Source organism: Hoeflea marina, from assembly GCF_003182275.1.
Taxonomy (GTDB): Bacteria; Pseudomonadota; Alphaproteobacteria; order Rhizobiales; family Rhizobiaceae; genus Hoeflea; species Hoeflea marina.
The window spans coordinates 892,552-947,346 of the sequence record NZ_QGTR01000002.1; the positions used below are offsets into that span (position 1 = coordinate 892,552).

At 66.7% G+C, this 54,795-nt stretch carries 60 protein-coding genes (2 of these 60 cut by a window edge); 44 read left to right on the forward strand and 16 right to left on the reverse strand.

Annotated features, from left to right (window positions below):
• The 4 genes from DFR52_RS10610 to DFR52_RS10625 all read right to left on the reverse strand — a co-directional run.
• Window positions 1-4, reverse strand: partial view of a vWA domain-containing protein gene (locus tag DFR52_RS10610; protein WP_110031878.1) — the start only. The gene continues 1,124 nt to the left of window position 1, outside the view; 4 of the gene's 1,128 nt are visible here — the first part of the coding sequence; it begins with the start codon at window positions 2-4; its stop codon lies off the left edge, out of view.
• Between the two features lie 135 nt (window positions 5-139).
• A complete protein-coding gene (locus tag DFR52_RS10615; protein WP_110031879.1) occupies window positions 140-1,231 on the reverse strand; it encodes a vWA domain-containing protein in 1,092 nt (363 codons plus the stop codon).
• Window positions 1,232-1,503: 272 nt separating this feature from the next.
• Entirely contained in the window at window positions 1,504-3,597 is a 2,094-nt protein-coding gene (locus tag DFR52_RS10620; protein WP_110031880.1) for a S9 family peptidase, read from the reverse strand.
• Between the two features lie 321 nt (window positions 3,598-3,918).
• Complete coding sequence (locus DFR52_RS10625) at window positions 3,919-4,767, reverse strand: LysR family transcriptional regulator (protein ID WP_110031881.1); 849 nt, start codon at window positions 4,765-4,767, stop codon at window positions 3,919-3,921.
• A gap of 97 nt (window positions 4,768-4,864) precedes the next feature.
• On the opposite strand from DFR52_RS10625, the gene DFR52_RS10630 reads away from it, so the two are divergent.
• Window positions 4,865-6,175, forward strand: coding sequence for an aspartate aminotransferase family protein (locus tag DFR52_RS10630; protein ID WP_110031882.1), 1,311 nt, complete (start codon window positions 4,865-4,867; stop codon window positions 6,173-6,175).
• Between the two features lie 777 nt (window positions 6,176-6,952).
• Here the strand turns inward: DFR52_RS10630 and msrB are convergent.
• Window positions 6,953-7,366, reverse strand: a complete 414-nt coding sequence (gene msrB / locus DFR52_RS10635) for a peptide-methionine (R)-S-oxide reductase MsrB (RefSeq protein WP_110031883.1) — start codon at window positions 7,364-7,366, stop codon at window positions 6,953-6,955.
• A 299-nt stretch (window positions 7,367-7,665) separates the two neighbouring features.
• On the opposite strand from msrB, the gene DFR52_RS10640 reads away from it, so the two are divergent.
• The 11 genes from DFR52_RS10640 (at window position 7,666) to DFR52_RS10690 (ending at window position 16,262) form a co-directional block, all read left to right on the forward strand.
• Window positions 7,666-10,077 (forward strand): putative monovalent cation/H+ antiporter subunit A, encoded by a 2,412-nt coding sequence (locus tag DFR52_RS10640; protein WP_110031884.1) that lies wholly within the window; start codon window positions 7,666-7,668, stop codon window positions 10,075-10,077.
• 3 nt (window positions 10,078-10,080) lie between these two features.
• Window positions 10,081-10,500: a Na(+)/H(+) antiporter subunit B gene (locus DFR52_RS10645; RefSeq protein ID WP_110031885.1), complete on the forward strand. Its 420-nt coding sequence runs from the start codon at window positions 10,081-10,083 to the stop codon at window positions 10,498-10,500.
• Window positions 10,500-10,877: a Na+/H+ antiporter subunit C gene (locus tag DFR52_RS10650; protein ID WP_110031886.1), complete on the forward strand. Its 378-nt coding sequence runs from the start codon at window positions 10,500-10,502 to the stop codon at window positions 10,875-10,877. The genes DFR52_RS10645 and DFR52_RS10650 overlap by 1 nt, the downstream gene beginning before the upstream one ends.
• Window positions 10,878-10,891: 14 nt before the next feature.
• Window positions 10,892-12,487: a Na+/H+ antiporter subunit D gene (locus DFR52_RS10655; RefSeq protein WP_110031887.1), complete on the forward strand. Its 1,596-nt coding sequence runs from the start codon at window positions 10,892-10,894 to the stop codon at window positions 12,485-12,487.
• A complete protein-coding gene (locus DFR52_RS10660) occupies window positions 12,484-12,957 on the forward strand; it encodes a Na+/H+ antiporter subunit E (protein ID WP_110031888.1) in 474 nt (157 codons plus the stop codon). The genes DFR52_RS10655 and DFR52_RS10660 overlap by 4 nt, the downstream gene beginning before the upstream one ends.
• Window positions 12,957-13,331, forward strand: a complete 375-nt coding sequence (locus tag DFR52_RS10665; RefSeq protein WP_110031889.1) for a cation:proton antiporter — start codon at window positions 12,957-12,959, stop codon at window positions 13,329-13,331. The genes DFR52_RS10660 and DFR52_RS10665 overlap by 1 nt, the downstream gene beginning before the upstream one ends.
• Window positions 13,328-13,672, forward strand: a complete 345-nt coding sequence (gene mnhG, locus DFR52_RS10670) for a monovalent cation/H(+) antiporter subunit G (RefSeq protein ID WP_425351162.1) — start codon at window positions 13,328-13,330, stop codon at window positions 13,670-13,672. Before DFR52_RS10665 ends, mnhG begins: the two co-directional genes overlap by 4 nt.
• Window positions 13,673-13,933: 261 nt before the next feature.
• Window positions 13,934-14,359 (forward strand): Ros/MucR family transcriptional regulator, encoded by a 426-nt coding sequence (locus tag DFR52_RS10675; protein WP_110031891.1) that lies wholly within the window; start codon window positions 13,934-13,936, stop codon window positions 14,357-14,359.
• Between the two features lie 562 nt (window positions 14,360-14,921).
• Entirely contained in the window at window positions 14,922-15,440 is a 519-nt protein-coding gene (locus DFR52_RS10680; protein WP_245415284.1) for a helix-turn-helix domain-containing protein, read from the forward strand.
• A complete protein-coding gene (locus DFR52_RS25090; RefSeq protein WP_110031892.1) occupies window positions 15,427-15,843 on the forward strand; it encodes a hypothetical protein in 417 nt (138 codons plus the stop codon). The genes DFR52_RS10680 and DFR52_RS25090 overlap by 14 nt, the downstream gene beginning before the upstream one ends.
• A gap of 29 nt (window positions 15,844-15,872) precedes the next feature.
• Window positions 15,873-16,262, forward strand: a complete 390-nt coding sequence (locus DFR52_RS10690; protein WP_146215590.1) for a DUF6456 domain-containing protein — start codon at window positions 15,873-15,875, stop codon at window positions 16,260-16,262.
• 26 nt (window positions 16,263-16,288) lie between these two features.
• Here DFR52_RS10690 and DFR52_RS10695 read toward each other — a convergent pair whose 3' ends face one another.
• Window positions 16,289-16,714: a SufE family protein gene (locus DFR52_RS10695; RefSeq protein WP_110031894.1), complete on the reverse strand. Its 426-nt coding sequence runs from the start codon at window positions 16,712-16,714 to the stop codon at window positions 16,289-16,291.
• Between the two features lie 240 nt (window positions 16,715-16,954).
• Between DFR52_RS10695 and DFR52_RS10700 the strand changes: the two genes are divergently transcribed.
• Window positions 16,955-17,767, forward strand: coding sequence for a metallophosphoesterase (locus DFR52_RS10700; protein WP_158284931.1), 813 nt, complete (start codon window positions 16,955-16,957; stop codon window positions 17,765-17,767).
• A gap of 76 nt (window positions 17,768-17,843) precedes the next feature.
• Here DFR52_RS10700 and DFR52_RS10705 read toward each other — a convergent pair whose 3' ends face one another.
• Together DFR52_RS10705 and DFR52_RS10710 are read right to left on the reverse strand one after the other, a co-directional pair.
• On the reverse strand, window positions 17,844-20,405 hold the full coding sequence (locus DFR52_RS10705; protein WP_110031896.1) for an EAL domain-containing protein: 2,562 nt from the start codon (window positions 20,403-20,405) through the stop codon (window positions 17,844-17,846).
• Window positions 20,406-20,661: 256 nt separating this feature from the next.
• Window positions 20,662-21,000, reverse strand: a complete 339-nt coding sequence (locus DFR52_RS10710; protein WP_110031897.1) for a DUF5330 domain-containing protein — start codon at window positions 20,998-21,000, stop codon at window positions 20,662-20,664.
• A gap of 418 nt (window positions 21,001-21,418) precedes the next feature.
• Here DFR52_RS10710 and DFR52_RS10715 point away from each other — a divergent pair, with 418 nt between their 5' ends.
• The 3 genes from DFR52_RS10715 to DFR52_RS10725 all read left to right on the forward strand — a co-directional run bounded on the left by DFR52_RS10715 (window position 21,419) and on the right by DFR52_RS10725 (window position 24,551).
• The gene (locus DFR52_RS10715; RefSeq protein WP_170132247.1) at window positions 21,419-23,272 is read left to right on the forward strand and encodes a sensor histidine kinase; all 1,854 of its coding nucleotides are present in this window, start codon (window positions 21,419-21,421) and stop codon (window positions 23,270-23,272) included.
• Window positions 23,247-24,140 carry a peptidoglycan-binding domain-containing protein gene (locus DFR52_RS10720; protein ID WP_110031898.1) on the forward strand — a complete coding sequence of 298 codons (894 nt, stop codon included), beginning with the start codon at window positions 23,247-23,249 and terminating at the stop codon, window positions 24,138-24,140. Before DFR52_RS10715 ends, DFR52_RS10720 begins: the two co-directional genes overlap by 26 nt.
• 69 nt (window positions 24,141-24,209) lie before the next feature.
• Window positions 24,210-24,551 (forward strand): DUF1491 family protein, encoded by a 342-nt coding sequence (locus DFR52_RS10725; protein ID WP_110032078.1) that lies wholly within the window; start codon window positions 24,210-24,212, stop codon window positions 24,549-24,551.
• On the opposite strand, the gene DFR52_RS10730 is transcribed toward DFR52_RS10725, so the two are convergent.
• Window positions 24,527-25,696: a hypothetical protein gene (locus DFR52_RS10730; protein WP_146215591.1), complete on the reverse strand. Its 1,170-nt coding sequence runs from the start codon at window positions 25,694-25,696 to the stop codon at window positions 24,527-24,529. The two genes, DFR52_RS10725 and DFR52_RS10730, sit on opposite strands and share 25 nt — an antisense overlap.
• Before the next feature lie 148 nt (window positions 25,697-25,844).
• Here DFR52_RS10730 and DFR52_RS10735 point away from each other — a divergent pair, with 148 nt between their 5' ends.
• The gene (locus DFR52_RS10735) at window positions 25,845-26,105 is read left to right on the forward strand and encodes a hypothetical protein (RefSeq protein WP_110031900.1); all 261 of its coding nucleotides are present in this window, start codon (window positions 25,845-25,847) and stop codon (window positions 26,103-26,105) included.
• 129 nt (window positions 26,106-26,234) lie between these two features.
• On the opposite strand, the gene DFR52_RS10740 is transcribed toward DFR52_RS10735, so the two are convergent.
• From DFR52_RS10740 to DFR52_RS10765, 6 genes are all read right to left on the reverse strand, one after another.
• Window positions 26,235-27,509, reverse strand: a complete 1,275-nt coding sequence (locus tag DFR52_RS10740; protein WP_110031901.1) for an NAD(P)/FAD-dependent oxidoreductase — start codon at window positions 27,507-27,509, stop codon at window positions 26,235-26,237.
• Window positions 27,510-27,688: 179 nt separating this feature from the next.
• Window positions 27,689-27,883, reverse strand: a complete 195-nt coding sequence (locus DFR52_RS10745; RefSeq protein ID WP_110031902.1) for a hypothetical protein — start codon at window positions 27,881-27,883, stop codon at window positions 27,689-27,691.
• Between the two features lie 646 nt (window positions 27,884-28,529).
• Complete coding sequence (locus DFR52_RS10750; RefSeq protein ID WP_110031903.1) at window positions 28,530-29,174, reverse strand: helix-turn-helix transcriptional regulator; 645 nt, start codon at window positions 29,172-29,174, stop codon at window positions 28,530-28,532.
• A gap of 200 nt (window positions 29,175-29,374) precedes the next feature.
• The gene (locus DFR52_RS10755; protein ID WP_110031904.1) at window positions 29,375-29,923 is read right to left on the reverse strand and encodes a DUF1254 domain-containing protein; all 549 of its coding nucleotides are present in this window, start codon (window positions 29,921-29,923) and stop codon (window positions 29,375-29,377) included.
• A complete protein-coding gene (locus tag DFR52_RS10760) occupies window positions 29,916-30,503 on the reverse strand; it encodes a DUF1214 domain-containing protein (RefSeq protein ID WP_110032079.1) in 588 nt (195 codons plus the stop codon). The genes DFR52_RS10755 and DFR52_RS10760 overlap by 8 nt, the downstream gene beginning before the upstream one ends.
• A 144-nt stretch (window positions 30,504-30,647) precedes the next feature.
• The gene (locus DFR52_RS10765; protein ID WP_110032080.1) at window positions 30,648-32,834 is read right to left on the reverse strand and encodes a transglycosylase domain-containing protein; all 2,187 of its coding nucleotides are present in this window, start codon (window positions 32,832-32,834) and stop codon (window positions 30,648-30,650) included.
• Window positions 32,835-32,995: 161 nt separating this feature from the next.
• Between DFR52_RS10765 and DFR52_RS10770 the strand changes: the two genes are divergently transcribed.
• From DFR52_RS10770 to DFR52_RS24260, 11 genes are all read left to right on the forward strand, one after another.
• Window positions 32,996-33,448, forward strand: coding sequence for a YcgN family cysteine cluster protein (locus tag DFR52_RS10770; RefSeq protein WP_110031905.1), 453 nt, complete (start codon window positions 32,996-32,998; stop codon window positions 33,446-33,448).
• Window positions 33,449-34,036: 588 nt separating this feature from the next.
• Window positions 34,037-34,633 carry a hypothetical protein gene (locus DFR52_RS10775; protein ID WP_146215592.1) on the forward strand — a complete coding sequence of 199 codons (597 nt, stop codon included), beginning with the start codon at window positions 34,037-34,039 and terminating at the stop codon, window positions 34,631-34,633.
• Between the two features lie 185 nt (window positions 34,634-34,818).
• Window positions 34,819-36,303, forward strand: coding sequence for a DNA-packaging protein (locus DFR52_RS10780; RefSeq protein WP_245415285.1), 1,485 nt, complete (start codon window positions 34,819-34,821; stop codon window positions 36,301-36,303).
• 293 nt (window positions 36,304-36,596) lie between these two features.
• Window positions 36,597-36,884: a Dabb family protein gene (locus DFR52_RS10785; protein WP_110032082.1), complete on the forward strand. Its 288-nt coding sequence runs from the start codon at window positions 36,597-36,599 to the stop codon at window positions 36,882-36,884.
• Window positions 36,885-37,118: 234 nt separating this feature from the next.
• Complete coding sequence (locus DFR52_RS10790) at window positions 37,119-38,303, forward strand: phage portal protein (RefSeq protein ID WP_110031907.1); 1,185 nt, start codon at window positions 37,119-37,121, stop codon at window positions 38,301-38,303.
• Between the two features lie 107 nt (window positions 38,304-38,410).
• Entirely contained in the window at window positions 38,411-38,731 is a 321-nt protein-coding gene (locus tag DFR52_RS10795; RefSeq protein ID WP_110031908.1) for a DUF6107 family protein, read from the forward strand.
• 110 nt (window positions 38,732-38,841) lie between these two features.
• Window positions 38,842-39,492 carry an HK97 family phage prohead protease gene (locus DFR52_RS10800; protein WP_110031909.1) on the forward strand — a complete coding sequence of 217 codons (651 nt, stop codon included), beginning with the start codon at window positions 38,842-38,844 and terminating at the stop codon, window positions 39,490-39,492.
• 199 nt (window positions 39,493-39,691) lie between these two features.
• A complete protein-coding gene (locus DFR52_RS10805; protein WP_110032083.1) occupies window positions 39,692-40,258 on the forward strand; it encodes a head-tail connector protein in 567 nt (188 codons plus the stop codon).
• Entirely contained in the window at window positions 40,258-40,593 is a 336-nt protein-coding gene (locus tag DFR52_RS10810) for a phage head closure protein (RefSeq protein WP_110031910.1), read from the forward strand. The genes DFR52_RS10805 and DFR52_RS10810 overlap by 1 nt, the downstream gene beginning before the upstream one ends.
• Window positions 40,590-40,988, forward strand: a complete 399-nt coding sequence (locus tag DFR52_RS10815) for a DUF3168 domain-containing protein (RefSeq protein ID WP_110031911.1) — start codon at window positions 40,590-40,592, stop codon at window positions 40,986-40,988. Before DFR52_RS10810 ends, DFR52_RS10815 begins: the two co-directional genes overlap by 4 nt.
• Window positions 40,989-41,005: 17 nt before the next feature.
• Window positions 41,006-41,200: a hypothetical protein gene (locus DFR52_RS24260; protein WP_146215593.1), complete on the forward strand. Its 195-nt coding sequence runs from the start codon at window positions 41,006-41,008 to the stop codon at window positions 41,198-41,200.
• Here the strand turns inward: DFR52_RS24260 and DFR52_RS10820 are convergent.
• The gene (locus DFR52_RS10820; RefSeq protein ID WP_110031912.1) at window positions 41,197-41,505 is read right to left on the reverse strand and encodes a hypothetical protein; all 309 of its coding nucleotides are present in this window, start codon (window positions 41,503-41,505) and stop codon (window positions 41,197-41,199) included. The genes DFR52_RS24260 and DFR52_RS10820 overlap by 4 nt on opposite strands.
• Window positions 41,506-41,855: 350 nt before the next feature.
• Here DFR52_RS10820 and DFR52_RS10825 point away from each other — a divergent pair, with 350 nt between their 5' ends.
• The 16 genes from DFR52_RS10825 to ccmI all read left to right on the forward strand — a co-directional run.
• On the forward strand, window positions 41,856-42,263 hold the full coding sequence (locus tag DFR52_RS10825; protein WP_110031913.1) for a phage major tail protein, TP901-1 family: 408 nt from the start codon (window positions 41,856-41,858) through the stop codon (window positions 42,261-42,263).
• Complete coding sequence (locus tag DFR52_RS10830) at window positions 42,263-42,706, forward strand: gene transfer agent family protein (RefSeq protein ID WP_110031914.1); 444 nt, start codon at window positions 42,263-42,265, stop codon at window positions 42,704-42,706. The genes DFR52_RS10825 and DFR52_RS10830 overlap by 1 nt, the downstream gene beginning before the upstream one ends.
• Complete coding sequence (locus tag DFR52_RS10835; protein WP_110031915.1) at window positions 42,703-42,972, forward strand: phage tail assembly chaperone; 270 nt, start codon at window positions 42,703-42,705, stop codon at window positions 42,970-42,972. The genes DFR52_RS10830 and DFR52_RS10835 overlap by 4 nt, the downstream gene beginning before the upstream one ends.
• Window positions 42,962-43,546, forward strand: coding sequence for a phage tail tape measure protein (locus tag DFR52_RS10840; RefSeq protein WP_110031916.1), 585 nt, complete (start codon window positions 42,962-42,964; stop codon window positions 43,544-43,546). Before DFR52_RS10835 ends, DFR52_RS10840 begins: the two co-directional genes overlap by 11 nt.
• A gap of 9 nt (window positions 43,547-43,555) precedes the next feature.
• Window positions 43,556-44,188 (forward strand): DUF2460 domain-containing protein, encoded by a 633-nt coding sequence (locus DFR52_RS10845; RefSeq protein ID WP_110031917.1) that lies wholly within the window; start codon window positions 43,556-43,558, stop codon window positions 44,186-44,188.
• A complete protein-coding gene (locus tag DFR52_RS10850) occupies window positions 44,185-45,075 on the forward strand; it encodes a DUF2163 domain-containing protein (protein ID WP_110031918.1) in 891 nt (296 codons plus the stop codon). The genes DFR52_RS10845 and DFR52_RS10850 overlap by 4 nt, the downstream gene beginning before the upstream one ends.
• Window positions 45,072-45,536, forward strand: coding sequence for an NlpC/P60 family protein (locus DFR52_RS10855; RefSeq protein WP_245415286.1), 465 nt, complete (start codon window positions 45,072-45,074; stop codon window positions 45,534-45,536). Before DFR52_RS10850 ends, DFR52_RS10855 begins: the two co-directional genes overlap by 4 nt.
• A 42-nt stretch (window positions 45,537-45,578) precedes the next feature.
• A complete protein-coding gene (locus tag DFR52_RS10860) occupies window positions 45,579-49,424 on the forward strand; it encodes a baseplate multidomain protein megatron (RefSeq protein ID WP_110031920.1) in 3,846 nt (1,281 codons plus the stop codon).
• Between the two features lie 17 nt (window positions 49,425-49,441).
• A complete protein-coding gene (locus DFR52_RS10865; protein WP_110031921.1) occupies window positions 49,442-49,648 on the forward strand; it encodes a hypothetical protein in 207 nt (68 codons plus the stop codon).
• Window positions 49,649-49,776: 128 nt separating this feature from the next.
• Window positions 49,777-50,031, forward strand: coding sequence for a DUF1902 domain-containing protein (locus DFR52_RS10870; RefSeq protein WP_110031922.1), 255 nt, complete (start codon window positions 49,777-49,779; stop codon window positions 50,029-50,031).
• Window positions 50,006-50,230 carry a type II toxin-antitoxin system HicA family toxin gene (locus DFR52_RS10875; RefSeq protein ID WP_110031923.1) on the forward strand — a complete coding sequence of 75 codons (225 nt, stop codon included), beginning with the start codon at window positions 50,006-50,008 and terminating at the stop codon, window positions 50,228-50,230. Before DFR52_RS10870 ends, DFR52_RS10875 begins: the two co-directional genes overlap by 26 nt.
• Window positions 50,231-50,325: 95 nt before the next feature.
• Window positions 50,326-50,607 (forward strand): hypothetical protein, encoded by a 282-nt coding sequence (locus DFR52_RS10880; protein ID WP_280954188.1) that lies wholly within the window; start codon window positions 50,326-50,328, stop codon window positions 50,605-50,607.
• 45 nt (window positions 50,608-50,652) lie between these two features.
• Window positions 50,653-51,324, forward strand: a complete 672-nt coding sequence (locus DFR52_RS10885) for a response regulator transcription factor (protein WP_110031924.1) — start codon at window positions 50,653-50,655, stop codon at window positions 51,322-51,324.
• Window positions 51,314-52,702 carry a sensor histidine kinase gene (locus tag DFR52_RS10890; protein ID WP_110031925.1) on the forward strand — a complete coding sequence of 463 codons (1,389 nt, stop codon included), beginning with the start codon at window positions 51,314-51,316 and terminating at the stop codon, window positions 52,700-52,702. Before DFR52_RS10885 ends, DFR52_RS10890 begins: the two co-directional genes overlap by 11 nt.
• Window positions 52,703-52,831: 129 nt before the next feature.
• Window positions 52,832-53,290, forward strand: a complete 459-nt coding sequence (locus DFR52_RS10895; RefSeq protein ID WP_110031926.1) for an RT0821/Lpp0805 family surface protein — start codon at window positions 52,832-52,834, stop codon at window positions 53,288-53,290.
• Window positions 53,291-53,462: 172 nt separating this feature from the next.
• Window positions 53,463-54,795 carry the 5' portion of a c-type cytochrome biogenesis protein CcmI gene (gene ccmI / locus DFR52_RS10900; RefSeq protein WP_110031927.1) on the forward strand. It continues 200 nt past the right edge of the window, so the window shows 1,333 of its 1,533 coding nt (coding positions 1-1,333); the start codon lies at window positions 53,463-53,465; its stop codon lies off the right edge, out of view.

Genomic DNA, 54,795 nt, shown 5'->3' on the forward strand with positions numbered 1-54,795 from the left:
GCATGCTCGCTTCTAAGCCGCAAACAAGCAGACTTTGGCCGATTATTCCCTAAAGTTTTAAGGGTCGGCGCCTGGCCACGCGGGGCGCTCGCAGGCCGGTTCCCGGGATCCGGCCTGCGTGATCCTTCACGCCATTGGCCTACTGGGTGAGCCGGGTGACCATGTTCGAGGCGCGCATGCCGATGTTCTTGAACGCCGCGATCAGTTCGGCGCTGTTCTTGGCATCGAAATAATGTTGCGTCGAGGTGGCGCAATAGGACAAGAGCGCCTTGCCGCCGCTGGGTGCTGCAAAGGCGACGGTGTAGACCTCGACCTTGTCGGCCCTTGCCTCGTCGCAGAGCTTCTTGGTCGAGATGTCGGCGGAATCGTAGTTGTTGTCTCCGTCGGTCATGAACACCATGATCTCGGTCGGCACCAGCCCGGTCGAAGCCTCGTGCTCGGTCAGCTCCTTCTTGGCCGAGACCTGGTCGTAGCCCCAGCTGAACGCATCGGTCGAGTCGGTGCGGCCATCGGCCTCGAGCTTGCCGACGAAGCTCCGGACCTTGGAGGTTCCCCATTTGATGTTGCTCTTCTTGTCGAGCTGGTCGTCATACGAGACGGCGCCGGTGCGCACGTATTTCTGCTTCGGATCGGCCTCGTCGAGCTGATCGAGCAGGCTTCCGACGGCGGTCTTGAGCGCCTCGATCTTCTCCACGCCGCCGGAGTATTCCCCCATCGATCCGGACTTGTCGAGCACAAGCACCATCGACAGCGCGCTCTTGGTGGCCGCCTGGCTTTCGGACTTGCCCAGCACCGAAACGTCGAGCGTGTCGCGGCCCATGATGCGGGCAAGCTTGGTCGATGCCATTTGGCCTTGCATGGTGATCGCAACGCGCCAGACGATGTTGCCGTCGGCATCGGTAACCGGCGTCACCACGACCGCCGGCGTCACCGTGAGGTCGGTGAAGGCCGAGTTGTCCTCGGTCAGTTGGCCGGATAGAAACTGTTCGGCAAACGCCACCGCATTTGTCTGGATCAGGTCGCCCTTGGCCAGTTGCGCCGATGTGGCGAGCGCCGCGCTGTCGGCGGCGTTCTGCAGCCGTACGCGCAGCGACGTCATGTTGGCGGTATCGAGCGCCAGGCTGCCGGCAATCAGCATCACGGGCAGTGCCACGGCGGTGATCATGGCGAAATTGCCGCGCTCCTGCTTGAAAAGCGCGCGCAGCGTGGGTCGAAGATCGGTCTTGCGCATTTCGGCAGTCCTTTCTGCGTGAACTGCCTGAAAATTAGCATTCGCGCTCAAAGGAAGCCTTAAAAATCCCTGCAATCGCGCGGGATGCTGAACGGTCCGTCTGCGCGAAAGCTTGGATTTGATGGATTGTCTGTCAAATCACTGGAATTGCATGCGCCGCCGCCGGGATGTCCGACCGGACGTGGCCGGCGTCCGGTCGGTTCGGTCGGCCTTCTTTCAGGCCCGGTTGCCTCCGGCGGCGCCGACCGCGGTCGCCGGCGGTTGCGAGATGTTTACATCCTGCCCGTCACCTTCAGCGCGAAGGCATACTCGAAAGCGATTTCCTCGAGCCGCTGGAACCGCCCGGAGGCGCCGCCATGGCCGGCCGCCATGTTGATCTTGAACAGCACCGGGGCATTGCCCGTGCCCATTTCCCTGAGCCGCGCCACCCACTTGGCCGGCTCCCAGTAAGTCACCCTCGGATCGGTGAGGCCGGAGATGGCGAGAATCGGCGGATAGGCCTGGCGCGAGACATTGTCGTAGGGTGAGTAGGACGCGATCATCCTGTAGTCGCGCTCGGAGGCCACCGGGTTGCCCCATTCCGGCCATTCCGGCGGCGTCAGCGGCAGCGTGTCATCGAGCATGGTGTTGAGCACGTCGACGAAGGGGACGGCGGCGATGATGGCGCCGAAGCAGGAGGCCGCCATGTTGGCGACCGCCCCCATCAGCATGCCGCCGGCGGAGCCGCCCTGGGCGACGATGCGCTCATGGCGGGTGAAATTCTGCTCGACGAGATGCTTTGCCGCCGAGATGAAGTCGCGGAACGTGTTGGCCTTGTGTTCGCGCTTGCCCGCCTCGTACCAGCCGAACCCCTTTTCCTTGCCGCCGCGGACATGGGCGATGGCATAGACGAAGCCGCGATCGACCAGCGACAGGCAGTTGGTGTTGAAGCTCGCCGGAATGGCGATGCCGTAGGAGCCGTAGCCGTAGAGCAGGCAGGGTGCAGTGCCGTCGAGCGGCGTGTCGCGGTGATAGAGCAGCGTCACTGGCACGCTCTCGCCGTCATGCGCCGGCGCCATCACCCGGCGGGTGACATAGTCGTCGGGATTGTGGCCCGACGGCACCGTCTCCTGCTTGAGCAGGGTGCGCTCGCGGGTGCGCAGATTGTAGTCGTAGAGCTGCGTCGGCGTTGTCATCGAGGAATAGGTGAAGCGCACCACCTCGGTGTCGTATTCCATCGAGCCGTGGAAGCCGAGCGAGAAGGCCTCCTCGTCGAAGGCTATGGCGTGCTCCTCGCCGCTGGTGCGGTCGCGGATGACGATGCGCGGCAGGCCGTTTTCGCGCTCCATCCAGACCAGGTGGTTGGCGAAGGCGGATTCGGCGAGGATCAGCCGGCCCGGCTTGTGCGGCACCACCTCTGTCCAGTTCTTCGGCGCGGGATCGCTCACCGGCGCCTGCATGATCTTGAAATCCTTGGCGCCGTCGGCATTGGTCAGGATGAAGAAGACGTCGCCGCCTTCCGACAGCGAATACTCAAGCCCGGTCTTGCGCGGCGCCACCAGCTTCGGCTTGGCCGAAGGGTCGTTCGCCGGCAGCACCCACATTTCGGTGGTCTCGTGGTCGTTGATGCCGATGAAGATATAGTCGTCGAGCCGCGAGCCGTGCACGCCCATGAAGAAGCCGGAATCGGTCTCCTCGTGGATGGTGAGGTCGGCGGACTGCTCGGTGCCAAGGCGGTGATAGAGGATCTTGTTGGGGCGGTGGTTGTCGTCGACGGCGGTATAATAGAAGCCCTGCGAATCCGCGCCCCAGGCGGCCCCGCCGCCGGTGTTGGCGACCGTTTCCTCGTGGTCGGCCCCGGTGTCGAGATCGCGCACCTTGATGGTGAAGAACTCCGAGCCCTTGTCGTCATAGACCCAGAGCATGCGCGAATGGTCGGGCGAATGGTCGGTGCCGGCGAGGCGGAAATAGTCGAAGCCGTGGGCTTCGTGATCGCCGTCGAGCAGCAGCTGCTCGTCGCCGCCGGTGAGCGGCTCGCGGAAATGCAGCGGCTGCTCGCCGCCGGTGACATAGCGCACGCCGTAGCGCCAGGGACCGTCGGGCGAGGGAACCGAGGAATCATCCTCCTTGATGCGGCCGCGCATTTCGGCGAAGAGCGTTTTCTGCAGTCCGGCCGTGTCGGCCATTGCCGCCTGCTGGTAGGCGTTCTCCGCCTCCAGATGGGCGCGGATCGCCGGATCGAGCAGCGTCGGGTCCTTGAACATCGCCTGCCAGTTGTCGTCGCGCAGCCAGCCATAGGGGTCGGTGCGGGTGATGCCGTGGATCGCGGCACTCACCGGCCGCTTGTCGGCGTGCGGCGGGGTGGGCAGGGTGTCGAATACAGCCAAGACATAACTCCGGGATCAGAAACAGTGGCCCCGCACATAGACCCGGGGGCCGCGATGTTCAAGCCGGAGGGGTGAGGGGAGGGGCCGCCAGGTTTTCCTCCACCGCTTGCGGGGGCTTCGGAGCGGTGGCCACGGGCCAGAAATCGGCGAAGCCGATTTTAGCGAACGAAGGCCTGAGCGCGACGCCGCGCGAAGGCTGCATAGCGCTGCGGACGGAGGGAGGTCTCCCGTCTGCAATGGCTCCGACATCCGCCTCGACCCCATCCCCCGGCTGCGCAGGACCCTCTCCTTGCAGGGGAGGGAAAGCCCGGTATCCGCCCCTCACAACCCGGGCAGCGTCGCCCGGATGTGTTCCCCCAGCGCAGCGGCCGCCAGCGATGGCCGGGGATCGGCGAATTCCATGGCGATGCCGATTTCCGGCAGCGGCGGGAGCCCGACCGAGATGATGTGCAGGTCGGGCGGCACCGCCGTTCGGGTGAGCACGCTGATGGCGTGGCCGGACCGGGCAATCGCGATCAGGCCCGCCAGGCTGTTGCTGGCGAATGCCACCCGGTAGCGGCGGTCGACCGCGGCCATGGCGTCGCAGGCGGCGCGGTGGTCGAGCGTCATCGGCGCCGACAGCGCCAGCGGCAGGATCGGGCTCGCAAGAATCGCGGGCTCGGGCGCATCGCCGACCCAGACGAAACTCTCCTGCCGGATGACGGCTGGATCGGCGGCGTCGGGCAGCGACACCAGCGCCATGTCGATCTGGCGGCGCCGCAAGAGCGGCTTGAGATCGAGCGTCGGCGCGCAAACCATGCGCAACTCGACACCCGGATGCTGCGCACAGAAGTCCCGCAGAAGGCCTGGCAGGAAAGCGATGGAATAGTCTTCCGGGCAGCCGAGACTGACCATGCCGCTCAGCGTCCTGCCGCCCATGTCGGCGAAGATCTCGTCGTGGCGCGACATGAGCGCCTCGGCGTGGACGCGCAGTTTCTCGCCTGCCACCGTCAGACGCACGCCCGAGCCCGTGCGGTGCAGGATCTCCTGGCCGACGAGATCGCCGAGCCGTTGCATCTGCATCGACAAAGCCGACTGTGTCCGCCCCACCTGGGCCGCGGCCAGACTGATCGAGCCGGTGCGGGCGACGATGGTGAAATTTCTCAGAAGCGCGAGGTCGAGCGTTCTCATGTTATCAATTTGCCTGATATCGGATTGAAATACTATCAATTTGTCAGCGCAGGGTCGGTTGGCTAGCTTGTGTTGCAACGCACCACGAGGGGTTCCCATGTCGCTCAACGCCGATCCCGCCTTCTGGGCCTCCGCCCGCAAGCACCTGACCCGCTACGGGCCGGACTTCGAGGACATCATCGTCGAGCGCGCCGAGGGCAGCCACGTCTACGATGCCGACGGCCGCGCCATTCTCGATTTCACCTCCGGCCAGATGAGCGCCGTACTCGGCCATTCGCATCCCGACATCGTCGCCACCGTCGACCGGCAGATGCGCTCGGTGGCGCATCTCTTTTCCGGTATGCTCTCGCGCCCGGTGGTTGAACTTGCAGCAAGGCTGGCCGAGCTCGCGCCCGGACTCGACCGGGTGCAGTTGCTCACCACCGGTGCCGAATCCAACGAGGCCGCCATCCGCATGGCCAAGCTCGTGACCGGCGGCCACGAGATCGTCGCCTTCGCCCAGAGCTGGCACGGCATGACCGGCGCCGCCGCCTCGGCCACCTATTCGGCCGGGCGCAAGGGCTACGGCCCGGCCGGCGCCGGCTCCTTCGTCATTCCCGCGCCCAATTCCTACCGCCCGCGCTTCACCCGCCCGGACGGCACCAACGACTGGCAGGCCGAACTCGACGACGCCTTCGCGCTCATCGACAGCCAGTCGACCGGCAGCCTCGCCGCCTTCATCGCCGAGCCGATCCTGTCCTCCGGCGGCATTCTTGAACTGCCGCTCGGCTATCTCGCCGCATTGAAGAGGAAATGCGAAGAGCGCGGCATGCTGCTCATCCTCGACGAGGCGCAGACCGGCATCGGCCGCACCGGCCACATGTTCGCCTTCCAGCGCGACGGTGTGACGCCGGACATATTGACGCTGTCGAAGACGCTCGGCGCCGGCCTGCCGCTCGCCGCGGTGATGACCACCGAGGCAATCGAGGCGAAGGCGCACGAGCGCGGCTTCCTGTTCTACACCACCCATGTCTCCGATCCGCTGCCCGCCGCCATCGGCGTCACCGTGCTCGAAGTCATGGCCCGCGACGGCCTGGTCGACTGCGCGGTCGCCCGCGGCGGCCAGCTCCGCGACGGGCTGCTGGCGCTCAAGCAGCGCTTCGATTGCGTCGGCGACGTGCGCGGCCGCGGCCTGCTGCTCGGCCTCGAGGGGGTCGCCGACCGTCAGTCGAAGGCGCCGGGCTTCGAGCTTGGCGCCCGGGTGATGGCGAAGGCGATGGAGAAGGGGCTCAGCATGAACATCGTCAAGCTGCCCGGCATGGGCGGCGTCTTCCGCATCGCCCCGCCGCTGACGGTCTCCGAAGCCGAGATCGAACAGGGTCTGGGCATCATGTCGGAGTCGATCGAGGCGGCGCTGAAGGCGGGCTGAGGGCAGGGAGCGGGGAGCTCCGGAATACCAGGAGCCCGCTCTCCCCCTTGCGGTGGGGTCCGAAGGACGGGGAGCGGCCGGTGACGCGAGCCTGTCGCCGAAGCGACAGAGGGGGGCATTGATCCGGATTCGCTGTTTGCGGCGTCACCCCCTCTGTCTGCTGCGCAGACATCTCCCCCGCAAGGCTGCGGCATTCACACATCGTTGTGGTGGCCCATCGGCGAAGATGAAAGGACGAGATTTCAGCGTCCTGATCGACTCGCGCGCGGCATACATTGCAGGCAAGGGATGTTGCGGATGCCTCCGGACCCCCTCACCAACAAAATCTACAGCTTGGCCCTTCGGTCCAAGGCTGTGATTTTGTATCCTCTCCCACCAAGGGAGAGGTAGAAATGCGGAACCCGCGGCGTGTCCCCCTCTCCCTTGGTGGGAGAGGAAGCAATTTCAGCGTCTTAACGCAGTTAAGCGCTAGAAATTGCAGGTGAGGGGGTGTGGCCGCCCGCCGCCTGGCTCTTGTCATCTAGCCCCACGCTGTCAACATGCCCAGCCACCTCCGGAATGTGTGAATCTCGCAGCCCCCAAAAGGGGGGGCGACGGGAGCCCTGCCATGCGCCTCCCGGCAACTGCCTTGCCGCTCTTACCAGTTTGTCATTTGGCGCTGGCGGGTTTTCGAGGAGCCCAAAATCAACAAGCTGTCGCGCTCGCTCAGTGGTACGGCTCTCCGCTCAGCACTATTCTTCACAACCTTCTTCGAAACCATCCCGCTCTTGAGCGCCCTCACTCCGCCTTGTCGAAGTTCATCGCCACGCCGTTCATGCAGTAGCGCAGGCCCGTGGGCTTGGGGCCGTCGGGGAAGACGTGGCCGAGATGGGCGTCGCAATCGGCGCAGCGGATCTCGGTGCGGGTCATGAAGAAGCCGCGGTCGGTGTGCTCGCTGACGGCGTCGGGAGCAATCGGTGCATAGAAACTCGGCCAGCCGGTGCCGGAATCGAACTTTGTCTCGGACGAAAACAGCGGCCTGTCGCAGCACACGCAGGTATAGGTGCCACGGGCGTGCTGGTCCCAGTTGGGGCCAGTGAAGGCCCGCTCGGTGCCGTGCTTGCGCGCCACCTTGAACTGTTCGGGCGTCAGCTGCTCGCGCCATTCGGCTTCCGTCTTCTGCACTTTCAGGGGTGTTGTCGTGTCGGACATGGAACCTCGCTTTCAGTGTGGAAAATAGGGCGGGCCGCACGCCAGTGCAACACGCGCGGCGACCGGCTCGTGCCGGGTCCGGTCAATTTCCCGCGAGCGGTCGTGACCGCGGCAGTGCTGTGGCGTGAGGTCGCAGACGATGAAGAAGATCCCTCCGCCACTGTATTGGCGCGGAATTCGAAAGATCGTTTTCCACCCTTTATCCCGCCCTTTCCCTTGCGATATGACAAGCGGGTCCTTAAGTGTCTGACACTGAACAACCGGCCCGATGAAGTGGCTGGACCAATCGGGAATACCTCATGAGCGCCGCAGCGCCAAGCCTGACGTTTCTTGCCCTGTGCCTGCCGTTTCTGGCGGCTCTTGTCGCACCGGCGCTCACCAGGCGGATGGGCCACAATGCGGTATGGATACTGGCGTTGGCGCCGGCTCTCGCCTTCATCCATTTTCTCGGATTTCTGCCTGCCGTCGCCGATGGCGGCGCGATCACCGGCGGATATGCATGGGTGCCGTCCTTTCGGGTCAGCTTCTCCTGGCTGATCGACGGCCTGTCGCTGACCTTCGCGCTGCTGATCACCGGCATCGGCACGCTGATCGTTCTCTATTCCGGCGGCTATCTCAAGGACGACGCCCATCTCGGCCGCTTCCTCAGCTTCATGTTCATGTTCATGGGCGCCATGCTCGGGCTTGTGGTGTCCGACGGCTTCCTCATGCTGTTCGTGTTCTGGGAGCTGACCTCGATCACCTCGTTCCTGCTCATCGGCTTCGACCACACCAGAGAGGCCTCGCGCCGCGCCGCCATCCAGGCACTGGTTGTCACGGGAACCGGCGGCCTGGCGTTGCTGGCCGGCCTCATCGTGATCTGGAACATCACCGGCGTCACCCAGCTCTCCGAGCTCATCGGTCTGGGTGACGTGCTGCGCGAAAGCCCGTTCTATCTCATGGCTCTGGTCCTGGTGCTTGGCGGCGCCTTCACCAAATCGGCGCAGTTTCCGTTCCACTTCTGGCTTCCCAATGCCATGGAGGCGCCGACACCCGTTTCGGCCTATCTGCACTCCGCCACCATGGTGAAGGCAGGCATCTATCTGCTGATGCGGCTCAACCCGGTGCTGGGCGACACCGCGGCCTGGACCACGATCCTGCCGGTCTTCGGCGGCGTGACGCTGCTCGTCGGCACCTTTCTCGCCATCCGCCAGACCGACCTCAAGCAGATGCTGGCCTACACGACGGTCTCGTCGCTGGGCCTCCTGGTGATGCTGACCGGCTTCGGCTCCGACCACGCCATCGCCGCGGCCGTGCTCTACCTGGTGGCGCACTCGATGTTCAAGGGCTGTCTGTTCATGGTCGCCGGCCTCATCGACCACGGCACCGGCAGTCGCGACATCACGCGGCTGGGCGGACTGCGGGCCGCCATGCCGATCACCTTCGCCGCCGCCATGGCGGCCGCCTTCTCGATGGGCGGCCTGCCGCCCTTCTTCGGCTTTCTCGGCAAGGAAGAGATCTACGAGGCGCTCTGGCACGCCGACACCTGGTCGCTGGCCTTTGTCGCCGTCGCGGTGATCGGCAACGGGCTGATGTTCGTCATCGGCTTTGCCGTGGCCATCAAGCCCTTCTTCGGCCCCGTCCGGGAGACGCCGCTGCATGCGCATGAAGGGCCGGCGCTGATGTGGATCGGGCCGGCAGTGCTGGCGCTCGGCGGCCTGGTCGCGGCTCTTGTCTCGCCGGTGACGCACCGTTTCGTCAGTTCGCCCATGGCCAGCGCCGTCCACGGAGCGCCGGAACTGGTGACGATCTCGCTCATTCCGCATATCGGCGCGCCGCTGCTGCTGTCGCTGATCACCATCGTCTTCGCGGTGGCCGTCTATCTCGGCCTCGATCGCGCGCGCCGTTTCGCCGATCGAAGCCTCAGGGCCATCGGCTGGGGCCCCGACCGCGGTTTCGATCAGTTCATGTCAGGCCTGGTGCGGGGTTCACGCCGCATCACGGGGGTCATGCAGCCCGGTCGGCTCGACATCTACATGGGGGTGACCTTCGTCTTCATAGCCCTGGCTCTGCTGGTGCCGATGGCGGTCTATGACGAATGGCCTGCCAGGCCGGTCTGGCCGGAGGATGCGGCGTTCCACGAACTGACCATCATGGCCATTGCCTTCATCGGCCTGCTGGCGGTCATCTATGCCCGCGACCGGCTCACCGCCATCGTGTCGTTGGGGATCCAGGGATTTGCGGTGGCGCTGATCTTCATGCTCTTCGGCGCCCCCGACCTGTCATTCACCCAGTTCATGGTGGAGACCCTCTCGGTCGTCATCCTGGCGCTGGTGATGACCCGTCTGCGGCTGACCGCGGCCGACCACCGGCCGACCGGGCAGAAGCTCATCGATTTTTCCATCGCGCTCGCCTGCGGCACCGGATTCATGCTGTATCTGCTCGCGGTGACCCAGCAGCCGTTCCGGCCCTATCTGAGCGAGTTCTTCGAAGCCTATTCGAAGGTGATCGCCCACGGCGGCAACATCGTCAACGTCATCATCGTCGACTTCCGCGGCACCGATACGCTGGGTGAGATCGCCGTCGTCATGATCACGGGGCTGGCCATCCTGTCGCTGATCAGGGTGCGGGCGTCGCGCCCCGACCAGCCCATTGTCGACAATGATCCCGATTCCGAGCCCACGCCCACCGGCGCCTGGCGCAAGGGCCGCAAGCTCGGCGAGGGAGCCTGATCCATGCGCACCGTCATCTTCCGCACCGTCGCACCCTATCTCACCAGCCTGATGGTGCTGTTTTCGATATTCGTGCTGCTGCGCGGCCACAACGAGCCCGGCGGCGGCTTCATCGGTGGGCTGATCGCGGCCTCAGCCTTCGCCATCTACGGCATCGCCTGCGGCGTCGCACCGGTGCGACGCGCCATCCATTTTCACCCCATGGCCATCGCCGCCTTCGGTCTGTTTCTCTCGGGCATGGCCGGCGTGCTGTCGATCTTCGTGTCCAGGTCCTACATGTCCGGATTGTGGACCAGTGTCCATTTCTTCGGCAACTGGATCGATCTTTCCACGGTGCTGATCTTCGACATCGGCGTCTATCTTGTCGTCGTCGGCGCGATCACCTCGATCGCGCTCGCGCTGGAAGAAAGGGACCGCGACTGATGGAAGCCCTGTTTGCATTGCTGGTGGGCGCGCTGTTCACTGTCTCGATCTACCTGTTCCTGTCCAAGCACATCATCCGCATCCTCATGGGCGCGGCCATCCTCGGCAACGCCGTCAACCTCCTCATCTTCACGGCCGGGCGCGTCACCCGCGAGGTGCCGCCGATCATCCCGCCGGAGTTCGATGTGCCGCAGAGCGTGGTCGCCAATCCGCTGCCGCAGGCGCTGATCCTGACGGCGATCGTGATTTCCTTCTCCTTCTTCGCCTTCCTCCTGGTGCTTGGCTATCGCGCCTATCAGGACCTGGAAACCGACGATTCCGACGAAATGCGCGTGGCCGAGCCGGTGGACGACGTTCCGCCGCCGCTCGGTTACTGAGGGCGGATGCAAGAATGGCCATAACAAGCGAACCGCTCAAGGACCTGTCCGTCGCCATGGTGACCGAACCGGTGACCATGGCCCAGTGGCTGCTGATCGCGCCGGTGGTCTGGTGCCTGCTGGTCGGCGCGGTGCTGCTGATGCTGCGCAAGCACACCTGGCTGCAGCCGCTCATCGCGATTCCGGCGCTGGCCGTGCTGTGTCTGCTCGACGGGCTGTTGCTGGCCCACGTGATGGTGTCGGGGCCGCTGACCATGACCATGGGGAGTTGGTTGCCGCCCTTCGGCATCTCGTTCACCACCGACAGTCTCGGTGCGCTGTTCGCTCTCACCTCGGCACTGGTGGCGCTAGCCGCTGGCGTCTTCGGTCGCACCGATGTCGACGACACCGGCCGCCGTTACGGGTTCTATCCGTTCGTGCTGCTGATGATGGCCGGCGTTTCCGGTGCGTTTCTCACCGGAGACATCTTCAACCTCTATGTCTGGTTCGAGGTGCTGCTGATCGCCTCCTTCGGCCTTCTGGTGCTGGGCTCGGAAAGGGCGCAGCTTGACGGAGGGGCCAAATACGCCTTCCTCAACCTGATCGCCACGACGCTGTTTCTGGTCGCCACCGGCTATCTCTACGGCCTCTTCGGCACCCTCAACATGGCCGACATCATCGTCAAGGCTCCGGAACTGCGCTCCAGTGCGCCGCTGATGACGCTGGTGACGCTGTATCTGCTCGCCTTCGGTATGAAGGCGGCCGCCTTTCCGGTCAATTTCTGGCTGCCCGCCTCCTATCACACGCCGCGACTTGTCGTGTCGGCGCTGTTTGCGGGCCTTTTGACCAAGGTCGGCATCTACGCACTGCTGCGCACGCTGGTCATGCTGTTTCCCTTCGAGCGGACCGGTCTGGCCGACATCATCGCCATCGTGGCCGCCGCCACCATGCTCTCGGGCGTGATCGGTGCGCTGGCGCAGAACGACATCCGCCGTTCCCTGGGGTTCCTCATCATATCCGGCATCGGCGTCATGCTGGCAGGCCTCGCTCTGGGAAGCGCCGCCGGCCTCTCCGGCACGGTGTTTTACGCCGTCCATTCGATGGTGGTGATGGCGGCGCTGTATTTCGCGGTGGGGCTCGCCGCGCGCATCAACGGCGGCTTCACCCTGAGCGCTGGCGGCGGCATCTACCAGGCCCACGCCGGACTGGCCTTCGTCACCCTGGCGCTGTTCTTCTCCGTCGCCGGCCTGCCGCCTTTTTCGGGCCTGTGGCCCAAGGTGATCCTCGTCAAGGCGTCGCTGGACGTCGGGGCCTGGTGGCTGGCCGCGGCGATTCTCGTGACAGGCATTCTCACCACCGTCACGGTCGGCCGGATCTGGGCACTCGCCTACTGGCGCCCGGCGCCGGTGGACGACTTGACCCGGTCGGCGTCCGAGCATGACGCCGAACCGCCGCAGCCCGTCCGGCTGCCGCGCGGCGCCATAGCGGCACTGGCGGGTCTGCTGCTTCTGACGACGGCATTCGGCGTCTGGCCCGAGCCGCTGATCCGCCTGTCGCAGGACGCCGCCATTGGCCTGCTCGATCCGTCGGCCTATGTGCTGTCGGTGTTTCCCGGTGAGGTGCCCCGATGAGCCTGTTCCTGATCAATGTCCTCCTCGCGCTTGCCTGGGCCGCCGTCACCGGCTCCTTCACATTCCTCAACCTCGCTTTCGGCTTCGTGCTTGCCACGGGTGCGCTGTCGCTCATTCGCGAACAGGTGGGGTCGGTGGGATATTTCTCCCGCGCGCGCCGTGTGATCTCGTTGATGCTCCTGTTCGTCTATGAACTCATTCTGTCGGCCTGGAAGGTTGCGGTGCTGGTGCTGACGCCGCGGATGGATCTCAAGCCGGGCATCTTTGCCTATCCGCTCAAGCTCGACCGCGATTTCGAGATCACGCTGCTGGCCAATCTCATCACGCTCACCCCCGGCACGTTGTCGGTGGACGTCTCCGATGATCGCCGCTTTCTGTATGTGCATGCCATCGACTGTTCAGATCCCGATTCCATTCGCCGCGATATCGCCGAGGGGTTCGAGCGCAAGATCATGGAGGCCTTCCACTGATGGATCCAACGGCCATACTCGACATGGCGGTGACGATTGCGCTGATCCTCCTCAGCCTGTCCTTCCTGCTCACCATCTTCCGAATACTCAGGGGGCCGACCCTTCCTGACCGTATCGTCGGCCTGGACATGCTGGTGGCCATTGCCATTGGATTCATCGCCGTCATCGGCATCAAGACCCGCTATGCCCTCTATGTCGATATCGCCATCGCGCTGGGGCTGGTCGGCTTCCTCGCGACCGTGGCGTTCGCCCGCTTCGTGCTGTCGCGCGGCAAGACGGAGGACGACATCCTGACCGAATCGCGCAATGCGGCGCAACGCGCCGCGAAGGACGCGCGGCGCGCGGCCGGAAACAACGGCAAGGGGAATACATGATGGCTTCACTGCTCACGCTGGTCTCTGCTGCCCTAGTCGTCATTGGAGCGTTCTTTGCACTTGTCGCCTCCATCGGCCTGCTCAGGCTGCCGGACGTCTACACGCGCATGCATGCGGCTTCCAAGGCCGGAACCATGGGCTCCGGACTGCTCCTGATCGCGCTTGCCATTCACGCCGGCGACACCGGAACCATGAGTCGGGCGCTGGCGGGTGTCGTCTTTTTCCTGCTCACAGCGCCGATCTCGGCGCACCTGCTCGCCAAGGCCGCCTATAGTGTCGGATATCGGCTTGATGCCATTTCCGTTCGCGACGAGATGGCCGAAAACGTGACTAATGACTGATTAAAGAACACATTTAAGCCACAAAATACAACTTATATGATATATCAGGATAATTATCTACTGAGACATGTAGTAGACTTCATGAAAGTACCATCGATTATTGACATTTGATGTTTTTGCTAAATCTAACACTTGTGTACTGCGTAAATCTATGTAATCCCCAGCACTGGGTGGATGCATGTATATAGTTGAATAGTTAAACCGTGAAACAAGAAAAAGCGTCCAGCTTTTCGCGTCCGCCCCAACCGTTAGGACCCCGACATGAACGAACTTGCACCTGAGAACAATTCAGAATTTCTCATCGAACTGACCTCGGAAATCGTTGCCGCTTTCGTGACCAACAATTCGGTCGCAGCTGCTGATCTCCCGTCACTGATCATCAACGTCCACGGCGCTCTTGGCGGCGTTTCCGGTGCTTCCATCGCGGAAGTCGTCGAGAAGCCCAAGCCGGCAGTTCCCGTGCGCCGTTCGATCCAGCATGAATATCTGATCTGCCTTGAAGACGGTCAGAAGTTCAAGTCGCTCAAGCGCCACCTGATGACCCACTACGGCCTTTCGCCTGAACAGTACCGCGAAAAGTGGGAACTGCCCGCCGATTATCCGATGGTTGCCCCGGCCTATGCCGAAGCGCGTTCGCGGCTTGCCAAGGAAATGGGCCTGGGCCAGAAGCGCAAGCGCGCCAAGTAAGGACGCCGGGCAGTTCCAGAATGGCGGCGGGTGCGTCAACCGCCCTCCGCCTGAACCGGAGCGGCCCGCCCTGCGCGTCGTTCCGTCGCGCGCAGCGGCTTGATAATCCCTCAGAGGAAAAATGCCGTGGCTTGCGCCGCGGCTTTTTTCGTTGTGGCGGCGGCCTCGGCGCAGGAGATGCCGGCTGGGTCCGCACGCAAAGAGGCCTGGCCGTTCCCGATTGCCGGGCGACACCTCGTGATCCGCCGGAGGCCGCGTGACCGTCCCGATCCTGCCCGCCGGTGCGGCGCCAAGGGCAGGGATATCCAATCGGTCCTTGCGGGTGCTGCCGCGCGCGCCGGGCTCGGCCCGCGCTTAGACCCGCCCCTCATTCATGGCTCACGCAGGCCGATCAAGCGCGGAGTCTCACGCCAGTGCGAGTGTAGGAAAAAATTCCGAAAATTCTTGTGACAAGGTTGAAAGAATGACGCAATATCAATCACTCTACCCGTTTCAGGAGTGACGCGCGTCCCTAGGGCTGGTATAAGGTGTATGAATAAAATCCTATCACGGAGGATTTTTCATGACAGACAAACACCGCTCTGCTTCCGCACCGGACCCCGCAGCGCCCGCACAGGGCGATGCGGCCGCCGCTGCTGCATCGGCGCCCGCTCTGCGAAAGCGCCGCCTCGCGCCTGACGTCGATCACCGCCACGGCTCGGCTGTGCTGGTGCCGATGACCCCCGCCCTTGACGATCTTCGCTCCGCTCCCGCCGTCGCTCATTGCTGCCGCGCAATCCGGCGGCTGGTGGGCGAACTCTTTGAGCTGGCCTGCATGCAGCAGGTGCTGGAGCCGGGAGCGGTACGCCGGCCGCAGTGTCATGTCCGGCAGATCTCGATGTATCTGTGCCGGGTGGTGCTGTCATTGTCCTATGGCGCCATCGGCAGGGCAATGGGCCGCGATCGCTCCACCGTGGTGCATGCCTGCGCGGCGGTCGAGGACCGCCGAGATGACCGCGCCTATGATGCCTTTGTCGAACGCTGCGAGCGCTGTGTGCTCGCCGTCTTCGCGACGCGGGAGTCCGGCCATGGCGAAGCCTGATGCGAAGCCGCTCTCCGAGCGCAATCTGGCGGCCACCCGCAAGGCTTTTGCCGGCCTGCTTCGCTTTCTGGTCCGCTCAACCGCGCGGCTCGAGGCGACCGGAGGCGGCGAGGGGCTGCTGGTGCGCGCCGATCACCAGAGCCGCCGCTTTGCGCTCCCGGTCATTGCCGCGGCCCGGGCACGCGGACTGCTTGAGGGCAACGACGCCGAAGTCAGGCTGTCGATGGCGGGCAGGGCCGCGCTGCGGCGCCTGCTTGCCGATCCCGACAGCGCCTTTCAGGACCAGCACCGCGATCTGGCGCGCCGCGCCGATGCCTCCGGCGACACGATCCTCGTCAACTCGCTGGAATCGCCGCTGGCTGCGCTTGGCCGGATCAGGACAGGAATGGCAAGCGCTGGCTGACCGACGCAATGGTGGCGGCGGGAGACCGCTTGCGCCGTGATTTCGAACGCGGGCGGCTGATGCCGGGCGTCTCCCAGCGCTGGGAGCCGGTGACGGCGCGCGGCGGTTCCGGCGCGGGCGGCATGGCCGAGCTCGCCGATGCCGCGATTGCCGCCCGCGGTCGCGTCGAGCGCGCACTGGATGCGGCAGGACCCGAATTCTCCGGCCTGCTGGTGGATGTCTGCTGCTTCCTCAAGGGGCTCGAACAGGTGGAGCGCGAGCGGCAATGGCCGCAGCGGTCGGCCAAGCTCATGCTCGGGGCAGGACTTCGTATCCTGGAGCGCCATTACAACCCGCCGCAACTCCCTCGCCACTCCAGCATGCGCGTGTGGGCCGGCGAGAATTACCGGCCCGGGCTTGGCGACGGGATCGATGTCTGATTGACCCCGCTGGCTGCGCCGGCTCGTCAGCCGGCGCGCGCCCGGGCTGCTTCGGACTTGATCCGGCGCACCATGGACCTAAGTCCGTTGGCGCGCTGCGGCGTCAGGTTTTCGGCCAGCCCCAGTCCGCTCAGCAGCGCCGCCTCGTCGAGGTTTTCCACATCGGAGGCCTTGCGGCCGGAACTGGCCGCCAGGACGATGGCCACCAGACCGCGCACGATGTGGGAATCGGATTCGCCGCGGAAGTGCATGACCGGATCGCCCGGTTCGGCAGGTTCTGTCGCGGAGACCAGCCAGACCTGGCTGACGCAGCCCTGCACCTTGCTCGCCTCGGTGCGTTCGCTTTCCGGCATTTCCGGCAGCGCCTTGCCCAGTTCGATGACATAGCGGTAGCGGTCCTCCCAGTCGTCGAGATAGGCGAAGTCGTCCTTGATCGTCTGCAGGTCAGCCATGAAGTTTCCTTTGCTTGTCACGATATAGGCCAGGCAGGCGCCGAAATCACCCCGGCATTGCCGCGCGGCCGCCGAATTTCGCGTCGGCGTCGTCGTCCCGATTGAAAATTCGCGACGATGCTAGGAAGCTCGCGGGAACACCGGCGGGAGCGAGTCGCGCCCGTCGCCATGGCATGCACCGACTGTCATCAGCGGGTCATGGTTGCGCGGCATGGGCAGACAGCAGCAGCGGAGAACGCAATGAAACTCGTCCATATTTCCGATATCCACATCCACCCTGAAACCATCCTCGATCATGACCCGGTGGCCAATTTCAGGGCCTGCCTCGCCTATGTCGAGGCCCACGATGCCGATGCCGATGCCGTCGTCATTTCCGGCGACCTCACCCATCGCGGCGATGCCGAAAGCTACCGCATGCTCAACGACATCCTCGCCGCAAGTCCGCTCAAGCCGCGCCTGATGATCGGCAACCATGACATCCGCGGCAATTTCATCGCCGCCTTTCCTGGCACGCCGCGCGATGACGACGGATTCATCCAGTGGACCGAGACCACGCCCGCCGGTCTTTTCGTCTACATGGACAGCGTTGACGAGGGCCGCCATTCCGGCCTCTACTGCCATCGTCGGCAGGCCTGGCTCCAGGCCGCTCTGGCGCGGGCCCGGGCGGCCGGACAGAAGGCATGGCTGTTCATGCACCACAACCCGGTGCGGGTGCATGTCGCCAATGCCGACGTCATCGGCTTTGCCAACGAGGCAGAACTGCAGACGCTGCTTGCGGCCAACCGCGATGTCATCGCCCACATGTTCTTCGGCCATTGCCACTACTCCCTGAGTGGCACGATGGCGGGCATTCCGTTCTCCGCGCCGCGCTCGACCAATCATGTCTGCTGGCCGGATTTTTCCGGCGTCATCGAACGCATGGGCCATGGCGATCTGGCGCAGAACTACAATGTCTGCTTCCTCGAAGCCGGGTCCACGGTGATCCATTCGCTGGATTTCGGCGATGCCGCCAAGGTGAGGTGGAAGATCGAATCTGCCGCGGAGCTCGCCTGAGCGGGTCGGCACCTGGTGGACCGCGTGCCGGGCAGGGTGCCTCAGGGGTGACCCAAGGGCAATCCACGCGACCGGTTCAGTCGGCCTTGCGCCAATGGTTGGTGGAGATGAACTCCACCAGAGCCGCGGCCGGCATCGGCCGGGCAAAGTGAAAGCCCTGCAGGCTGTCGCAGCCAATGTCGCGCAGGATCTCCGCGTGCCGGGCGCTTTCCACGCCCTCCGCGCAGACCTCGATGCCCTGGGACCGGCCGATCTCGACGATCGAACGGATCAGCCGCCTCTGCTGTTCGCTGTGCACGATCGGCGCCACCAGCTGGCGGTCGATCTTGAGCCTGTGCGGGTTGAGCTTGAGGAGGCTGACGATCGAGGCATGGCCCGAGCCAAAATCATCGATGTCGATGTCGATTCCCATCTTCCGGATGCCGTCGATGTTGACCGACATGATGTCGTCGCCATCATCGAGGAAGATCGATTCCAGCAGTTCGAACGACACGCGGCCGGGCTGTATCGGCAGTGATTTGAGGCTTTCGATCAGTCTTGAATCGCCGAGCCTGCGGGCCGACACATTGACCGAAATCTTGGGGATGCCGAGCACCATCCCGTCCCAGCCGGCCAGGTCGACCAGCGCATGCTCCAGGATGGCCCGGTCGATGCTGCCGACGACGTTGAGGTCCTCGGCGACGGACAGGAACTTGTCGGGTGTGAGAAGTCCGCGTTCGGGGTGATTCCAGCGCGCCAGCGCCTCCACGCCGATGACGTTGAGGCTGGTGGCGTGGAATTGCGGCTGATAGAACGGCACGAATTCGCCCCGCTCCAGACCCTTGAGGATGTCGTCGGCGCATTTCTTGCCGGCGATGACTTCCGTCTGCAGCCCGTAGGTGAAATAGGCCGCGCAATTGCGCCCGTTGCGTTTGGCGCGGTAGAGCGCGATGTCGGCATTGACCAGCAGCTGCTTCGGATCGACACTGCCGCTGGCCTTGGCTATGCCGATGCTGGCGCCGGTCCTGCATTCCTGGCCTTCCCAGCGCATCGGGCGGCTGGCGCGGCTGATGATCCGGTTGACGAGACGCTGCAGCCGGTCTTTGCGCGGCGCCGGACTCAGCACGACGATGAACTCGTCACCGCCGATCCGCGCCACCATGTCGGTGTCGCGCACGGTGGCCGTCAGCAGGTCGGCGATGTGGCACAGCATGGCGTCGCCGGCGGCGTGACCCATCGTGTCGTTGATCTGCTTGAACCGGTCGAGATCGATATGCAGCAGGGTCAGGCCATCGGACCCGGCGCCATCGCCGGTGTATTGCGACAGGGTTTCGTCGAGGCAGCGCCGGTTGGGCAGCCCGGTGAGCGAATCGTGCAGCGACGCGAATTCCATGTTGGCGCGCGCCGTTTCCAGCTCGCGGTTGCGCTCCTCGGCCAACTGGTTGGCATGCCTGAGCGCATCGGCGCGCTGGACATCCTCGCTGATGTCCCAGTTCACGCCGAGAATGGTCTCGCGGCCGTCGGGATTGGTCACGAAGCGGCCATGGCTGCGGACATGACGGCATTCGCCAGTTGGCGTCAGCACCCGGTATTCGCAGGTGTAGTCGGCGCGGCTGGCGATGGCCGCCTGACTGATCTTCAGCGTGGCTTCTCGATCGTCTGGGTGGAGCAGCTCGCTCCAGGCGTTTGCCGGAAGGCGTTTCATCGGCTCCCCGACGCCGAACATCAGGCAGGTGCGCTCGTCCCAGACCGGCTGCAGGGTTTCGATGTCGGTTTCCCAGACACCCACCCTTGATGTCGTCAGCGCCATCTCCAGCCGCCGCGACATCGCGGCGAAATCGAGTTCGCGCTGCTTGATGTCGGTGATGTCGGTATCTGTGCCGATGATGCGCTTGGGCTTGCCGTCCGCCTGCCATTCGACGCACCGGCCGCGGGCGAGGATCCAGATCCAGTCACCTTTCCTGGTCTTCTCCCTGTAGGTGTAGATGACCGCGTCCAGTTCGCCGGAATTCTGCTTTCGGATGGTGTCGGCTACCCGCGCCACGTCGTCGGGATGAATCAGGGTCATCCAGTCGTCATAGTCGCCGCGCACATCCTCATCCACGGGAATGCCGCGCATCCGCTTCCACGTCGAGGAAAAGAACCAGGTCGAGTCCTCGAAGTCGAAGTCCCAGACGCCCTGGCCGGCGCTGTCGAGGGCGAAGTTCCACCGCTCCAGCGCTTCCGATCTGGCCGCTTCCGCCTGCTTCTGCTTGTCGATGGCGGTGATCTGCACGGCGTAGGCCGGCATGCCGGGGCGCGGCAGGCCTGGCAGCATCGACACCGAGCCCAGCACCCAGACCGTGCGGCCGTCACGATGCACATACCGGCGTTCTGCGGTGTAGGAGCGTTCGCGCGCGGCAAGCAGCGACAACAGCATGGTGTTGGCGTCTGCGCGATCGTCCACATGGATGAGACGCTCGACGCCGCTGCCGATCAGTTCCGAGCGGTCATAGCCGAGCAGGTTGCACAATCCGCGACCCGCATCGATGATCTTCAGTTCGATATCGAGCAGCAGGATGCCTACCGCGGCATTGCTCATGACCGCTTCGAGAAGGCTCTCGGCCGATTGTTCGGCCGGAACGGCAAGTGACGTGCGAAGTGCGGCGGTCTTTCTCATTGGCGCGAGCGTAACGTCACAATGTTAAAATTTGCCTTGCTTGCGCCCCCATGTTCTTGGGAGTGCCCAATTCTATGATGCGCCGAAGGGACCGCGGGTGGCGCCGGCTCGGGATCCGCTCCCGCTTGGATCCGGGGATGAGAAGTTCGGGCATGAAAAACGCCGCCGGGGGAAGGGCATCCCCGGCGGCGGCGTGCCGGGGCACGAAGGAATTGGGAAGGCGTGCGGAGCAGGTCTCCTGGTGAAACCGGCCGGATCAGTTCTTGGCGGTCTCCGTCGCGACCGGCACCGAAGCCGTGGTGAGTTCCGCCTCGTCGCCGGAGAATTGGGAGTCGAGGAATTCATAGGCCACGCGGGCGCCCTCCTTGGCACGGACGCCGAGGGCGACGAAGGTCTTGCCTCCGGTCTCGCAGACATCCGGCTTGCGCACGCAGATCTGCTTGATGTCCTCAAAGGCGGATATGGCTGCTGCTACACTGTCGCCGACTTCCACCGGCGGCGCGCCGTCCAGCTCTGCCTGCGACTGCGGTGACAGCATCGGCAACGCGATCAGCACCAATGAGAACCAGAATGCTCCCTTGATCATGAACCACATGGGCTTGCCCTTCTCCTGTTGCCCGCCGGCTTTGCGGCGGTGACGTCCGTTTTTCGAACTTGGATTGATCCTGACATGAAAAAGCCAAGGCCGGATTTCGCCGGGCGGGCCAATTTGAGTCAAATTTGAAGACAATTTTACGGAATGCCTGAAAACACCGATTCCGTTCCTCCTGGAGGTGCCGCGCGGCCGCCGCCGACGGCATTAAGCGAAGCCGGAGTCCCGATATGACCGGGGATTTCACTATCAAAAACCGACTGTTAACCATATTGTTCGAAGGCCTGCTTCCGACCGCTGCGGGGACTTGCCAGCGGCCCTGATCCAAGCCGAGGCGGCGCTGCCTTATCCTTTCTTTAAGCTCGGAATGGCAGATTGATGGCCAAGACAAGAACAAACTGCAGCGTGTTTGGATTCGGCAGTGAAGCGCAGCCTCAACATCATCAGCGATCTCAGGACCGGCCTCACGGAGGCCGCCGACGGCTGGCTCGTCGACGGCGCGACCGACAAGGCATCGCGCGCCGCCGCGGTGGAAGCGATGACGGCCTGCCTTGCAGCCTCCGTATGGCTGATGGCCTTCACCGTGCCCGTGCTGTTGCCCGTGTTTCCGCTTGCACTCGCCCTGTCGGCGGCGCTCGCCGCCGCGGCCCTGCCGCTGGCGGCCGCCGGACTGCTCTCGGCCACCGGCTCGGTCCGGCTTGCCGGCCATGCCTCGCTCGCGGGCGCAGCCTTCCTTCTCACCGGGCTTGCCATCGTCAGCGGCGGTACGGCCTCGCCGTTTCTTGCCCTTCTGTCTCTGCTGCCGCTGGAGGCCGTTCGGCTGTCGCGCTCCCGGTATGGCCTGGCCGCAGGTCTCGGCGCCGGCGCCGTGTCGCTGGCGGCGATCTGGGCGGGCACTGCGGCAGGCATCGGCCAGTTGCCGCTCGCCGGCTCGGGCATGAGCGCCGTGGCTGCCCTGGCCGTCTATGCCGCTGTCCGTGGTCTGATCGACTGCATGCCAGCGGCGGTGGCCGTGCCGCTGGCGCCGCCTCTGGTGGCGGTGGAGCCTGCCATCGACATTCTCGACCGGCTGCCCGGCCTTGTCACCGTGCACGGCCCCCGCGGCGAGGTCGGTCGCATCGCCGGCGCCGACCGCGCGAGCTTCCTGTCCTGGATGGGAGATCCGGCTGGCAAGGGCTATCTCAGCCGCATCCATGTCTCCGACCGCATCGGATTTCTTGAGGCCCTCGACCGTTTGCGGCTCGGCGCCGACCGCGCCGGCGTGGCCCTGCGCATGGAGCGGGCCGGAACGGACGGCCAGACGCAGTTCGTCCATCTCGCCGTCGACCTCCTGGCCGAGCGCGATGCCGAGGGTGGCTTCTGCGGCGCCATCGCCCACAGCCGCGACGTCAGCGAGCAGATCGAATCCAGCGCCCGCGAGATTGAGGTCACGGAAATGGCGGAGACAGCCAACGCGGCCAAAACCCGCTTCCTGGCCGCCGTCAGCCATGAATTGCGCACGCCACTCAACGCCATCATCGGATTTTCCGACATCCTGGCGCGCGAATTCTTCGGCACCTTCAATGATGAGCGCCAGCGGGAATATGTCGACCTCATCCATCAGTCCGGGCTGCATCTGCTGTCGCTGGTCACCACCATGCTGGACATGTCGAAGATCGAGGCCGGACGTTACGAGCTGTTCGCCGAGACATTTGCAATCTCCGATGCGGTGCAGACCTGCGACGCCATGCTGGCGCTGCAGGCCTCGACCAAGGGCGTGACGCTGACCCACCGGGTGGCCCGCGGCGCCGGCGATGTCGTCGCCGACCGGCGCGCCGTGCAGCAGATCCTGATCAACCTCGTCGGCAATGCCATCAAGTTCACCGATGCCGGCGGCGTCATAACCGTGGACGCCGACCGCTGCGGTGACCGGCTGCGCCTGACCGTCAGCGACACCGGCATCGGCATTCCCGCCGACAAGCTGCTGCTCATCGGCGAACCCTTCATGCAGCTCCAGAACGATTTGGCGCGCAGCTACGAAGGCACCGGTCTCGGCCTGTCGCTGGTCAAGGGACTGGTCGACCTGCACGGAGGCACGTTCGATATCGTCAGCGCCGAAGGCGAGGGCACGACGGTGACCATCGACATGCCCGCCGACGGGTCGGGCGTACGGTCCGATGACGCAGGCGCCGGCGCGCCGGAGCCGGTGGCCTTTCCGCCGCGGTTGCCGGTTTCATCCAGGACACAGCCAGCCACGAGGAGCAAGATCCATGACGCGACAGCGCGCATTGCCTGATCCGTATGACGATCAGCCCCGTTTCGGCGGTCTGATGGCCGGCGTGGGCAACCTGCTGGCGGCCCACCCGTCGCTGGCCGGAGGCGCCGCGGCCTTCGCGGTGATCTTCGGCTTCGTGTCCGCCAACGCGCTCTGGTACCAGCCGGGCCGCCACCCGGCGCCGATTCTGAAAACCCGTGAAGTCAGCTCGGCGGCCGCGCCTGAGCTCTCCTCGGCGGCGCGCAAGGCGATGCAGGAGGCGCTTGCCGACATGGCTGCGCGCCAGGTCACCACCTACCGCATCACGGAGGGCGACAATGCCTCGACGGGCAGCATTCCGGTACCGGAGATTGCCGGGCAGGACCAGCCCGAAGCGCTGACGGCAACCGGTTCCGCGCCTGCAAGAAATCCGCTTGTGGCCGACATCCAGGCCGAGCTCTCCTCCCGGGGACTGTATCCCGGAGACATCGACGGCCTTATGGGGCCGCAGAGCGCCACCGCCATCCGCGCCTATCAGAAACAGGCAGGCCTGCCGGAGACCGGCGAGCCGACCAGCGGCCTGCTGATGTCGCTGCTTGCCAGGTCAGGGACGACGGCCAAGCCCGTCGATCTGCCCAGCGCGCCACCCAAACCGGCGCTCAAGACGGATGCGCGCGCCGCGGCGCCTGTGACCATGCCAGCACCCGCGGCAACCGGGGAAAGCGAGCTGGTGCGCCGAATCCAGTCCGGTCTGAGCAACATCGCCTATGCCGACATCACCGTCGACGGCGTCGCCGGCAGCCAGACCCGCAATGCCATCCGCGCCTTCGAGAAGCACTACCGCTTGCCCGAGACCGGCCAGCCCAACAGCAATGTGCTCAAGAAGCTGCTTGAAATTGGCGCGCTCTAGCCGCGTGCGGGCCATCGCTCCGACTGCGGCGGCCAGCATCGGAGCGGTGACCGCAGACGGGTGCGTGCCGTGCGCGTGACCGCATCAATCTTCATCTCGGCGCTGCTCAGGCGGGTGTTCGCGGACGGCGGGGCGGGCGCCATCGAGCGCCGCGGCGCCGAACAGGCCGGCGCGGTCTTCGTCAGGGTGCACCACCGCGACGGCGCCGAAACGCTGCTGGCGCCGGCGCCGCAGAGTGTCTTCGATGCCGATGCGCCCGATGACCGGATTTTCGAGCTGAGGCTGCAAAGGGTTCCGGGGCACGAAGTGTCGGATCTGCTGGTGCGTGAATTGAAGTTCGATTCCGACATCTGGATCGTGGAAATCGAAACCGAGACGCCTCAAACCTATTTGGAGATCCTCGAGCGCTGACCGGGCCGCTGGTCGGGCCGCTCGGCGTCCTGATCGTGCAAGCGAGGGACGAGTCGGCCTTCGGGCCGGCGGTCGCGGTCGGGCCTTGTCTCGACCAGCACTGGCACATGCACCGGGCTGGCGCTGGTGTAGCGGTCGGCGCGCAGCCAGGCATCGAGGCGGGCGGCGCATTCGTCTCGGTCAAGCCCCGCAAGCAGCCTTGCTGCGCGGGTGGTGCCGCCCGAGGCTTCGGCCAGCGGCGGGAAATGAGCCTCCAGCGCCGCGCGGCCAACGGTCTCGTCGACGCCCAGCGCCACCAGCGTGGCGGCCAGCTGGCGGCCGGAGATGTCGAGCATGATCCGTTCCGCCAACGCGAAGCTCGACGCCATCGCGTCGGCCAGTGCCGTGGCGAACCATTCGGTCTGGTCAGGCTTGGCAAAGCGCGCCAGTCGCCCGGCATGGGCGGCCGACAGACGCGGGGAGACCGGAGCCGGGAGGCGGGCGGCATCCGCTTCCGTCGCCGCCCTGGCGGCCGGACGGCGCAAGACCATCTGCCTGAGTTCGTCGCGCAGCGCATCGGAGGACTGCCGGGCGGTGTCGGAAACTTCGTCATACATCGGCGGCGTGGCGGCAGTCTCGCGTCGGGCGGAGACCGGATCGGGATTCCGGGCGGTGTCCGGGTCCTGCGGTGGTCGCGAAGCCGCCGGCAGTTGCTCCCCGATGAGCCCCCGCAGTTGCAGCACCCGGTTGACCGAAGGTTCGTCCAACGCCCTGAGCGCCACCAGCCCGGCTGCCGAGAGATCGGCGCGGCGGGCCGCGACCCGGGCGTGGCTTGCGCCATGCCGGGCGATGGCGCGGGCGAGCAATGCCTCGGAGAGATGCGGCGAGTGAGCAATGAACGGCGCGGCGATCTCGATGGGCTGCAGCGTCAGCATCTCGGCGACATCGGCCGGCACGGTGGCAAGTCGCGACAAGGCGGCGGATGCGGTGCGGCGGGCTTCCGGGGTGGCCGCCTCGAAAAGCGGCAGGAACAGCTGGGCGAACTGCCTCAGGTCCCGGCGTCCGGGGCGGGCAAGGCACTCGAAGCCGGAGATGCTGGCCATGAGGACGACGTCCGTGCGCTGTCGCTGATCGGGCTTTTCAAGGTCGCGAAAACGATTGGACACGGACACACCTACTCATACTCACAAAGACTATCTGTCAATTTATCGCAAAATAATTAGCAAGCTGTTAACTATCTGATGGCTTGATGCGGACTGTCTCTGGGTTTGAAATGTGGTGCGTACGTCCCGTTCGATGAATGTGGAAAGAGCAATGACCAACATCATACCGTTCGTTCCGGCCCCGGGCCGGAAAGCGCCCCGCGGCGGCGCAACCGAAATGACCGCGACAGTGCTGTTTTTCACCGGCGTGCGCTATGAACGGCGTCCAGAGCCCGCGGCTGCGCCGGAGGTCCGGATGCTCGCCGGCCCGCCGCGCCAGCTCGCGGTTACCCACAAGCCGGGCAATGCGGCGGGCACGGGCATCCCGTTCCACGATGACACATCGCCGATGGGCCGCGGTCACCGTCGCTGAGCGGGTCGGCCGTGGCGGCCGACAGGGAGCCCGACCTGCGCCGGTCCTTTGTGCATGGGGGAGGCGGCATTCCCGCCCGCCATTGCCGCCCGCTGGCTCGGGCTACCGATCCTCCTGAAACACACCGCGCTATTTCAGCTTGTGCATCGCCAGCATCCGCATCACCGCGTTCTCATAATAGGTTTCGGTGATCCCCTTGCGGACCTTGCGCAGGAAATACTTCTCGAACGCCACCTTGGCCAGATGCACCCACATGCCTTCGCTGGCCCAGTTGATGTTGCGCGGCGGGTTCTGCGGCTGCGCCAGGAAGGCCACGCCGCGGTCGCCGAAATCGGCGAGGCAGAACGCGTTCCATGTGGCCTCGTCCGCAGGTTCGCGGCCCGCAATCAGCGCCTCGATGTTCCTGGCCGTTGCCGCCACCATGCTTTCGATCATATAGCCGGTCTTCGGCACGCCGGTGGGGACCGGAGTCTTTTCCAGCGGCGCAATCGCGATGCAGACGCCGACGGCGAAGATGTTGGGATAGGCCGGGTTGCGCTGGTGCTTGTCGACGAGAATGAAGCCGCGCGGATTGACCAGGCCCTCGATGTCGCGGACGGCGGCGATGCCGCGAAACGCGGGCAGCATCATCGAATATTTGAAGCCGAGCTGGTGCTTCTGTTTCTCGGTGCCGTCGTCATTGAGTTCGGACACGGTCATGAGCCCGTTTTCGACCTTCTCCACCCTGGCATTGGTGATCCAGCGCACGCTGCGGTCGCGCAGCTCGTGCTCGAGCATGCCCTTGGTGTCACCAACGCCGCCAAGCCCGAGATGGCCGACATAGGGTTCGGCGGTGACGAAGGTCATCGGCACGCGGTCGCGGATCTTGCGCGACCGCAGTTCGCGCTCCATGATCATGGCATATTCATAGGCAGGGCCATAGCAGGAGGCACCCTGGACTGCGCCGACGACGATCGGGCCGGGGTCGGCGCAGAAAGCCTCGAAGGCGACATTGGCCCGTTCGGCGTGCTCGACGGTGCAGACCGACTGGGTGAAGCCGTCGGGGCCGAGCCCCTCGATCTCGTCGAAGGCGAGGTCGGGTCCTGTGGCGATGACCAGATAATCGTAGGTGACGGAGCTGCCGTCGTCGAGTTCGATGCGGCTGTCGGCCGGATTGAGCCGCCTGGCGCCCGACAGGATGAGCTCGACGCCGTGCCTGGCCATCAGGGGCTTGAGCTCGATGGTGATGTCGGACTTCTTGCGCCAGCCGACACCGACCCAGGGATTGGACGGGGTGAACTGAAAGGTCTCGGTCTTGCTGACGAGCACGATCCGGTGGCTCTTGCCCAGGCTGTTCCTGAGGTCGAAGACCATCGAGATTCCACCCAGGCCGGCGCCGAGGACAACTATGGTTGCTTTTTTCATGCGCTGTTCTCCCTGAACGGCCGGAGACCGAGAAACCCCGGCAAGACACATATTAAATTTTATATATAGCAGGAAAACAAAAGCCGGCCTTGATTGAAATCAATGGCGGCGGGCGCGGGAGACAACGAAAAAGGGGCACGCCGGCGGCGTGCCCCTTGGGGAGAGGTCTTGCGCGGCGCTTACAGGGCGCGGGGCGAGACAGCGAACTTGTTGCCTTCGGTCTCGGTGCCGATTGCGGCGGTCGCGGTGTAGTCGACCATCGACTGGCCGGCAACGGCGGACGGAGCGTCCTGCACGTCGAGCGCGCTGGAAGCGGCAAAGGCGGAGGTGGAGGCGGCGAGGGTGAGGCCGAGGGCGAAAATGATCTTGGTCATGGTGTTGGTCCTTTGGTTGAGGTGAATTCGATGACTTCGTCTGTTCTGGGAGAACCGGGGATGCCGGTTCGTGGCGGTTACAGAGGGGAAGACGGACGCGGCGGGATTTCAGTTTCAGCTTTTTCGGTCACACTAAATTGATGCGAATGTGTGCAGTGAATTCAAATGGTTGCGTTGGAATATGGTTTTCGTTCGACTCCCCGCCGGGCGAACGCGGCAGATCGACCGCGATCGCGCCCGGCTCGGACGCCGACCGGCCGGGGCAAGGAACAGCCCAAGAGCCGATGGGCGACCGCGGGCTCCGCAAAGCCGTAAGCGGCGATGGTCGGTACCGGCCATCCTGTTGCGGCAGACAGTGGGATGCGCCGCCGGTGCGGGCGGGCGGAAATGGCCGGGGGGCGAGACCGCCCTCCCGGAGGCCGCCGCGCCAGTCAATATGGCGGAGATGAAGAGGCGCTGAGAGCGCCCAGCCCGGCGTGTCGATCCAGCGGCACGAATGCCGCGCTATCCTGCCATCCCGTGACCGAACGAGCAGCTCTTGCGCTTTCAGCAAGCCCCTTTGCCGCAGCGGAGACTTGCGACCCGCAACGCGGAAGCCGGACTTGCCCGGATGAGCGGGCCGCAAGCGCGCCTGATCGGGAAGGGATCAGCCCTTGGCGAAATGCACAGCCCGAGACTGTTGTGGCGGAGCAGCGGGCGCGGCGGACGCGACATGGACGCCAGCCGTGGGGTGGAGCGATTTGTTCGCGGCATGTGTCACCTGCCAGTGCGCATTCGATCCGGCCACTTCCAGCACGTAGACGGCCTCCTTGCCGTTCCTCACCCGCCGTACCAGCCCCGCCATCGCCATGATCCCGAGCACCCGCGACAGGTTGGCGTCCGCCAGACCCAGTTCACGGGCGATCATGGACCGGGGAGCGGAATTGTCGTTGCGGGCGAGCAGCGCCAGAATGGCCCGGACATGCTTGCGTTGCAGGATCTCGTCCTGCGGATGCAGCTTGGCATGGCGGGCCGATGCCGCCAGCAGTTCCGCCAGCACCAAGACCTTGTCGGCCACCGAGGGCTGCATCTGCTCGCGCAGCAGCGCTTCGGTCTGAGCCAGGGCCGAGTGCCATTCGCCAAGCTCGCTGCCGAAATCGCGGCCGATCAGCTTCTTCCACACCAGGTCGCGCAACGCTGCATAGACATGGGCCGCGCCGGCGGACGTCAGCGCGTTGCGGACAAGCATCAGGGCGGCGGCAGGGGTGAGATCGCCATCGGCGATCTTGCGGACTTCGGACAGGGCGGACATCGCATGACCTCGGTTCAATGCCCGGCATGAGGGCGAATCTTCATTTCATTACATTTTATAATGGCGAGTGTAAACAGAAAGTCAATGTGCGGGCGGCAACGAGATAGCCGAAACCGACCAATTTTGCTTGGTCTTTAGGCCATCCACGGTCTGTTTGTGCGGTTCGCCGTCCGGACCGCGAGCTGTCGGTCTTCGTTGCTTCACCCGATATCGAAAGCCGTGCAGCGGGCTTCGCCGAGATAGTCGCGGACCTGACGTTCGCTGGAGGGGCCGGGGACGATGGCGCGGAGCACCACGTAGCCCTGCGGTTCGGCGAGCTCGACGAGCACGGAACGGGCGAGCGCAGGCGGCATGACCTTGCGCAGCTGCAGCATCTGCGCGGGAGTGACGAAGGTGATGTCGACCTCCTCGCCGATGGCGGAGCGGTCGTTGATCGAGAAGGTCTCGTTGGCGAGCGTGTCGAAGGCCGAGGCCGACCAGATCGGCACGTCGCCGGCACTCGTCACCCGCAGCGGCCGCTCGGTGATGTCGAAGCGGCACACCGCCGAACGGATATGCGGATCGTCATTGGCAAGGCCGGTCGGGTTGGGCTCGTTGGCAAGGGTGAAGAAGCGGCCCGGCGCCCCGAGATTGACCACCCGGGTCCAGGCGTCGCGGCCCGTCCAGGCAGGCAGCGACAGGATAATGACGACATGCAGCAGCGCCGCGCCGACGATGCCGATGGCGACGGCATGAATCAGGCTACGCATCGGCGCATCCTTCGAGCGTGATGGCCGGCATGTCGGTGAGGCTCAGCCCCGTTGCGCCGGCCGTCGGCGTGTCGATCAACGTGAGCACGAACCGCACCGGACCGGGCTCATGCATGGCCAGCCAGTTCCCCGCTTTCGCCCTGGCGCCGACCTGAACCGCAAAGCTGCCGTCGTCGCGGCGAACCGCCTGCCAGGCGTCGAGGCTCGAGGGCAGGCCGGCGCGCGCCAGCAGCGGCCGGTCATCGGCATCGGTGATGCGCAACGTCCAGAACCGCGCCGCCGGCGTGGTGCCGGAAATCTCGTAGCGACAGTCACCGCGCAGCTCCCGGCCATCGGAATCGGTGGCGGCGGTGAAAACCAGACCCTCGGCACGCCCGAGCAGCAGCCGGCCGTCATTGGCCCGGTGGGCCTTGGCATAGGGATCGGCGGCGGCCGATTGCAGGTCGGGGAATGCCTGCCAGGGGCCGAGCCGCAGGGCGCCGAACCCGGACGTCGCCCGAAGCGCCACCCGGGTTGACCAGGTGCCGGCGCCGAAGGCGATCGCAAGCGAGACGAGAACCAGGAGAGGCAGGCGAAACACGTTTTTCCGCTTCATTTACCGGGGGCGTGGAGCCTTTCGCCTCTTCGCGGAGCAGCTCAGGCGCCCAAATTGGGGTGGTGTCGCTTTGTCGCGCGAAAAGCCGTCCGGCCTGGCTCGTGACATTGCTCCGGGAGGATTTCCGTATCACTGATCCATGATGTTGGGAACCGCAACTGTGGCCGCGGCGATCCTTTCGGGAGCCGCCAGCGGCGCCGCGTTGCGCAGCTTCTCCGCCAGATCGCGCAGGGTCTGGGTCGTCCGCTGGGTGAGCGTGCGCGGTCGCACCGCCGACGCGCTGCCGTTGGCGCTGTTCTCCTTGGCCTTGGCCGCCAGCAACGCCGCGGCGTTGGGATCGGGCAGCGGATTCTCGACCCCCGGGATCGGCTTGAGCTCGACGCCCTGGTGGGCGTAATCCATCAGCTTCTTGAAGGTCATGGCGGGCAGAGAGCCGCCGGTCATCCGGTTCGAGGAGGTGTAGTCGTCATTGCCGAACCAGACGGCGGCGGTGAAATTGCCGGTGAAGCCGCAGAACCAGGCGTCGCGATAGGCCTGGGTGGTGCCGGTCTTGCCGCCGGTGAGCACGCCTTCGACGGCGGCGCGGCGCGCGGTGCCGACATAGGGAACGCGGGTGAGCATCTGCGTCATCGAGGCTTCCGCCTGCTCCGAGAGAACCCGCTTGGCCGGCGGCGCGTCCCGATTGAAGTCGTAGAGCACGTCGCCGTTGTAGTTCATGATCTGCGCGATCCCGTGCCGGCGCGATTCCATGCCGCCGGCGGGGAAGACGGCGAACGCCGTCGCCTGGTCGAGCACCGTGACCTCGGACGTGCCGATGGGGATGGTGACATCGTTGCGGATCGGGGTCTCGACGCCGAATTTCTTCGCCTGGGCGATGATCTTGGGAATGGCGGCCCTGCCGCCCAGAACGTCCTTGGCGAGCCTGACCGGAATCGTGTTGATCGAGCGCGCCAGAGCCGTCTTAATGTCGATGCGTCCGGCATAGGAATTGCCGTAATTGTGCGGGCTCCAGTTGCCCCAGGAGATCGGCGCGTCGGTGATCGGCGTGTCGGGCGTCATCCCCGCTTCCATGGCCAGAGAATAGGTGTAGATCTTGAACGACGAGCCCGGCTGGCGGAGAGCCCGGGCGGCGCGGTTGAACTGGCTCTCGCCGTAGTCGCGGCCGCCGACCATGGCGCGCACGGCGCCGCCGTTCTCGATCAGCACCAGCGCGCCCTGCTTGACATTGTAGCCCTCGCCGAGCTCGCGCAACGTCGATTCCACCGCCGCATCGGCGGCTTCCTGCATGCCGACATCGATGGTGGTGCGCACGATCAGCGAGTGCGTCGGCAGCGGCCCGGCGATGCGCCTGACCTCGTCGAAGGCCCAGTCAAGGAAATAGTCGGGCGCCTCGTGGTTGCCCCGGTCAATGACGCTGGCCGGGTTGCGGCGCGCGCCGATGACCTGGCCCTCGGTCATGAAATTGGACTGGACCAGATTGGACAGCACCTCGTTGGCGCGCGCGCGCGCCGCCGGCAGGTTGATGTGCGGCGCGTAGCGGGCAGGGGCCTTGAACAGGCCGGCGAGCATCGCAGCCTCGGCAAGGCTGACCTCGGTGACGTCCTTGCCGAAATAGAATTGCGCCGCCGCCGCCGCGCCGAACGTGCCGCCGCCCATATAGGCGCGGTCGAGATAGAGCCGGAGGATCTCCTTCTTGGAGACATTGGCCTCGAGCCACAGGGCGAGAAAGGCTTCCTTGACCTTGCGCTCGATGGTGCGCTCGTTGGAGAGAAAGAGGTTCTTGGCCAGCTGCTGGGTGATGGTGGAGCCGCCCTGGACGACCGAGTTGGCGCGCACATTCTCGGTCATGGCGCGGGCGAGGCCCAGCAGGTCGATGCCGAAGTGCTCGAAGAAGCGCCGGTCCTCGGTGGCCAGCACTGCCTTGACCAGATGGTCGGGCAACTGGTCGATGGGGGCGGAGTCCTCGTGGATGATGCCGCGATGGCCGATCTCGTTGCCGTAGCGGTCGAGAAAGGTGACGGCGAAATCGTCCTGCGCCCGCCAGTTGCCGGCGGTCTCCTCGAAGGCGGGCAACGCCAGCGCCAGCATCAGCACGAAACCGGCGGTGCCGACATTCATGGCTTCGCCGGCGACCTCGAAGACTGCCTTCCAGACGCCGCGGGTGCGGAACCGGCGGAAGAAGATGGTGATCTCCTCCCAGGTCTCGCCGACGGAGAAGCCGGCGTTCCAGATCGTCGAATCGATCCAGGAATCGATCCGGAGCAGAATGTTGGACCGCTTGCGCGGCCGGTTTTCCTGGTTGAACGGGTCTTGCACGGACACACTTTTCCTGCGGGCGGCGCTGGTTCAGGCCGCATTGCTGCTGCGGCACGGCTGCCCGCGCCCGATTTGCCCCTTGAGACTATGCTTTTGACTTATTTTCAGTCAAAGGACAAGGGATTCGAGCGGGCGCGCCGTCGCCCGGCCAGGAGAATTCGATGATCGAGACGCCGTTCTGGAAGACCAAGTCGCTGGCTCAGATGAGCGGTGACGAATGGGAGAGCCTGTGCGACGGCTGCGGCCGCTGCTGCCTCAACAAGCTCGAGGATTGGGACACCGGCGAGATCGCCTGGACCAACATCGCCTGCACGCTGCTCGACGGCCATTCCTGCCGCTGCAAGGACTACGGCAACCGCCAGGCCACGGTGCCCGACTGCATCAGCCTGACGGTCAAGGCGGTGGGCGAGATCTCCTGGCTGCCGCCCACCTGCGCCTACCGGCTGGTGGCCGAGGGCGCCGATCTCTACTGGTGGCATCCGCTGGTGTCCGGCGATCCGGAAACGGTGCACCAGGCCGGCGTCTCGGTGCGCGGCCGCAGCGTTCCCGAGGACGGGCTCGACGTCGACGACTACGAGGATTTTCTGGTGGACTGGCCGGCCGAGGGGGTGTGAAGGGGGCTCCGGTAGGTCAGGTGCTTGCCACGGCAGTACTTCGATTGTTGCGAAGGCCCCCTCTGTCGGCTGCGTGTCCGGGCACCCCCTCTGTCGGCTGCGCCGACACCTCCCGTCGTTGGGTGGAGGAAAGGCATTGTGCCCGGCGGCGCTCCCCCGGTAGGTGGAGGAAGGCATTGTGGCGTGCCGCAGAAATCTTCGTCAAATAGGAAAATAATCCTTGACGGCGTGACGGTGGTTTGGTAGGGTTTGGTCATCGTCAAAGATTTGCGCCCGCACGGGCCGCGGATCGGGACACTGGAGACCTGAAGCGGCGCCTGTGTGGCGTCTTTTTTGTGCCCGGGTTTTGGGGGCGCGAAATTGCGTGGTTTACCCCCTCTGTCGGCTTCGCCGACATATCCCCCACAAGGGGGGTGAGTGGGGATCGCGCCTGGTCCGTTGGTTCGAGGCACGGGACTCGCCCTTCGGCCTCGTTGCCGGGCAGGGCGGTCAGAGCGCCGTTTGCGGCGTGTTTCACTGGAGGCAATCATGCATTCGGGGATGGGTCCTGACCGGCGCTCGCCGGATTTTCGGGTGCGGATGGCGGCGATGCGTGGTCTGAAGCGGGCGCTGGACCGGCTTGAGGGGTGCGGCATCGAGAGGAAATCGGCGCCGGGCAAGGTTTCGGCGTCTGCGCGCGCCGCGAGCCGGACCGCGCCATCCGGCGCTCCGGCCGATCTGCCGGGGGCGACCGACACGCCCGAAATGTCCGAATCGCGCGGGACGCCCGACATGTCCTGGACGTCGCCGACATCGGACACGCCCGAAATGTCGGGGACGAGTGCGATGCTCAGGCGCATGCGCGCCGTTCTGGCGCGCGAGCTCGACCGCTTCTGCGGCGCCGATGCCGGGCCGGGTGAGGCGGCGGCTGGCGAGGCGGGAGGCAAGGCTGCCGTCGACCTGATGTCGCTGATCGTGCGCACGCTGGAAAAGATCGACCTCCTGGAGCGGACGCTGGCCGCGGGCGAGAGCGATGCCGCTCCGCGGGAGATGGGCCCGGACGAGCGCGAGGCGCTCAGGGGGCGGGTGCGCGGCATCGTCGAGCGGCTGGCACGCGAGCGGCTGGCGGAGCTGGTCGCGGCGGGCGCGGCACCCGTTCTCCCCCCTTGCGGGGGAGATGTCACCGAAGGTGACAGAGGGGGGTAGGTTTCGACCATGCTCTTGCACCGGGGATGGCTAGGCGTCACCCCCTCTGTCGGCGTTGCCTTTGGGCGAGCCACGTGTCTCGCCTGTCCTGCGGACCCCGCCGCAAGGGTGAGAGTGGGCTCAGCGCAAGCGGCGATCTCTGCGGTGCGCCGCTCGACCCTCCCGATCTCCCTGGAGCCGCCTGGATGACCCATTTCAAGCATGGCCATCAGGCGGACTGGTCGAAGCGGCGCGAAGCCGAGCGGGAGGGTGTGCTGAGGGCGAAGGCGGCGCCGGAGAGCGAGGCCCAAGGCAAGGTTGAAAGCGAAGCCCAAGACAGGGTTGAAAGCAATGCCGCAGACAAGGTTGCGTGCAAGGCCAGTAAGACGGTCGCGTGCAAGCCCGGCAGCACCGTTCCGGCGCTTGAGACGGAGCTGGATGCGTTCGGTGACGCGGCGTGGCGGGAGGTGGACACCGACTGGCACTTCAACGGCCGGCCGCAGCAGAAGCCGCCGCCGGGGGATTGGCGAACCTGGCTGCTGATGGGCGGCCGCGGCTCGGGCAAGACCCGGGCAGGCGCGGAATGGATCCAGGGTCTTGCGAGCGGTGAGATCCCCGGGCTCGCTCACGACGGCCGCATCGCGCTGGTGGCCGAGACGCTGGGCGATGCGCGCGAGGTGATGGTCGACGGCGTCTCGGGTATACTGGCGGTGGCCAGGAGCCAGCGGCCGGCCTTCGAGGTGACGCGGCGGCGGCTGGTCTGGTCGTCGGGCGCGGTGGCGCAGCTGTATTCCTCGGAGGATCCCGAGAGCCTGCGCGGACCGCAATTCCACTGCGCCTGGTGCGACGAGCTCGGCAAGTGGCGCCACCAGCGTGAAAGCTGGGACATGCTGCAGTTCGCGCTCAGGCTTGGGCGGCAGCCGCGGCAACTGGTGACGACGACTCCGAGGGCGACGCCGCTGTTGCTGGCGCTGGTGAAAGACGAGGCAACGGTTCTGCGCCGCATCCGCTCGGCGGACAACGCGGCCAATCTGGCGCCGGGGTTTCTTGCGGGGCTCGGCGAGCGCTATGGCGGCACGCGGCTTGGGCGGCAGGAACTCGACGGCGAACTGATCGCCGACCGGGAGGACGGACTGTGGCGGCGCGAGCAGCTGGAAGCACTGGTGGTGCGCCAGCCGGGACCGATGCGGCGCATCGTGGTGGCGGTGGACCCGCCGGTGGCGGGCGAGGCGAGAGGCTCCTGCTGCGGCATCATTGCCGCCGGCCTGGACGAGACGGGCCGCGCCGTGGTGCTGGCCGACGCCTCGGTCGAGGGCGCGAGCCCCGCGGGCTGGGCCGGGGCGGTGGTGCGGCTCTACCGGCGTTTCGACGCCGACTGCGTGGTGGCCGAGATCAACCAGGGCGGCGACATGGTGGCAAGCGTGCTGCGCACGGTGGAGCCGGCACTGCCGGTCAGGCAGGTGCGGGCGACGCGCGGCAAGTGGCTGCGCGCCGAGCCGGTGGCGGCGCTGTATGAGCAGGGCCGGGTGCTGCACGCCGGGCATTTCGGCGCGCTCGAAGACCAGATGTGCGACTTTGGCCCTGACGGCTTGAGTTCCGGCCGCTCCCCGGACCGGCTCGACGCGCTGGTCTGGGCGCTGACCGACCTGGTGCTGGTCCGCAGGAGCGAGCCGGCGATAAGGCATCTGTGAGGGTATCGGCGGGCAGTCTCCGAGTCCGTCATGCCGGACTCGATGCGGCATCCAGTCACCGCGCGTCCACGCGGTGAAAGATCTGGTCGCTTCGGCGAACGCGGAAGTCTGCCGCGCCGCGGAGGCGGCGCCGCTGGGCCCCGGCTCGGGGGCCGGGGTGACGGAGGCCGGGGGCGGGTCTGAGATACTGCGACCTCGGCGCAGGCAGGGATGGACAGGTCGCACCCGCGAGACTTGCCGACGCTCCGGCAATGCGCGATGACACGCGCACGCAACTCAACGAGGCAGACAGAATGATCCGGCACATCGTGTTTTTCAGCAGCAAGAGTCCCGAGGACTACGAAACTGTCGGCGCGGGGCTCGACCTGTTGACCGGCACCGGCATACCCCGCGTGCTGGAGATCGGCCGCAACACCAACACCGATGCGTTGTCGGAGCGGGTGGATTTCGTCGTCTACGGCGAATTCGACGACGAGGCGGCGCTGGCCGCCTACAAGGCGCATCCACTCTACCAGCGCTCGATCGAGATCGTCCGGCCGCTGCGCGACATGCGCATCGCCGCGGATTTCGCCGCGGGGTGAAGGGCTGCCAGGCAGAGTCTCGTGTGGCGCGATCCCACGGGTTTCCGTCATGCGCCCGCGCCGCGGACGCGGCGCTGCTGGACCCCGGCTGGGGGGCGGTGGGGCCTGATGATGATGATGACGGAATGCGCGGTTTGCATCCGTCCGCCGTCCTGCCGGCTCGACCGCAGGCCGACCCTGCCCGACCAGCCACGACCGGCGGGCTCTTGACGTCAAGATCCTGAGGAGACGCTCATGGCCTGGTCCCTGCGCAACCTGGTGCGGCCGGCGCGCCGGCAGCCGGTCGATGACACCGGCAGGAAGGCGACGCTGCCGCAAGCCCTGGCGGCGCTGTCCGCCGCTCCCGGCGCTCATTGGTCGGTCCGCTCCTATTCCGCGCTGGCGCGCGAAGGCTTCATGCGCAACCCGGTCGCGCACCGGGCCGTCAGGATGATCACCGAGGCGGCCGCGTCGGTTCCCTTTGTGCTGTTCGAGGACGGTCGCGAACTCGACAGCCATCCGCTGCTCGACCTGCTCGACCGGCCGGGCGGATGCGGGTCCGGCACGGAGTTCCTCGAGGCGCTCTACGGCCATCTGCTCATTTCGGGCAATGCCTGGGTCGAGGCGGTGCCGGGCAGCGAAGGGCTGGCGGGCCTGCATCTGCTCCGGCCGGACCGGGTGCGGGTGATCGAGGATGCCGAGGGCTGGCCGCTGGCTCATGAATATGCCGCCGGCGCGGCGCGCCGGCGCTTCGCCGTCGATCCGCGCGCCGGCCACGGATTGCTGCATCTCAAGCTGTTTCACCCGCTCGACGACCACCGAGGCTTCGCGCCGCTGGAGGCGGCGCAGATGGCGCTGGATCTGCACAATGCCGCCAGCACCTGGAACAAGGCGCTGCTGGACAATTCGGCCCGGCCCTCGGGCGCGCTGGTCTACCAGCCCAAGGAGGGCGGCAATCTCACCGAGGAGCAATATGCGCGGCTCAAGGCCGAACTCGAGGAAGGGTATCAGGGAGCGCGGCGTGCCGGGCGACCGATGCTGCTCGAGGGCGGGCTCGACTGGAAGGCAATGGGGCTGACGCCGCGCGACATGGATTTCGTCGCCGCCCGCGATGGCGCCGCCCGCGACATCGCGCTGGCGCTGGGCGTGCCGCCGATGCTCATCGGCATCCCAGGCGATCTGACCTATTCCAACTACCAGGAGGCCAACCGCGCCTTCTGCCGGCTCACCGTGCTGCCGCTGATCGCGCGCACGACGCTGGCGCTGAGCAACTGGTTCCGCCCGGTCTACGGCGCCCGGATTCGGCTCGATTTCGATGCCGACCGGCTTCCGGGACTGGCTGCCGAGCGCGAGGCACTGTGGACAAGAGTTGGCGCGGCCGATTTCCTCAGTGACGCGGAGAAGCGGGAAGCCGTTGGATATCAGCGCGATAGGGATTGAACCGGACTCACCGCGCAAGGAATTTGATTCAGTCTCTCAGCTGCCGGCCGGCTGACGAGTACGTCCGAATGCCTTCTGATTGCCGCACCGTTTCGAAAGGACAGGTCATGAACCCTCTCGGTTTTGACCCGACGATGATCGCCGCGCGGATTGCCGGCGCGGTGGCCGGCGCGCTGGTGTCCCTTGCCTACATGCTGCCCAAGGGCCGCAGGGAGGCCGCCACACGGGGCTTCGCCGGCCTGGCCTCCGGTCTGGTGTTCGGCGGGCCTGCCGGGGTGGTGCTTGCGCAACGGCTGGGCGTGGTCGAGGACCTCAGCCGGCCCGAGATCCTGATGATGGGGGCGGCGGCAGCCAGCATGAGCGCCTGGTGGAGCCTCGGCGTGCTGGCGCGGATCGCCGACCGATTGGGGCGCGGCAAGGGCGGATAGGGCTTGGGCCTTTCTCCCCCGCAAGGGGGGAGAGCGGCGGCCGTGCAAGCCCGCCCCCGAAAAACCAAGCAGATTATTCCACGAAAGGACACCCCATGGCTGAGAAAGCGATGGACCGGCGGCAGGAGAAGCGCGTCGACCTGGCGCTTGAGGATGTGAGCGGCGACGGGCGGTTTTCAGGCTATGCCAGCCTGTTCGGAACGATGGATCTGGGCCGCGACATCATCGAGCCCGGAGCCTTCGCGCGGTCGCTGGCAAGCCGCGGACCGGGCGAGGTGCGCATGCTCTACCAGCACGATCCGGAGCAGCCCATCGGCCGCTGGACCACGATCCGCGAGGACACGCGCGGCCTGCACGTCGAGGGACGGCTGGCGCTGGGCGTGACGCGCGCCCGCGAGGTGCATGAGCTGATGAAATCCGGCGCGCTCGACGGCCTGTCGATCGGCTTCCAGACGGTGAAGTCGCGCGCCGACCGGAAGACCGGGGCCCGGCGCATCCTTGCCGCCGACCTCTGGGAGATCTCGGTGGTCACCTTCCCGATGCAGCCCGGCGCCCGCGTGACCCAGGTCAAGCAGGCCTCCGCCCGGCGCGATCCTCAAGCCGGGCCTCAAAGCGCGATCCGCCGCGCGACCCGTTCCATCGCTCCGCTCGCAGGCAGCCGGTCCGGAGCCGACAGGATCTTAATTGCCATGCGGATGCTCCGTGATGCCGGTCGCCGCGCGCCGCGGACCAGATCCTGCAGCGCTTCGGCTTTCGATTGAATCGCAGAAGCGCCGCCGGTTCCTGATTTGCCGCATCGTCCTACGACGACGTGAAATTCACTTCGTCTGGAAATGCTTGGTTCCTGATTTGCCGCATTGTCCTGCGACGAAGTGAAATTCACTTCGTCTGGAAATGCTCTGGCCCGCCATCGCCATCGAGGCCGGCCCGGCCCCTTCGACCCCGCTGCAGGAGATCGCCATGAGCCTGATTTCAACCGAGCCGCCGCTGGTGGAGCCGCTGTCGCTTGCCGACCTGAAGACGCATCTGAGGCTTGAGACGGCCGAAGAGGACGCGCTGCTGGGCGACCTGATCGCCGCCGCCCGCGGCCATCTCGAGGCCGTGACCGGGCTGGCGCTGATCAGCCAGGGATTCCGGCTGTCGCTCGACGACTGGCCGGCGGCGAAGGTGATTCACCTGCCGAGGTTTCCGGTGCAGAGCATTGACGGGATTCGGATTTTCGATGCGGCGGGGCTGGCACAGCCGGTGCCGCTTGCGGGCATGCTGCTCGATTCCGAGTCCCGCCCGGCCCGGCTGGTGCTGGCCCGGATGCCCTTGCCGGGCCAGGCGATCAACGGCATCGAGATCGACTTTTCCGCCGGCTTCGGCATGGCCACGGAGGTGCCGCCGGAGCTCCGGCGCGCGCTGCTGCTGCACGCGGCGCTGATGTACGAGTTCCGCGGCTCGGTGCCGGTCGCGATGCAGCCGGCGGCAGTGCCGGCCGGCTACGAGCGGCTGATCTCGCCCTGGACGCGGAGGGCGCTGTGATGGGATGGACCACGCTCGATCCCGGCCGCCTGACCGCAAGGCTGGTGCTGGAGGCCCCCGACGATCTCGATGACGGCCAGGGCGGCGCCGTGCCCGGCTGGGCAACGGTCGCGAGCCTGTGGGGACTGGTCGAGCCGCTGGCGGTCCGGCCCGGCGAGGAGGCGAACGCCTTCATCGCGACGGCGACGCACCGGGTGACGATCCGCTTCCGCAACGGCGTGGCGAGCGGCATGCGCTTCGGGCTCGGCGCCCGCCGGCTCGCGATCCGCACGCTGCGCGATCCCGACGAGGGCCGGCGCTATCTCGTCTGCGATTGCGAGGAGGAAGGTCGATGAGCGCCAATCCCCTGCAGAAGGCGGTGGTGGCGCGGCTTGCGGGCGACGCCGCGATCCTCGCCATCGCCGGCCCCGGCCGGGTGCTCGACCGCGGCGCCACGCGCCGGCTCCTGCCCTGCCTGGTGGTCGGCGACTGGAGTGTCAGCGACTGGTCGACGGGCACCGAGACGGGCGCCGAGCACCGTTTCGAAATCGAGATCTGGTCGGAGCACAACGGCCGCCGGCAGGCGATGGATCTGGCGCTGGCCACAGGCGTGGCGCTGCACGACGCGGCGCTGGCGCTCGACGCCGGACGGCTCGTCAATCTCAGGCTGGAGCGGACGCGGTCCAGGCGCGAGCCGAGGAGCAACCTCAACACTGCGCGGCTCGAGTTTCGGGCGGTGGTGGAGGGGTGAGATTAGGAGAAATGGCAATGAAAAGAGATGCTGCTGATGCTCGTGGAAATAACGACATCGACATAGAAGTCGTCGAGAGACAAACTGAAAAAGGCGTGTGGTCAGTTGAGGTGATTGACCACACGGATGGCGGAGCCATCTATCTGACAAAATTTCATGGCGCTTGCTCAAGGGCGCGCGCAACTCAATACGCTGAGTGGCTTAGAACTTAATATACGACCTCTGCAGCGATTTTGTCGACACAGGTCTGGGGTCTGGAATGGTTATCCTGTGTATGCCAGCTTCCATCTTTGAGAAGAACGTCTGTCACTTGTGAAAGAGCCATGCAGCGCCATTCACCTCCTGGTGAAAGTCCTTTCGAGCTTTCACCCGCAAATTGAAATGCTAGCGCTTGTTCCTTTCCGTTCTTCCAGCCGACAGCATGCACGCAGAGCTCTCGATGTCGCCCCTGGTATGAACAATGCAATTGTTTCTTTTTGTTCACAGATTCGACGAAAAGTTCAAATACATCAGACATTCTCATCCTCCAATATTGCTTAGACCAGCTTCGCACTATTTTCGCGTTTCTACCAGCGCACTTCGCAATCGTTGGAACCCCGGAGTGCTGCACACGGTGCGGCTCGAGTTTCGGGCAGTGGTGGAGGGGTGAAGGCGGCATCGATCGCGATGCCTTTCTCCCCGCTTGCGGGGGAGATGTCACCGAAGGTGACAGAGGGGGGCATGGATCGGCAAAAGCCGCATGTTCGGCGAGAGTGGAGGGTTCACCCCCCATCTGTCGGCTGCGCCGACATCTCCCCCGCAAGGGGGGAGAGTGGCCTCCGCGCGTGTGGCTTGCTCCGTTCAAACAACTATTCCAAGGAGATCCCCATGGGTGCGCAGAAGGGCAAGGACCTGTTGCTGAAGGTCGAGGGCGGGGGCGGGTTTGTCACCGTGGCGGGGCTGAGGGCGCGGCGGCTGGCGTTCAATGCGGAAGCCGTCGACATCACCGACGCGGAATCGGCGGGGCGCTGGCGCGAGCTGCTTTCGGGCGCCGGCGTGCAACGGGCCTCGATCTCGGGCGGCGGCATCTTCAAGGATGCCGAGAGCGACGGGCTGGCGCGAGCTGCGTTCTTCGCCGGCGAGATCCGCACCTGGCAGGCGCTGATCCCGGATTTCGGCACGGTGACCGGACCGTTCCAGATCGTGGCGCTCGACTATTCCGGTCGCCACGACGGCGAGGTCGCCTTCGAGATGGCGCTCGAATCGGCCGGCGAACTTGTCTTCGGTGCACTTTGATGCACGCGCCGCCCGCCATCCCCAACCGCCGTCGCGGCGAGATCGCCGCCCGGCTCGACGGCGAAAGCCGGGTGCTGTGCCTGACGCTGGGCGCGCTGGCGGAGCTCGAAAGCGCCTTCGGCGTCGACAACCTCGCCGATCTCGGCGCCCGCTTCGGTTCCGGCAAGCTCTCGGCGCGCGACATCATCCGCATCGTCGGCGCGGGCCTGCGCGGCGCCGGCAACCGGATCTGCGACGAGGACGTGGCCTGCATGTCGGCCGAGGGCGGGGCGGCCGGATTTGCCAGGATTGCTGCCGAACTGCTGCTCGCTAGCTTCGGCGGCGAGGCGGAAAGTGCTGCTTCGCCAGATGCTTCCGGCGCAGGCGTGAATCAGTTTCGAGAATCCCGGAAAGGCGCGGAGGTGTCCGCTGCTCCGCGCCCCCGGCAGCCGCAGGCGGAGTGACCGGATCCGGAGCCTCGACGGAGGCGGCTTTTCCCTGGGCCGCCATCCTCGGCTTCGGCCTCGGCCGCCTGCGGCTGCCACCCACGCAATTCTGGGCATTGAGCCTGCCGGAACTGGCAGCCCTCGCCGGACCGCCCGTGGCGGCGCCGGCGGTGACCGGACGGGCGGACCTGGCCCGGCTGATGCGGCAATTCCCCGACCGGGACGCGACCCCGCAGGAATGCGTCCGCGATACCCGGGAAGAAGGAGAGACCCATGGCCGATGACGGCAATATCGACGTGCGCGTCGATCTCGATCTGGGGGGCGCCGAGGAGGCGCTGGCGGAGCTCGAGAAGCGGGCGCAATCCTTCGGGGCTGCACTCGGTGGGGCTCTGAAATCGGCGGTCATCGACGGCCGCAGCCTCGACGACGTGCTGCGTCAGCTCGCCACCCGGATGTCGGCCATCGCGCTCAATGCCGGGCTGGCGCCGCTGGAGCGGCTCATCGGCCAGACCGTGACCGGCCTGATCGGCAGCCTTGGGGCGGTCGCGCCCTTCGCCAAGGGCGGCGTGCCCGGGCGGCTTACGGCCTTTGCCGAGGGCGGCGTGGTCGGCGCGCCGACGCTGTTTTCCATGCCCGGCGGCGACACCGGCCTGATGGGCGAGGCGGGAGCGGAGGCGATCCTGCCGCTCCGGCGCGGGCCGGACGGCCGGCTCGGCGTGGCGGCCGGCGGTGGGCAGGCGCCGATGCAGATCACGTTTCAGGTGACGACGCCGGACGCCGCGAGTTTCCGCAAGTCGGAGGCGCAGATCACCGCCCTGCTGGCCCGCGCCGTCGGTCGCGGCTCACGCGGATTGTAGGAGGCTTGCATGCAGGGCTTTCACGAGGTGCGGCTGCCGCTGAGGCTGGCGCTCGGCGCCAGCGGCGGACCGGCGCGGCGCACCGACATCGTGGCGCTGTCCAATGGCGGCGAGCACCGCAATGCCCGCTGGGCCGACGCGCGGCGGCGCTACGATGTCGGCACCGGCCTGCGGGCGGTGGAGGATCTCTATGCGCTCATCGCCTTCTTCGAGGCGCGGCGCGGGCAGTTGTTCGGCTTCCGCTTCCGCGATCCGATCGACCACGCTTCGGCGGGCTACGGCCAGGCCATCGCGGCCGGCGACCAGGCAATAGGCACCGGCGACGGGGCGAGGACAGTGTTCGAGCTCCTGAAAGCCTATGGCGACCCCGGCGGTTCGACGGTGCGGCGCATCGCCAAGCCGGTGGCGGGCTCGGTTCGCGTGGCGGTCGGCGGCCTGGCGCTGCCCGACGGGGCCTATGCGGTGGATGCCGCAAGCGGCCTGGTGACGCTCGCCGAGGCACCCGCGCCGGGGGTGGGGGTCAGCGCCGGCTACGAGTTCGACATTCCGGTGCGCTTCGACACCGACCGCGTCGAGATCAATCTGGCGGCTTTCCGCGCCGGTTCGGCGCCGAGCGTGCCGCTCGTGGAGATCAGGCCATGAGACAGCTTCCCGACGATCTCGCAGTCCATCTCGAGGGCGAGGCGACGACGACGTGCCACGCCTGGCGGCTCACCCGCAGCGACGGGCTGGTGCTGGGCTTCACCGACCATGACCGCGACCTCGATTTCGCCGGCTGTCATTTTGCCGCCGAAAGCGGTTTTGTCGGCAGCGAGGTGGAGACGGGATTGGGGCTTGGCGCCGACTCGGCCGACGTGACGGGCGCGTTTTCCGCTGCCGCCATCACCACGGAGGATCTCACCGACGGCCGCTATGACAGCGCCCGGGTCGAGACCTTCCTGGTCAACTGGCAGAGCCCGGAGGCGCATCTGCTTGTCTCGACCCGCGAACTGGGCGAGGTGCGGGCCTCGGGCGACGCCTACCGGGCCGAGCTGCGCAGCCTGGCATCCCGCCTCGACCGGCCGCAGGGCCGCGTCTATGCCAGGCGCTGCGACGCCGATCTCGGCGACCATCGCTGCCGGGTGGCGCTCGACGATCCGGCCTTTGGCGGCGCGGGCACTGTGAGTGCTGTGCTCGACGAGAGCCGGCTCGCGGTGGCAGGCTTCGAAGGCTTTGCCGACGGCTGGTTCCGACACGGCCGGCTGCGGTTCGACACCGGGCGCTTTGCCGGGCTCAGCTTCGAGATTTCGGAGCATCGCGCCGGTCCGGGCGGAGTGACGCTGGAGCTGTGGTCGCCGCTGGCGGCTCTGCCGGAGCCCGAGTCGGCGGTGACGCTGACGGCAGGCTGCGACAAGCTGTTTGCCACCTGCTCCGAAAAGTTTGCCAATATACTGAACTTCCAGGGCTTTCCCTATCTGCCCGGCAGCGACTTCGCCTATGGCTACGCCGATGGCGACACCGTGCATGACGGCCGGCCGATCGTGCCATGAGCGGCGGGGCCGGGATGGAGGGCGTGGGCGGTCAGGGCGAGCGCGTGGTGGCGATCGCGCGCCTCTGGCTCGGCACGCCCTACCGCCACCAGGCGAGCCTCAGGAGCGTGGGCTGCGACTGCCTCGGCCTGATCCGCGGCGTCTGGGCCGAAGTCACAGGCACGCCCGCCGCCGAGCCGGGACCCTATGCGCCGGACTGGGCCGAGCGTGCCGGGCGCGAGCGGCTGATCGAGGCGGCGCGGGCCCATTGTGGCGAGGATTTGCCCCGGAGCGAGGCGCTGCCCGGCGACATCCTCGTCTTCCGCTGGCGCTCCGGATGCGCCGCCAAGCACGCAGGCATTCTCTCCGCGCCGGGCCGCTTCATCCACGCCTACGAGCAGGCGGGGGTTGTCGACTCGCCGCTGACGCCGGCGTGGAGCAGGCGGGTGGCCGCCGTGTTCCGGTTTCCGCCGGCGGCGTGACATCGCAGGGGTTCTCGAATTCTCCGGTGAGACGAGGCTGTCATGGCTGTCATTCTCCTGCAGGCGGCGGGCGCCGCGCTGGGCGGCATTTTCGGGCCCGTGGGGGCGGCGATCGGCCAGGCGGCGGGCGCGCTCGCCGGCTCTCTGATCGACCAGAGCCTGATCGCCTCCACCCGCACCATCCGCGGCCGCGGACTGTCCGGCGCCCGCATTCCGTCCGCCGACGAGGGCGCGCCGATCGCGCGCGTCTACGGCACCATGCGCATCGCCGGCACGCTGATCTGGGCGACGCGGTTCGAGGAGACGGTCAGCCGCGAGCGGCAGGGCGGCAAGGGCGGGCCGAAGGTGGAGACCTATCACTATCACGGCAATTTTGCCGTCGGGCTGTGCGAAGGCCCGATAGGACTGGTGCGCCGCGTCTGGGCCGACGGCCGCGAACTCGACCTCACCACCATCGAGATGCGCATTCATCGCGGCGAGGCGTCGCAGATGCCCGATCCGCTGATCGAGGCCAAGCAGGGCGCGGGCCGGGCTCCGGCGTGGCGCGGGCTCGCCTATGCGGTGTTCGAGCGCCTGCCGCTTGACGATTTCGGCAACCGCATCCCGATGCTGCAGTTCGAGGTGGTGCGCGCCGTGGGCGGGCTGGAACAGCGCATCGAGGCGGTGGCCGTCATCCCCGGCGCCACCGAGCACGGCTATGCGCCGACCCCGGTGTCGGAGCGGCCGCGCGCCGGCGAGAAGCGCTGGCTCAACCGCAATTCGAAGCGCGCCGACACGGACTGGACGGCCTCCATCGACGAGGTGCAGGCGCTGTGTCCGAATCTGAAATCGGTGGCGCTGGTCACCGCCTGGATGGGCACCGACTTGCGCGCCGGGCATTGCGAATTTCATCCTTCGGTCGAGGTGTCGTCGCGGCCGCGCGAGAGCCGGACCTGGCGGGTGGGCAACCTGACGCGCGCCACCGCGCGGCGGGTCGGCCGCATCGACGGCTCGCCCGCCTATGGCGGCACGCCCGACGACCGCGCCGTCATCGAGGCGATCACCGATCTGAAGGCACGCGGCCTCGAGGTGGTGCTGTATCCCTTCGTGCTGATGGACATCGTGCCCGGCAACGGCCTGCCGGATCCATATGGCGGGGCCGAACAGGCGGCATTGCCCTGGCGCGGACGGCTGACATGCATTCCGGCGCCCGGGCGGCCGGGCAGCCCCGACGGCACGGTGGCGATCGACGCCGGGATCGCCGCCCTCTGCGGCACTGCCGCGCCCGACGACATCCATGTCGCGGACGGCGCGGTCGGCTGGCGCGCCGGGATCGATGCCGGCTACCGGCGGATGATCCTGCACCATGCCGGGCTGGCGCAGGCCGCGGGCGGCGTCGACGGGTTCCTCATCGGCTCGGAGATGGTTGGCCTGACCCGGCTCAGGAACGCCGAGGGCGGTTTTCCCTTTGTCGACGCGCTGGCGGCACTCGCCGCCGACGTCAAGGCGATGCTGGGACCTGCGACCACGGTGACCTACGCGGCCGACTGGAGCGAGTATTCCGGCTTCCGGCCCGACGACGGTTCGGGCGACGTGCATTTCCATCTCGATCCGCTGTGGGCGAACCCCGCCATCGGCGCGGTCGGCATCGACAACTACATGCCGCTGTCGGACTGGCGCGACGGCGACCTCGACGCGGGCAACCCGGACGGCGCGGTGCACGCCAACGACCGGGCGGCGCTCAGGGCGGCGATCGAAGGCGGCGAGGGATTCGACTGGTCCTACCGCGACGCGGGAGAGCGCGCCGACCGGCTGCGCACGCCGATCGGCGACGGCCTTGCCGGCAAGGACTGGGTCTACCGGGTCAAGGACATCCGCGGCTGGTGGCAGAACCCGCATTTCGACCGGGTCGGCGGCGCGGAACGGACCGAACCGACCGCCTGGGTCCCGCGGTCGAAGCCGGTCTGGTTCACCGAACTCGGCTGCCCGGCCGTCGACAAGGCGGCGGGCCAGCCAAATGTGTTTCCGGATCCGAAATCGGCGGAGGGCGGGCTGCCGCATTTTTCCACCGGCGCCCACGACGACGCGGCGCAGCGCGGCTTTCTCTCCGCCCATCTCGACCACTGTGCTGGGCCCGCCAATGCCGACGGCATGGTCGAGACCGGCCGCATCCATCTCTGGGCCTGGGACGCGCGGCCCTATCCGGCGTTTCCGGCGCGCGCCGACCTCTGGGCCGACGGCGGCCACTGGCGCACCGGCCACTGGCTTAACGGCCGGCTCGGCACGGCCGATCTCGGCGAACTGATCGGCGCCATCCTCGCCGACGCGGGATTCGCCGATTTCGACGTCAGTGGCGTCGACGGCGCCGTGTCCGGCTATGTGGCGGGCGACGCCAGTTCGGCGCGTGCGCTGCTCGCCCCGCTCATCGACGCCTTCGCCATCGACGTCCATGAGGGGCCGGGGGGCCTGGTCTTCGTCTCGCGGCTTCGCGGCGGACGGGCGGCCGAGGCGCTCGCGGTCATCGCCGACCCGGTTGATGGACCGCTCGCCGAGGAGACGCGGGCGCAGGAGAGCGAGCTCGCCAACGAGGCGGTGATCGGCTTCATCGATCCCGACATCGACCACGGTCCGGCCAGCGCGCGCTCGCGGCGGCTGTCGGGGCCGCCCAATCTCCGGCAGTGGGCGTTGCCGGCGGCGCTTGATGCCGGACTGGCGCGACGGACGGCGGACGACTGGTTGCGCGACCACTGGGCCGGACGACGGCGGTTGAGCTTCGCGCTGCCGCCGAGCAGGCCGGACATCGAGGCAGGTGACATCGTCCGGCTGACGCTCGCTGGCGCCCCCGGCGGGCGCTTCCGGGTGCTCCGCGTCGAGGACGGCGTGAGCCGCCGGGTGGAGGCGGTGGGCCACGTGGCCCTGCCGGCGCGCGACGACGGCGCGGCGATCGATGCCCGCGCCTCCGACGCGGCGAGCTTCGGCTTTGCCCCGGACCTGGTGCTGATGGACCTGCCGCTGATCACCGGCCAAGACGAGACCGGATGGGCCTGCGCCGCCGGCCATGTCCGGCCCTGGCGTCCGCTGGTGGTCTCGAGTTCGGTCGAGACCGAAGGCTTCGTCGAGCGTGTGCGGCTCGACATACCGGCGCGCATGGGGACACTGGCCGAAGCCTTGCCGCCGGGCAGGCTGGAGGGCGTCGTCGACCGCAGCCATGCGCTCGAGCTCGATCTCGATTTCGGCGGGCTGTCGAGCGTGTCGCGCGCGGCGCTGCTCGATGGCGGCAATGCGGCGGCGGTGCTTTCGGCCACCGGGACCTGGGAGGTGCTGCAGTTCGAGGCGGCCACGGAGACGGCGCCGGGCCGCTGGCGGCTGGAACGGCTGCTGCGCGGCCAGGCCGGCAGCGGCGACGCCATGCGGGCGGGCGCCGAGATGGGCGCGCGCTTCGTGCTCCTCGACGCCGCGGTGCGGCCGCTGGGGCTGGCCGCCGACGCGGCGGGGCTTGCCCGCAACTATGTCGTCGATGCTGCCGGGCAGCCGCCGGGCGAGGCGGAGCCGCAGCTCTTTGCCGGCGGGCTGAGAGCGCTGATGCCGCTGGCGCCGGCGCATCCGCGGGCCCGCCGCGACGCGGCGGGCATTCGCGTGAGCTGGGTGCGGCGCGACCGCATCGGCGCCGACAGCTGGACGCCGGTGGAGATCGGCAACGCCGAGGGCTTCGAGCGCTACCGTATCGAGATTCTCTCGGGCGGCGCGGTGGTCCGCAGCGCGGAAACCGAGGCGCCGGAATGGCTCTACCAGACGGTCGACGAACTCGCCGATGCCGGCGACGGCCTCACCGAGCTGACGTTCCGCGTCAGCCAGGCGGGGCGGCATGTGCCGTGGGGGATCGCCCGCACGGCGACTGTTTCACTGTGAACCGAAGGAGAGACGACATGAACGAGATCAAGCCATGGTACCAGTCGAAGGCCGTGTGGGGCGCGCTGATCGCGGTGGCCGCGTCGGCCGTGCGCGTCGGCGGCATCGAGCTGGGCCTCGAGGATCAGGGCCAGCTGGCCGACGCGGCGGTCAGCCTCGCCGGCACGATCGGCGGGCTGCTGGCGCTCTACGGCCGGGTGTCGGCGAAGAACCGCATCGGGTGAGGGTGCGCCGCGCCTCCCATGTGGCATGGCTGGAAATCGGCGACCTCCTGCCTTATACTGATGCGCAAGCCGGGCGCATGACGACTTCAGCGTCGCGCGGCATGCCTCAGCTAGGCAGGGGGTGACTTTTGCAACGGACATTCTCGGTCAAGGCCCTTTGGGATGCGGAGGCGAAGGTCTTCGTCTCGGAGAGCGATATTGAAGGACTTCACATTGAGGCGGAGACCATCGAGGCCTTCGAGGCCGTGATGCATGACGCAGCGATTGATCTGATTGTTGCCAATCATGTGTCAGAGGAGGATCTGGCATCGCGTCCTCTCCGCGATCTGATCCCGGCCATCCTCTGGGAGCGGCCAGATGCCACAAAGCTGGCTGTCGCCTGAGGTGGCTCCTGGCTACTATCTGTCCGTATGCCAGGCACTTGCCGAAGCGGGTTTTCGATATGTTCAGAATGCCAAGGGTTCGCATGAGAAATGGAAACACACGGGCACCGGCAAGATCATCTTGGTGCCGCACAATCTGAAAAGCCGACACACGGCCAATGCGATCCTGAAGGACGCAGGTCTTCCCAAGAAGTTCTGAGCGACAGCACATTCGGTATATGCGGGCCTGCTGCTCCGCCGAATTCCCCTTTCCATTCATGCCTCGTTCAGGCAGGTTTCGCTATTGAGACAGTCATGCTCGATCACGCAATGCCCAAAGGCCCGACAATGACCCGGACGTTCCTCCATTCCGCCCTGCTGGCGCTCCTGTTGGCGCTGTCGCCGCTGGCCGCCCACCCGGCGCTCGCGGGCGACTGTTCGGGCGCGGCAAGCCAGGTCGCGGCGCAGACCGGCGGCCAGGTGCTCTCGGTCTCCGCCAAGAGCCAGGGCGGCGGCACCGTCTGCCAGGTGACCGTGCTCATTCCGGGAAACGGCAACGAGCGGCCGAAGAAGAAGACCGTGACCGTTCGAGAATGAACTGCGGCCTGCCCGCCGCCCGAACCCCCATACGGAGATCCGACCTTGCGCATACTGGTAGTCGAGGACGACAAGGACCTGAACCGGCAGCTCTGCGAGGCGCTGGTGGAGCAGGGCTATGTGGTCGATCGCGCCTTCGACGGCGAGGAGGGGCATTTCCTCGGCGACACCGAACCCTATGACGCGGCCATTCTCGATATCGGTCTTCCGGAGATGGACGGCATCACGGTGCTGGAGAAATGGCGCGCCGAGGGCCGGCTGATGCCGGTGCTGATCCTGACGGCGCGCGACCGCTGGAGCGACAAGGTGTCGGGCATCGACGCCGGCGCCGACGACTATGTCACCAAGCCGTTCCATGTCGAGGAGGTGCTGGCCCGCATCCGCGCCCTGATCCGCCGCGCCTCCGGCCTGGCTTCGTCCGAAATCGCCTGCGGCCCGGTCCGACTCGACACCAAGGCGTCAAAGGCCAGCGTCAACGGCACCACGCTGAAGCTGACCTCGCACGAGTTCCGGCTGCTCTCCTATCTGATGCATCATCTGGGCGAGGTGGTCTCGCGCACCGAACTGGTCGAGCACATGTACGACCAGGATTTCGACCGGGATTCGAACACCATCGAGGTGTTTGTCGGCCGGCTGCGCAAGAAGATCGGCGTCGATCTGATCGAGACGGTGCGCGGCCTCGGCTACCGGATGCAGGCGCCGGACAATGCGGGCTAGCTCGCTTACCGCCCGGGTTCTCGTCATTGCCACGGTCTGGGCGGTCATCGCGCTGGTGGTGATCGCGCTGGTGATCCAGGCGCTCTACCGCACCGGCAGCGAGCGCGCCTTCCGCGATCTGCTGCGCGCCCAGCTCAACAGCGTCATCAACGCGGTCTCGATGGATCCTGAGGGCCGGCTCAGCGGCGACCCCGAACTGGGCGATCTCGCCTTCGCTCGACCCGGGAGCGGCTGGATCTGGATTGTCGATCCGCTGCCTGCCGTCGGCGGCAAGACCGCCGCGCGGCTTGCCTCGGTATCGATCGGCAATGACGACATTGCCTCCCCCAGCCTGGCCGCCGTTCCCTTCGACTCGCGCTACATCCGCGCCTATTCGGCCAGCGACGCCTCCGGCAACGCCCTCGAGGTGGTGGAGACGGAGGTCGACCTGGTCAACGGCGCCGCCCGGTTTCGAGTCGCCGGCAACCGCGAAGTGCTGGAGGACGACGTGGCGGCCTTCTCGGGCCGGCTCTTCCTTGCGCTCGCCCTCTTCGGCATCGGCAGCGTCGTCATCAACGCGCTCGCCATCCTTTACGGACTCAAGCCTCTCGACGATGTCAGCCGCGCGCTCGGCCGCATCCGGGCGGGGGAGGCCGACGCGCTCACCGGCGCGTTCCCGCGCGAGATCGCGCCGCTGGCAGGCGAGGTCAATGCGCTCATCGAGATGAACCGGCGCGTCGTCGACCGAGCCCGCATGCAGGTCGGCAACCTCGCCCATTCGCTAAAAACCCCGATCGCCGTCCTGCTCAACGAATCCAAGGACATGACAGAGGCTCACGGCAAGCTGGTGCGCATCCAAGCCGACACCATGCAGGCCCAGGTGCAGACCTATCTCGACCGCGCCCGGATCGCCGCGCAGCGCGGCAGCGTGCTGGCCCGCACCGAGGCCCGGCCGTCGATCGAACGGCTGGTGCGGGTGATGCGCAAGCTCAATCCGGAACTGGAGTTCGTGGCCGACATTGCCCCCGGCAACGCGATCGTCTCGATGGAGCAGCAGGATTTCGAGGAAATCCTCGGCAACCTTGTGGAAAATGCCGCCAAGTTTGCCCGCGGCAGGGTCGAGGTGCGACTGCGTCCCGCCCCGGCTCCCGACGGCGCGGCGGCCGACCGCGGCTGGATTTCGCTGTCCATCGACGACGACGGTCCGGGCCTGACCGAACCGCAGATGGCCGAGGCCATGAAGCGCGGCAGGCGCCTCGACGAGAGCAAGCCGGGCACCGGGCTCGGCCTGTCCATCGTCTCGGAAATCTCGGCCGAATACCACGGACGCATCCGCCTCGACCGCAGCGCGTCCGGTGGCCTGTCGGCGCAGTTGCTGCTGCCCTCGCTCCTCTCCTGATCGTGATGACGGCGATGGATCCCGGCGGTTGCAGCGTGGGTGCCGCGTTGCCATATTGACGCCACAGCAGGGTGGAACATCGATCTTGGCCGGACCGCGACTGTCGGAGGCCGACGAAGGAGTGGAACAATGACAATCCCCAGGGCTCGACAGGCCGGGCTGACGGCCGTGCTGCTGGCTCTTGCCATCCCTGCCGGCTGCTCGACCGGTCCGACTTCGGTTTCGCCCCTGTCCTTCGGACCTCTCGGCGGCGGTGTTTCGCAAAACCAGCAGTCCGAGTCGATTCTCGCCCAGCTCAACGGCGGGGTGCTGCCTCCCGTTGCCCTCGGCGGCCTGCCCAATGCCGACAGGACCCGCGCGCTGGAAGCCGAATATCGCGCGCTGGAAGCCACGCCGAGCGGCCAGTCTGTTGCCTGGAAGAGTCCGGACGGCCGGGCGTCGGGCAAGGTGACTGCGGCCACCCCCTATCAGGTCGGTCAGCAGAATTGCCGTCAGTATTCCCATTCCGCGGTGCTCAACGGCGCGAGCGTGGCTGGCCAGGGTGCGGCATGCCGCAACGAAGATGGCAGTTGGACGCCGCTCACCTGACCGTTCCGTCCGGTTGATTCGATATCCCGATCTCCTGGACAATTGTCCGGCGCCGGGCTCGTGTTGCTGGATCCTCGCTCTTGAACGCCCGTTTCGCGACCAAACGCCCCATGGCCGCGCCATATGGCCGAATGCTGTTGGAAAACAGCCGACGCTCGGATATTGAAGCCTCATGTTGTTTTGGGTTCTCGCCGCCGCCATGACCGCCGTCGCCACGCTGGCCCTCCTGGGGCCGCTCATGCGCGCGCGCGCCACCGTCACCGCTCCCGCCAGCCATGACGCCGAAGTCTATCGCGACCAGCTGGCCGAGGTGGAGCGGGATCTGGCCGCCGGCACCATCGAACCGTCCCAGGCGGATGTCGCCAGGACAGAAATCAGCCGCCGCCTGCTCGCCGCCGCCCGCAAGGCCGAGGCTGAGGAGGGGGCCGCGCCTGCCTCGCGGCGGGGCGCGACGCGGCTGGCGATGGCCGCCGTTGTCATTCTCATTCCGGCCATCGCGCTTTCGGCCTATCTGCGGCTCGGCAGTCCCGGCAATGGCGGCGAGCCGCTGGCGGCGCGGATGGCCAATCCGACGGCCAGCGACGATATCGGCGTCCTGATCGCCAAGGCCGAGCAGCATCTTGCAGAAAACCCAGATGACGGCCGCGGCTGGGACGTGCTGGGTCCGATCTATCTGCGCACCGGCAGGCTCGAAGACGCCGCCCATGCCTATCGCAGGGCGATCTCGCTGCTGGGTCCGACCTCGGACCGCCAGGCGGGTCTCGGCGAAGCGCTGGTCTCGGCCTCTGACGGCGTCGTCACCGACGAGGCGCGGCTGGTGTTCCAGAGCGCGCGCGAGCTCGATCCCGGCGATCCGCGTCCGTCCTTCTACCTGGCCGTGGCCATTGCCCAGGAAGGTCGCAAGGCCGAAGCCATCGCCGCCTTCCAGGCGCTCGCCGACCGCTCGCCGCCCGACGCGCCCTGGCTGTCGGCCATCGAACGCCAGATCGCCGCCATCGGACGGCCTGACGCGGCCACCGGGCCGCAACTGGCATTGCGCGGTCCCTCCGAGGCCGACATCGCCGCAGCCGCAGACATGGCGCCCTCCGATCGCCTGGCGATGATCCGCTCGATGGTCACCGGGCTTGAAGCGCGGCTCAAGGAAAATCCGGACGACATCGAGGGCTGGCTGAGGCTGATCCGCAGCCAGCAGGTGCTGGGCGATACGTCGGCCGCCCAGGCGGCGCTGGCGCGCGGCTTCGCCGCTTTCCCCGACGACAGCGAGCAGAAGACCTCCCTGTCCAGGCTTGCCGATGAACTGGCGCCCAACGCCAATGCCACGCTTGGCGGAGTGATGATCCCGCAGGCCGCTCAGCCGGCGCCCGATACCGCCCCCGCGCCGTTCATCGTGCCCGATGCGTCCGCCCTGCCCAGCGCGCAGCCGCCCGGCAACCCGAGCCAGGCCGACATGGCTGCGGCCGCGGACATGACTCCGGCCGACAGGATGGAGATGGTCCGCTCGATGG

Excerpts from the sequence above, each read along its gene's own strand:
- DFR52_RS10615 (WP_110031879.1), bottom strand. The coding sequence starts at position 1,231 with ATGCGCAAGACCGATCTTCGACCCACGCTGCGCGCGCTTTTCAAGCAG.
- DFR52_RS10625 (WP_110031881.1), bottom strand. The coding sequence starts at position 4,767 with ATGAGAACGCTCGACCTCGCGCTTCTGAGAAATTTCACCATCGTCGCC.
- DFR52_RS10630 (WP_110031882.1), top strand. The coding sequence starts at position 4,865 with ATGTCGCTCAACGCCGATCCCGCCTTCTGGGCCTCCGCCCGCAAGCAC.
- msrB (WP_110031883.1), bottom strand. The coding sequence starts at position 7,366 with ATGTCCGACACGACAACACCCCTGAAAGTGCAGAAGACGGAAGCCGAA.
- DFR52_RS10640 (WP_110031884.1), top strand. The coding sequence starts at position 7,666 with ATGAGCGCCGCAGCGCCAAGCCTGACGTTTCTTGCCCTGTGCCTGCCG.
- DFR52_RS10645 (WP_110031885.1), top strand. The coding sequence starts at position 10,081 with ATGCGCACCGTCATCTTCCGCACCGTCGCACCCTATCTCACCAGCCTG.
- DFR52_RS10650 (WP_110031886.1), top strand. The coding sequence starts at position 10,500 with ATGGAAGCCCTGTTTGCATTGCTGGTGGGCGCGCTGTTCACTGTCTCG.
- DFR52_RS10655 (WP_110031887.1), top strand. The coding sequence starts at position 10,892 with ATGGCCATAACAAGCGAACCGCTCAAGGACCTGTCCGTCGCCATGGTG.
- DFR52_RS10660 (WP_110031888.1), top strand. The coding sequence starts at position 12,484 with ATGAGCCTGTTCCTGATCAATGTCCTCCTCGCGCTTGCCTGGGCCGCC.
- DFR52_RS10665 (WP_110031889.1), top strand. The coding sequence starts at position 12,957 with ATGGATCCAACGGCCATACTCGACATGGCGGTGACGATTGCGCTGATC.
- mnhG (WP_425351162.1), top strand. The coding sequence starts at position 13,328 with ATGATGGCTTCACTGCTCACGCTGGTCTCTGCTGCCCTAGTCGTCATT.
- DFR52_RS10675 (WP_110031891.1), top strand. The coding sequence starts at position 13,934 with ATGAACGAACTTGCACCTGAGAACAATTCAGAATTTCTCATCGAACTG.
- DFR52_RS10680 (WP_245415284.1), top strand. The coding sequence starts at position 14,922 with ATGACAGACAAACACCGCTCTGCTTCCGCACCGGACCCCGCAGCGCCC.
- DFR52_RS25090 (WP_110031892.1), top strand. The coding sequence starts at position 15,427 with ATGGCGAAGCCTGATGCGAAGCCGCTCTCCGAGCGCAATCTGGCGGCC.
- DFR52_RS10695 (WP_110031894.1), bottom strand. The coding sequence starts at position 16,714 with ATGGCTGACCTGCAGACGATCAAGGACGACTTCGCCTATCTCGACGAC.
- DFR52_RS10700 (WP_158284931.1), top strand. The coding sequence starts at position 16,955 with ATGAAACTCGTCCATATTTCCGATATCCACATCCACCCTGAAACCATC.
- DFR52_RS10705 (WP_110031896.1), bottom strand. The coding sequence starts at position 20,405 with ATGAGAAAGACCGCCGCACTTCGCACGTCACTTGCCGTTCCGGCCGAA.
- DFR52_RS10710 (WP_110031897.1), bottom strand. The coding sequence starts at position 21,000 with ATGTGGTTCATGATCAAGGGAGCATTCTGGTTCTCATTGGTGCTGATC.
- DFR52_RS10720 (WP_110031898.1), top strand. The coding sequence starts at position 23,247 with ATGACGCGACAGCGCGCATTGCCTGATCCGTATGACGATCAGCCCCGT.
- DFR52_RS10735 (WP_110031900.1), top strand. The coding sequence starts at position 25,845 with ATGACCAACATCATACCGTTCGTTCCGGCCCCGGGCCGGAAAGCGCCC.
- DFR52_RS10740 (WP_110031901.1), bottom strand. The coding sequence starts at position 27,509 with ATGAAAAAAGCAACCATAGTTGTCCTCGGCGCCGGCCTGGGTGGAATC.
- DFR52_RS10745 (WP_110031902.1), bottom strand. The coding sequence starts at position 27,883 with ATGACCAAGATCATTTTCGCCCTCGGCCTCACCCTCGCCGCCTCCACC.
- DFR52_RS10750 (WP_110031903.1), bottom strand. The coding sequence starts at position 29,174 with ATGTCCGCCCTGTCCGAAGTCCGCAAGATCGCCGATGGCGATCTCACC.
- DFR52_RS10755 (WP_110031904.1), bottom strand. The coding sequence starts at position 29,923 with ATGCGTAGCCTGATTCATGCCGTCGCCATCGGCATCGTCGGCGCGGCG.
- DFR52_RS10770 (WP_110031905.1), top strand. The coding sequence starts at position 32,996 with ATGATCGAGACGCCGTTCTGGAAGACCAAGTCGCTGGCTCAGATGAGC.
- DFR52_RS10775 (WP_146215592.1), top strand. The coding sequence starts at position 34,037 with ATGCGTGGTCTGAAGCGGGCGCTGGACCGGCTTGAGGGGTGCGGCATC.
- DFR52_RS10780 (WP_245415285.1), top strand. The coding sequence starts at position 34,819 with ATGACCCATTTCAAGCATGGCCATCAGGCGGACTGGTCGAAGCGGCGC.
- DFR52_RS10785 (WP_110032082.1), top strand. The coding sequence starts at position 36,597 with ATGATCCGGCACATCGTGTTTTTCAGCAGCAAGAGTCCCGAGGACTAC.
- DFR52_RS10790 (WP_110031907.1), top strand. The coding sequence starts at position 37,119 with ATGGCCTGGTCCCTGCGCAACCTGGTGCGGCCGGCGCGCCGGCAGCCG.
- DFR52_RS10795 (WP_110031908.1), top strand. The coding sequence starts at position 38,411 with ATGAACCCTCTCGGTTTTGACCCGACGATGATCGCCGCGCGGATTGCC.
- DFR52_RS10800 (WP_110031909.1), top strand. The coding sequence starts at position 38,842 with ATGGACCGGCGGCAGGAGAAGCGCGTCGACCTGGCGCTTGAGGATGTG.
- DFR52_RS10805 (WP_110032083.1), top strand. The coding sequence starts at position 39,692 with ATGAGCCTGATTTCAACCGAGCCGCCGCTGGTGGAGCCGCTGTCGCTT.
- DFR52_RS10810 (WP_110031910.1), top strand. The coding sequence starts at position 40,258 with ATGGGATGGACCACGCTCGATCCCGGCCGCCTGACCGCAAGGCTGGTG.
- DFR52_RS10815 (WP_110031911.1), top strand. The coding sequence starts at position 40,590 with ATGAGCGCCAATCCCCTGCAGAAGGCGGTGGTGGCGCGGCTTGCGGGC.
- DFR52_RS24260 (WP_146215593.1), top strand. The coding sequence starts at position 41,006 with ATGAAAAGAGATGCTGCTGATGCTCGTGGAAATAACGACATCGACATA.
- DFR52_RS10820 (WP_110031912.1), bottom strand. The coding sequence starts at position 41,505 with ATGTCTGATGTATTTGAACTTTTCGTCGAATCTGTGAACAAAAAGAAA.
- DFR52_RS10825 (WP_110031913.1), top strand. The coding sequence starts at position 41,856 with ATGGGTGCGCAGAAGGGCAAGGACCTGTTGCTGAAGGTCGAGGGCGGG.
- DFR52_RS10830 (WP_110031914.1), top strand. The coding sequence starts at position 42,263 with ATGCACGCGCCGCCCGCCATCCCCAACCGCCGTCGCGGCGAGATCGCC.
- DFR52_RS10840 (WP_110031916.1), top strand. The coding sequence starts at position 42,962 with ATGGCCGATGACGGCAATATCGACGTGCGCGTCGATCTCGATCTGGGG.
- DFR52_RS10845 (WP_110031917.1), top strand. The coding sequence starts at position 43,556 with ATGCAGGGCTTTCACGAGGTGCGGCTGCCGCTGAGGCTGGCGCTCGGC.
- DFR52_RS10850 (WP_110031918.1), top strand. The coding sequence starts at position 44,185 with ATGAGACAGCTTCCCGACGATCTCGCAGTCCATCTCGAGGGCGAGGCG.
- DFR52_RS10855 (WP_245415286.1), top strand. The coding sequence starts at position 45,072 with ATGAGCGGCGGGGCCGGGATGGAGGGCGTGGGCGGTCAGGGCGAGCGC.
- DFR52_RS10860 (WP_110031920.1), top strand. The coding sequence starts at position 45,579 with ATGGCTGTCATTCTCCTGCAGGCGGCGGGCGCCGCGCTGGGCGGCATT.
- DFR52_RS10865 (WP_110031921.1), top strand. The coding sequence starts at position 49,442 with ATGAACGAGATCAAGCCATGGTACCAGTCGAAGGCCGTGTGGGGCGCG.
- DFR52_RS10875 (WP_110031923.1), top strand. The coding sequence starts at position 50,006 with ATGCCACAAAGCTGGCTGTCGCCTGAGGTGGCTCCTGGCTACTATCTG.
- DFR52_RS10880 (WP_280954188.1), top strand. The coding sequence starts at position 50,326 with ATGCTCGATCACGCAATGCCCAAAGGCCCGACAATGACCCGGACGTTC.
- DFR52_RS10890 (WP_110031925.1), top strand. The coding sequence starts at position 51,314 with ATGCGGGCTAGCTCGCTTACCGCCCGGGTTCTCGTCATTGCCACGGTC.
- DFR52_RS10895 (WP_110031926.1), top strand. The coding sequence starts at position 52,832 with ATGACAATCCCCAGGGCTCGACAGGCCGGGCTGACGGCCGTGCTGCTG.